General features: G+C 71.2%; 50 protein-coding genes (2 of these 50 running past the window's edge). 29 read left to right on the top strand and 21 right to left on the bottom strand.

The features are described 5' to 3' along the window. The 7 genes in view from AC3EO4_RS23700 to AC3EO4_RS23670 are tightly spaced (each overlapping or abutting the next) and all read left to right on the top strand, a layout consistent with a single transcriptional unit that may run on beyond the window. Positions 1–581, top strand: partial view of an ABC transporter permease gene (locus tag AC3EO4_RS23700; RefSeq protein ID WP_379582953.1) — the 3' portion only. Its footprint begins 310 nt before the window's first position; the window shows 581 of its 891 coding nt (coding positions 311–891); the start codon falls outside the window, past its left edge; the stop codon is at positions 579–581. Continuing rightward, complete coding sequence (locus AC3EO4_RS23695) at positions 578–1,357, top strand: ABC transporter permease (RefSeq protein WP_379582955.1); 780 nt, start codon at positions 578–580, stop codon at positions 1,355–1,357. Before AC3EO4_RS23700 ends, AC3EO4_RS23695 begins: the two co-directional genes overlap by 4 nt. Next, entirely contained in the window at positions 1,335–2,837 is a 1,503-nt protein-coding gene (locus AC3EO4_RS23690; RefSeq protein ID WP_431897802.1) for a dipeptide ABC transporter ATP-binding protein, read from the top strand. The genes AC3EO4_RS23695 and AC3EO4_RS23690 overlap by 23 nt, the downstream gene beginning before the upstream one ends. Beyond that, the gene (locus AC3EO4_RS23685; RefSeq protein WP_379582959.1) at positions 2,834–3,802 is read left to right on the top strand and encodes a putative FMN-dependent luciferase-like monooxygenase; all 969 of its coding nucleotides are present in this window, start codon (positions 2,834–2,836) and stop codon (positions 3,800–3,802) included. The genes AC3EO4_RS23690 and AC3EO4_RS23685 overlap by 4 nt, the downstream gene beginning before the upstream one ends. Then, the gene (locus tag AC3EO4_RS23680) at positions 3,799–4,407 is read left to right on the top strand and encodes a CMD domain protein (RefSeq protein ID WP_431897800.1); all 609 of its coding nucleotides are present in this window, start codon (positions 3,799–3,801) and stop codon (positions 4,405–4,407) included. Before AC3EO4_RS23685 ends, AC3EO4_RS23680 begins: the two co-directional genes overlap by 4 nt. Further along, the gene (locus AC3EO4_RS23675; protein WP_379582963.1) at positions 4,404–4,952 is read left to right on the top strand and encodes an alkylhydroperoxidase domain protein; all 549 of its coding nucleotides are present in this window, start codon (positions 4,404–4,406) and stop codon (positions 4,950–4,952) included. The genes AC3EO4_RS23680 and AC3EO4_RS23675 overlap by 4 nt, the downstream gene beginning before the upstream one ends. Next, positions 4,942–5,556, top strand: a complete 615-nt coding sequence (locus AC3EO4_RS23670; RefSeq protein ID WP_431897798.1) for a VOC family protein — start codon at positions 4,942–4,944, stop codon at positions 5,554–5,556. Before AC3EO4_RS23675 ends, AC3EO4_RS23670 begins: the two co-directional genes overlap by 11 nt. A gap of 194 nt (positions 5,557–5,750) precedes the next feature. On the opposite strand, the gene AC3EO4_RS23665 is transcribed toward AC3EO4_RS23670, so the two are convergent. After that, the gene (locus tag AC3EO4_RS23665; protein ID WP_431897796.1) at positions 5,751–6,785 is read right to left on the bottom strand and encodes a 1-acyl-sn-glycerol-3-phosphate acyltransferase; all 1,035 of its coding nucleotides are present in this window, start codon (positions 6,783–6,785) and stop codon (positions 5,751–5,753) included. Positions 6,786–6,788: 3 nt separating this feature from the next. Further along, on the bottom strand, positions 6,789–7,601 hold the full coding sequence (locus AC3EO4_RS23660; protein WP_379582969.1) for a patatin-like phospholipase family protein: 813 nt from the start codon (positions 7,599–7,601) through the stop codon (positions 6,789–6,791). A gap of 87 nt (positions 7,602–7,688) precedes the next feature. Here AC3EO4_RS23660 and AC3EO4_RS23655 point away from each other — a divergent pair, with 87 nt between their 5' ends. Further along, entirely contained in the window at positions 7,689–7,886 is a 198-nt protein-coding gene (locus AC3EO4_RS23655; protein ID WP_379582971.1) for an SHOCT domain-containing protein, read from the top strand. A 43-nt stretch (positions 7,887–7,929) separates the two neighbouring features. Here the strand turns inward: AC3EO4_RS23655 and AC3EO4_RS23650 are convergent, their stop codons facing one another. From AC3EO4_RS23650 to abc-f, 3 genes are all read right to left on the bottom strand, one after another. After that, complete coding sequence (locus tag AC3EO4_RS23650) at positions 7,930–8,574, bottom strand: hypothetical protein (RefSeq protein ID WP_379582973.1); 645 nt, start codon at positions 8,572–8,574, stop codon at positions 7,930–7,932. Between the two features lie 117 nt (positions 8,575–8,691). Then, positions 8,692–9,651, bottom strand: a complete 960-nt coding sequence (locus AC3EO4_RS23645; RefSeq protein WP_431897794.1) for a quinone oxidoreductase family protein — start codon at positions 9,649–9,651, stop codon at positions 8,692–8,694. Next, positions 9,636–11,150 carry a ribosomal protection-like ABC-F family protein gene (gene abc-f, locus AC3EO4_RS23640; protein WP_431897792.1) on the bottom strand — a complete coding sequence of 505 codons (1,515 nt, stop codon included), beginning with the start codon at positions 11,148–11,150 and terminating at the stop codon, positions 9,636–9,638. The genes AC3EO4_RS23645 and abc-f overlap by 16 nt, the downstream gene beginning before the upstream one ends. Before the next feature lie 49 nt (positions 11,151–11,199). Between abc-f and AC3EO4_RS23635 the strand changes: the two genes are divergently transcribed. Then, complete coding sequence (locus tag AC3EO4_RS23635; RefSeq protein WP_379582979.1) at positions 11,200–11,763, top strand: TetR/AcrR family transcriptional regulator; 564 nt, start codon at positions 11,200–11,202, stop codon at positions 11,761–11,763. Here the strand turns inward: AC3EO4_RS23635 and AC3EO4_RS23630 are convergent. Genes AC3EO4_RS23630 through AC3EO4_RS23605 form a run of 6 tightly spaced genes read right to left on the bottom strand, consistent with a single transcriptional unit; the run spans position 11,760 to position 17,945 of the window. Continuing rightward, positions 11,760–13,361, bottom strand: a complete 1,602-nt coding sequence (locus AC3EO4_RS23630) for a serine/threonine-protein kinase (RefSeq protein WP_431897790.1) — start codon at positions 13,359–13,361, stop codon at positions 11,760–11,762. The genes AC3EO4_RS23635 and AC3EO4_RS23630 overlap by 4 nt on opposite strands. 6 nt (positions 13,362–13,367) lie before the next feature. After that, positions 13,368–14,078 carry an HAD family hydrolase gene (locus AC3EO4_RS23625; RefSeq protein WP_379582983.1) on the bottom strand — a complete coding sequence of 237 codons (711 nt, stop codon included), beginning with the start codon at positions 14,076–14,078 and terminating at the stop codon, positions 13,368–13,370. Further along, the gene (locus tag AC3EO4_RS23620; protein ID WP_431897788.1) at positions 14,068–15,147 is read right to left on the bottom strand and encodes an ABC transporter ATP-binding protein; all 1,080 of its coding nucleotides are present in this window, start codon (positions 15,145–15,147) and stop codon (positions 14,068–14,070) included. Before AC3EO4_RS23620 ends, AC3EO4_RS23625 begins: the two co-directional genes overlap by 11 nt. Next, entirely contained in the window at positions 15,144–16,004 is an 861-nt protein-coding gene (locus tag AC3EO4_RS23615) for an ABC transporter permease (RefSeq protein ID WP_379582987.1), read from the bottom strand. The genes AC3EO4_RS23620 and AC3EO4_RS23615 overlap by 4 nt, the downstream gene beginning before the upstream one ends. Positions 16,005–16,014: 10 nt before the next feature. After that, complete coding sequence (locus AC3EO4_RS23610; protein WP_379582989.1) at positions 16,015–16,827, bottom strand: ABC transporter permease; 813 nt, start codon at positions 16,825–16,827, stop codon at positions 16,015–16,017. Further along, on the bottom strand, positions 16,827–17,945 hold the full coding sequence (locus AC3EO4_RS23605) for an ABC transporter substrate-binding protein (protein WP_431897786.1): 1,119 nt from the start codon (positions 17,943–17,945) through the stop codon (positions 16,827–16,829). The genes AC3EO4_RS23610 and AC3EO4_RS23605 overlap by 1 nt, the downstream gene beginning before the upstream one ends. 135 nt (positions 17,946–18,080) lie before the next feature. Between AC3EO4_RS23605 and AC3EO4_RS23600 the strand changes: the two genes are divergently transcribed. The 3 genes from AC3EO4_RS23600 to AC3EO4_RS23590 all read left to right on the top strand — a co-directional run bounded on the left by AC3EO4_RS23600 (position 18,081) and on the right by AC3EO4_RS23590 (position 23,181). Next, entirely contained in the window at positions 18,081–18,812 is a 732-nt protein-coding gene (locus AC3EO4_RS23600; RefSeq protein WP_379582993.1) for a GntR family transcriptional regulator, read from the top strand. 83 nt (positions 18,813–18,895) lie between these two features. Then, entirely contained in the window at positions 18,896–19,162 is a 267-nt protein-coding gene (locus AC3EO4_RS23595; RefSeq protein ID WP_379582995.1) for a DUF6504 family protein, read from the top strand. After that, the gene (locus tag AC3EO4_RS23590; RefSeq protein WP_431898011.1) at positions 19,162–23,181 is read left to right on the top strand and encodes a DNA polymerase III subunit alpha; all 4,020 of its coding nucleotides are present in this window, start codon (positions 19,162–19,164) and stop codon (positions 23,179–23,181) included. Before AC3EO4_RS23595 ends, AC3EO4_RS23590 begins: the two co-directional genes overlap by 1 nt. A gap of 16 nt (positions 23,182–23,197) precedes the next feature. Here AC3EO4_RS23590 and AC3EO4_RS23585 read toward each other — a convergent pair whose 3' ends face one another. The 3 genes from AC3EO4_RS23585 to AC3EO4_RS23575 all read right to left on the bottom strand — a co-directional run bounded on the left by AC3EO4_RS23585 (position 23,198) and on the right by AC3EO4_RS23575 (position 25,521). Next, the gene (locus AC3EO4_RS23585) at positions 23,198–24,085 is read right to left on the bottom strand and encodes a hypothetical protein (RefSeq protein ID WP_379582997.1); all 888 of its coding nucleotides are present in this window, start codon (positions 24,083–24,085) and stop codon (positions 23,198–23,200) included. A gap of 70 nt (positions 24,086–24,155) precedes the next feature. Next, the gene (locus AC3EO4_RS23580) at positions 24,156–24,803 is read right to left on the bottom strand and encodes a DUF4328 domain-containing protein (RefSeq protein WP_488186351.1); all 648 of its coding nucleotides are present in this window, start codon (positions 24,801–24,803) and stop codon (positions 24,156–24,158) included. A 67-nt stretch (positions 24,804–24,870) separates the two neighbouring features. Further along, positions 24,871–25,521, bottom strand: coding sequence for a response regulator (locus AC3EO4_RS23575; RefSeq protein ID WP_379583001.1), 651 nt, complete (start codon positions 25,519–25,521; stop codon positions 24,871–24,873). Positions 25,522–25,670: 149 nt separating this feature from the next. Between AC3EO4_RS23575 and AC3EO4_RS23570 the strand changes: the two genes are divergently transcribed. Next, positions 25,671–26,348: an ABC transporter ATP-binding protein gene (locus AC3EO4_RS23570; RefSeq protein ID WP_379583003.1), complete on the top strand. Its 678-nt coding sequence runs from the start codon at positions 25,671–25,673 to the stop codon at positions 26,346–26,348. Next, positions 26,345–28,276, top strand: a complete 1,932-nt coding sequence (locus AC3EO4_RS23565; RefSeq protein ID WP_431897782.1) for an FtsX-like permease family protein — start codon at positions 26,345–26,347, stop codon at positions 28,274–28,276. The genes AC3EO4_RS23570 and AC3EO4_RS23565 overlap by 4 nt, the downstream gene beginning before the upstream one ends. Here AC3EO4_RS23565 and AC3EO4_RS23560 read toward each other — a convergent pair. Continuing rightward, positions 28,273–29,262, bottom strand: a complete 990-nt coding sequence (locus tag AC3EO4_RS23560) for an LLM class F420-dependent oxidoreductase (protein ID WP_379572562.1) — start codon at positions 29,260–29,262, stop codon at positions 28,273–28,275. The genes AC3EO4_RS23565 and AC3EO4_RS23560 overlap by 4 nt on opposite strands. A 15-nt stretch (positions 29,263–29,277) precedes the next feature. Between AC3EO4_RS23560 and AC3EO4_RS23555 the strand changes: the two genes are divergently transcribed. Beyond that, a complete protein-coding gene (locus tag AC3EO4_RS23555; RefSeq protein ID WP_431897780.1) occupies positions 29,278–30,783 on the top strand; it encodes a sulfatase family protein in 1,506 nt (501 codons plus the stop codon). On the opposite strand, the gene AC3EO4_RS23550 is transcribed toward AC3EO4_RS23555, so the two are convergent. Next, positions 30,780–31,502 (bottom strand): helix-turn-helix domain-containing protein, encoded by a 723-nt coding sequence (locus tag AC3EO4_RS23550; protein WP_379572563.1) that lies wholly within the window; start codon positions 31,500–31,502, stop codon positions 30,780–30,782. The genes AC3EO4_RS23555 and AC3EO4_RS23550 overlap by 4 nt on opposite strands. A 65-nt stretch (positions 31,503–31,567) precedes the next feature. Here AC3EO4_RS23550 and AC3EO4_RS23545 point away from each other — a divergent pair, with 65 nt between their 5' ends. Next, complete coding sequence (locus tag AC3EO4_RS23545; protein WP_431897778.1) at positions 31,568–32,407, top strand: NAD(P)H-binding protein; 840 nt, start codon at positions 31,568–31,570, stop codon at positions 32,405–32,407. A gap of 55 nt (positions 32,408–32,462) precedes the next feature. Here the strand turns inward: AC3EO4_RS23545 and AC3EO4_RS23540 are convergent, their stop codons facing one another. After that, positions 32,463–33,161, bottom strand: a complete 699-nt coding sequence (locus tag AC3EO4_RS23540) for a FadR/GntR family transcriptional regulator (protein ID WP_379572565.1) — start codon at positions 33,159–33,161, stop codon at positions 32,463–32,465. A 46-nt stretch (positions 33,162–33,207) separates the two neighbouring features. Here AC3EO4_RS23540 and AC3EO4_RS23535 point away from each other — a divergent pair, with 46 nt between their 5' ends. The 3 genes from AC3EO4_RS23535 to AC3EO4_RS23525 are packed head-to-tail and all read left to right on the top strand — an operon-like array spanning position 33,208 to position 35,878. Then, positions 33,208–33,894: a (Fe-S)-binding protein gene (locus tag AC3EO4_RS23535; RefSeq protein WP_379572566.1), complete on the top strand. Its 687-nt coding sequence runs from the start codon at positions 33,208–33,210 to the stop codon at positions 33,892–33,894. Then, complete coding sequence (locus tag AC3EO4_RS23530; protein ID WP_379572567.1) at positions 33,891–35,300, top strand: lactate utilization protein B; 1,410 nt, start codon at positions 33,891–33,893, stop codon at positions 35,298–35,300. Before AC3EO4_RS23535 ends, AC3EO4_RS23530 begins: the two co-directional genes overlap by 4 nt. Then, complete coding sequence (locus AC3EO4_RS23525) at positions 35,297–35,878, top strand: LutC/YkgG family protein (RefSeq protein WP_379572568.1); 582 nt, start codon at positions 35,297–35,299, stop codon at positions 35,876–35,878. The genes AC3EO4_RS23530 and AC3EO4_RS23525 overlap by 4 nt, the downstream gene beginning before the upstream one ends. Here AC3EO4_RS23525 and AC3EO4_RS23520 read toward each other — a convergent pair. Next, the gene (locus tag AC3EO4_RS23520; RefSeq protein ID WP_379572569.1) at positions 35,868–36,881 is read right to left on the bottom strand and encodes a baeRF2 domain-containing protein; all 1,014 of its coding nucleotides are present in this window, start codon (positions 36,879–36,881) and stop codon (positions 35,868–35,870) included. The two genes, AC3EO4_RS23525 and AC3EO4_RS23520, sit on opposite strands and share 11 nt — an antisense overlap. 1 nt (position 36,882) lies before the next feature. Then, positions 36,883–37,263 (bottom strand): DUF2795 domain-containing protein, encoded by a 381-nt coding sequence (locus AC3EO4_RS23515; protein WP_379572570.1) that lies wholly within the window; start codon positions 37,261–37,263, stop codon positions 36,883–36,885. 201 nt (positions 37,264–37,464) lie between these two features. On the opposite strand from AC3EO4_RS23515, the gene AC3EO4_RS23510 reads away from it, so the two are divergent. The 10 genes from AC3EO4_RS23510 (at position 37,465) to ettA (ending at position 54,589) form a co-directional block, all read left to right on the top strand. Continuing rightward, a complete protein-coding gene (locus tag AC3EO4_RS23510) occupies positions 37,465–38,550 on the top strand; it encodes a GNAT family N-acetyltransferase (RefSeq protein WP_379572571.1) in 1,086 nt (361 codons plus the stop codon). A gap of 117 nt (positions 38,551–38,667) precedes the next feature. Further along, the gene (gene cbiE, locus AC3EO4_RS23505; RefSeq protein WP_379572572.1) at positions 38,668–39,828 is read left to right on the top strand and encodes a precorrin-6y C5,15-methyltransferase (decarboxylating) subunit CbiE; all 1,161 of its coding nucleotides are present in this window, start codon (positions 38,668–38,670) and stop codon (positions 39,826–39,828) included. Between the two features lie 29 nt (positions 39,829–39,857). Continuing rightward, positions 39,858–40,748 carry a sirohydrochlorin chelatase gene (locus tag AC3EO4_RS23500; protein ID WP_379572573.1) on the top strand — a complete coding sequence of 297 codons (891 nt, stop codon included), beginning with the start codon at positions 39,858–39,860 and terminating at the stop codon, positions 40,746–40,748. Then, complete coding sequence (cobT, locus tag AC3EO4_RS23495; RefSeq protein ID WP_431897773.1) at positions 40,745–41,863, top strand: nicotinate-nucleotide--dimethylbenzimidazole phosphoribosyltransferase; 1,119 nt, start codon at positions 40,745–40,747, stop codon at positions 41,861–41,863. Before AC3EO4_RS23500 ends, cobT begins: the two co-directional genes overlap by 4 nt. A gap of 64 nt (positions 41,864–41,927) precedes the next feature. Next, positions 41,928–43,160: a uroporphyrinogen-III C-methyltransferase gene (cobA, locus tag AC3EO4_RS23490; RefSeq protein WP_379572575.1), complete on the top strand. Its 1,233-nt coding sequence runs from the start codon at positions 41,928–41,930 to the stop codon at positions 43,158–43,160. Then, the gene (locus AC3EO4_RS23485; protein ID WP_431897771.1) at positions 43,157–46,546 is read left to right on the top strand and encodes a dynamin family protein; all 3,390 of its coding nucleotides are present in this window, start codon (positions 43,157–43,159) and stop codon (positions 46,544–46,546) included. Before cobA ends, AC3EO4_RS23485 begins: the two co-directional genes overlap by 4 nt. Beyond that, complete coding sequence (locus AC3EO4_RS23480) at positions 46,543–48,180, top strand: YfjP family GTPase (protein ID WP_431897769.1); 1,638 nt, start codon at positions 46,543–46,545, stop codon at positions 48,178–48,180. Before AC3EO4_RS23485 ends, AC3EO4_RS23480 begins: the two co-directional genes overlap by 4 nt. 374 nt (positions 48,181–48,554) lie before the next feature. After that, entirely contained in the window at positions 48,555–49,733 is a 1,179-nt protein-coding gene (locus tag AC3EO4_RS23475; protein ID WP_431897767.1) for a single-stranded DNA-binding protein, read from the top strand. Between the two features lie 1,364 nt (positions 49,734–51,097). Further along, the gene (locus tag AC3EO4_RS23470; protein ID WP_379572579.1) at positions 51,098–52,267 is read left to right on the top strand and encodes a GGDEF domain-containing protein; all 1,170 of its coding nucleotides are present in this window, start codon (positions 51,098–51,100) and stop codon (positions 52,265–52,267) included. Positions 52,268–52,924: 657 nt separating this feature from the next. Continuing rightward, complete coding sequence (ettA, locus tag AC3EO4_RS23465; RefSeq protein ID WP_379572580.1) at positions 52,925–54,589, top strand: energy-dependent translational throttle protein EttA; 1,665 nt, start codon at positions 52,925–52,927, stop codon at positions 54,587–54,589. Between the two features lie 188 nt (positions 54,590–54,777). On the opposite strand, the gene AC3EO4_RS23460 is transcribed toward ettA, so the two are convergent. Both AC3EO4_RS23460 and AC3EO4_RS23455 read right to left on the bottom strand, forming a co-directional pair. Beyond that, a complete protein-coding gene (locus AC3EO4_RS23460) occupies positions 54,778–56,052 on the bottom strand; it encodes an MFS transporter (protein WP_379572581.1) in 1,275 nt (424 codons plus the stop codon). A gap of 867 nt (positions 56,053–56,919) precedes the next feature. Continuing rightward, positions 56,920–57,383, bottom strand: partial view of a TetR/AcrR family transcriptional regulator gene (locus AC3EO4_RS23455; RefSeq protein WP_431897764.1) — the 3' portion only. The gene runs 139 nt beyond the window's last position; 464 of the gene's 603 nt are visible here — the last part of the coding sequence; the start codon falls outside the window, past its right edge; its stop codon occupies positions 56,920–56,922.

Genomic DNA, 57,383 nt, shown 5'->3' with positions numbered 1-57,383 from the left:
TCGCGATCGTGCTGGCCGTGCTGATCGCGTTCGCCTCCGGCAACCGCCTGCTGGCCTGGCTCAGGGAGGTGCCCTCCCTGTTCGTCGCGGTCCCGGTGTTCTGGGTGGGCATCCTGCTGATCCAGCTGTTCTCCTTCAGGCTGAAGCTGGTGCCGGTCATCGGCGGCACCGAGGCGCAGCAGCTCATCCTTCCCGTGCTCACGCTGGCCGTCCCGATCTCCGCGCCGATCGCCCAGGTGCTCGCGCGCGGCATCGACCACGTGTCCACGCAGCCGTTCGTGCAGGTGGTGGCCGCCAAGGGCGCCTCCCGCCGGTGGATCCTCTGGCGGCACGTGGCCCGCAACGCGATGCTGCCCACGCTGACGATGGCGGGGCTGACGTTCGGCGAGCTGATCGCGGGCTCGGTCATCACCGAGACCGTGTTCGGCAGGAACGGCGTCGGCAGGCTCACCGAGCAGGCCGTCAGCGCCCAGGACACGCCCGTCCTGCTCGCCGTCGTGGTGCTGGCCGCGACCGTGTTCGTGCTGGTCAACCTGATCGTCGACCTGCTCTTCCCGATCCTTGATCCGAGGCTCAGATGATCAAATGGCTGATTGTCGCCCTCGTCCTGCTCTGGGCGGCGGTGCCGGGACTGTTCACCGGCTACGACCCGATCGCGGGCGTGCCCGCCGAGAAGCTCCTGGCGCCGAGCGCGGAGCACTGGTTCGGCACGGACGCCGTCGGGCGCGACCTGTTCGCCCGCGTCGTCCACGGGGCGGTGCACTCGCTGTCGGGCGCGTTCGTCGCCGTCGCGGTCGGGCTCGTGCTCGGCACGCTGCTCGGCCTGCTCGCCGGCTCGCTCGGCGGCCTGGCGGACACGCTCGTCATGCGCGTCGTCGACGTGCTGCTGTCGGTGCCCGGCCTGCTGCTCGCGCTGACCGTCATCATCCTGCTGGGCCCCGGCACGGTGAACGTCGCCCTCGCCGTCGGCATCGGCTCCGTCGCGACCTTCGCCCGCCTGGCCCGCTCCGAGGTCGTCAAGACCAGGAGAACCGACTACGTGGAGGCCGCCTTCGGCAGCGGAGGGCGCTTCCTTCCCGTCCTGTGGCGGCACGTGCTGCCCAACTCGCTCGGCCCCGTCATCGCGCTGGCGGCCCTGCAGTTCGGCGTGGCCATCCTGGCCATCTCCACGCTCGGCTTCCTCGGGTACGGCGCCGCGCCGCCCACCCCCGAGTGGGGCCTGCTCATCTCGGAGGGCCGCAACTACCTGGCGACCGCCTGGTGGCTGACCACGCTGCCCGGAGCGGTCGTCGTGGCCGTGGTGCTCGCCGCCGGCCGTATCAGCAGGAGGATCGATGAGCTTGCTCGACGTGCGTGACCTGGTGGTCTCCTACGCGGAGCCGGGCAGCCGGCGGCGACAGGGCAGGCGCCGTACGGTCCACGGCGTCTCCTTCACCGTCGAGCCGGGCGAGGTCGTCGCGGTGGTCGGCGACTCAGGCTCGGGCAAGACGACCACCGCGCACGCCATCCTCGGCCTGCACCCCGCCGACAGCGGGCAGATCCTGCTGAACGGCACCGACATCGCCGGCTGGTCGCCCAGGCGCATGGAATCGGTGCGCGGCGCGCAGATCGGCCTGGTGCCACAGGATCCCGGCAACTCGCTCAACCCCGTCAAGACCGTCGGCGCGCAGATCGGCGAGACGCTCCGCATCCACCGGCGCGGCGACCGCGGGATGATCAGGAGCCGCGTCGCCGAGCTCCTGGTCAGAGTCGGCCTCACCGAGGCGCACGCCGCGCGCTACCCGCACGAGCTGTCCGGCGGCATGCGCCAGCGCGTCCTCATCGCCGCGGCGATCGCGCTGCGCCCGCAGCTCGTCATCGCCGACGAGCCGACCAGCGCCCTCGACGCCACCGTGCAGCGGCGCATCCTCGACCTCATCGACGACCTGCGGGCGGAGTTCGGCACGGCCGTGCTGCTCGTCACCCACGACCTCGCCGTGGCCGCCGGCCGTTCCGACAAGGTCGTGGTGATGCGGGAAGGCCGCGTCGAGGAGCAGGGGCCCGCCTCGACGCTCGCCTACACCCGGCGCGTGCTCACGAAGGAGGAGCGGCCGTTCAGGGCGGCCGACCCGACGGCGCCCGTGGCCGTCGAGGCCAGGGACCTGGTGAAGGAGTACGGCGGCTTCCGCGCGGTCGACGGCGTCTCCTTCGAGGTACGGCAGGGCACCACCCACGCGCTGGTGGGGGAGTCGGGCTCGGGCAAGACCACCACCGCCCGCATGATCGCCAGGTTCGTCACGCCGAGCTCGGGCGAGGCCACGCTCGCCGGGGCGCCCGCGCACGGCCGCGACTTCCGCAAGCACGTCCAGCTCGTCTACCAGAACCCCTACGCCTCGCTCGACCCCCGCCAGACCGTCCGGCGCATCATCGAGGAGCCGCTGCGCAACTTCGCGATCGACGGCTCGGCCGCCGACCTGCTCGACCGCGTGGGGCTGCCCGCCGACCTGCTCTCCCGCAGGCCGCGCGAGCTGTCGGGCGGCCAGCGGCAGAGGGTGGCGATCGCCAGGGCGCTGGCCGTCTCGCCCCGGCTGCTCGTCCTCGACGAGGCCGTCTCCGCGCTGGATGTCAGCGCGCAGGGACAGATCCTCGACCTGCTGGAGAGCCTGCAGCGCGACCTGGGCATCACCTACCTGTTCATCTCCCACGACCTGAAGGTCGTGCGGCAGATCTCGCACACCGTTTCCGTCATGAACAAGGGAAAGATCGTGGAAACCGGAACGACAGAGGAGGTCTTCACCAGACCTCTGCACGACTACACCCGCGAGCTGCTCGCGGCGATCCCGGAGCCGGTCCGATGAGCCGGAAGAGGCTGGGTTTCTTCACCCGCCTGCTCGACCAGGCCACCGCCGCCGAGAGGTACGAGCTGGCCGCCGAGCAGATCGCGCACGCCGAGGCGCACGGGTTCGACTCGGCATGGGTGGCCCAGCACCACTTCAGCGAGAGCGAGGGCGGGCTGCCCGCGCCCCTGGTCTTCCTGGCCGGCGTCGCCGCCAGGACCAGCCGCATCAGGCTCGGCACCGGCATCATCACGCTGCCGCTCGAACACCCCGTGCGGGTCGCCGAGGACACCGCCGTCCTCGACCTGCTGTCCGGCGGCCGCCTCGAAGTCGGCGTCGGCAGCGGAGGGACCGCCTCGTCCTTCGCCGCCTTCGGCCACGACAGCGCCGCCCGCTCCGCCATCTACGCCGAGCACCTCGCGGTCCTGGTCAACGCCTGGTCGGGCGGCGACCTGGGCGGCGGCAACCACCTCTACCCCGCCGCGCCCCGGCTGCTCGGCGCGATCTGGGAGGCGACGTTCTCCGTCGGCGGCGGCGAGCGGGCGGGGCGCGCGGGCAACGGCCTGATGCTGTCGCGGACGCAGCCGCGCGCCGAGGGCGTCACGCTGGCCGAGGTGCAGAAGCCGATCGTGGACGCCTACTACGAGAACCTCCCCTCCGGTACGGCGCCGCGCATCGTCGCCTCCCGCACCGCGTTCGTCGCCGACTCCAGGCAGGAGGCGCTGCGCCACGCCGAGGAGGGGATCGCGCGCGCCTCCCGCCAGTCGCCCGAACTGGCGGCGTTCCTGCGGGCCGACACGCACGTGGGCACGCCGGACGAGGTGATCGCGAGCCTGCGGGCCGACCGGACCCTCGACAGGGTGACCGACCTGGTCTTCCAGGTGCACTCGGCGGACCCGCCGCACCCGCTCATCCTCCGCTCGATCGAGCTGCTGGCCACCAAGGTCGCGCCCGCGCTCGGCTGGACCCCTTCGGAGAAGGCATGACCGACATCATCGACCAGCTGGCGGGCATCGCCCCAGGCTCGCGGCTCGACGTGCTGCGCAGGCGGCGGCCGGACGCCCGCGAGCACGCGCAGCGCACCTACGAGGCGCTGTTCGTGCCGTCCTTCGAGCTGCCAGGACAGGCGGGCGGGACATCGCTCGGGCGAGGGGTGAGCGACGTCGGGCTGGAGGAGGTGACGCAGGCCGAACGGCACGCGGTCGCCGCCTTCGTCGCGGGCCTGCACCGCCAGGAGGCCGCTGCCGCGCTCTACGCCGCTCCGCTCGACCCCGACCTGGCCAAGCGGATCCACGTCCAGGCCGAGGCGGCGCGGACGGCGGGTCCCTACGGCCGCTACCGGGAGGCCGAACTGGCCCACGAGAGCGTCGAAGGCCCCCGCTACAGGGCCGAGGGGATCGACGGCAGGCTGGCCGCCGCGCTGGAGCACGCCCACCTGCTGGTGTTCCGTCCGCGGGAGGCGAGCCCCGAGGCGCTGGCCGAGCTGCGCGACGCGGGCTGGTCCATCACGGGGATCGTCACGCTCTCGCAACTGGTCGCCTTCCTCACCTATCAGATCCGTGTCGTCACCGCGTTGGGAGCGCTCGCGTGAAGTTCACCCAGGACCAGCTCGGCTGGAAGCCGTGGATCGAGCCGCTGGCCGAGGACGAGTTGTCGGAGGAGCACGAGGAGGCGCTGGTCGACAGGGCGCGGGCCGCCTCGCCGTACTTCAGGCTGCTCGCCCGCGACCCGCGCGTCCTGCACTCGCGCACCAGGACCGACAACGACATCTTCTACAACGCCGACGGCGGCCTGCCCCGCGCCGAGCGGGAGCTGGCGGCCACGGCGACCTCCCGCGCCAACGGGTGCGTCTTCTGCGCCTCCGTCCACGCCCGCTTCGCCTCCCACTACTCCAAGCGCGAGCAGGACGTCCAGCGGCTGCTGGACGAGGGCGTGCGGGCCGAGCAGGATGATCGCTGGCGGGCGATCGTCGACGCCTCCGCAGCGCTCACCGAAACCCCTCCTCGGGCCGACGTCGCGGCCCTGCGCGAGCAGGGGCTCGACGACCTGGCCATCAGCGACGCGCTACACGCGGCCGCCTTCTTCAACTGGGCCAACCGGCTCATGCTTTCCCTGGGAGAACCCGATGAGTCTTGATCACCTGGTGTACGCCGTTCCCGATCTGCTGAAGGGGGTGGCCGACTTCGCCGAGCGGACGGGGGTCGCCCCCGTGAAGGGCGGCTCGCATCCCGGCGGCACCGCCAACTACCTGGTCGGCCTGGGCCCGACGGCCTATCTGGAGATCATCGGCCCTGACCCGGACGTCGAGGACGCCAGGCCGAGGGCGTTCGGGCTGGAGTCGCTGACCGAGGCGCGGCTCGCCGGTTGGGCGATCCACCCTGACGACATCGACAGGACGGTCGAGCTGGCGCGAGAGCGGGGTTACGACCCCGGCGAGGTGCAGCCGCTGTCGCGGCGCAAGCCCGACGGGACGTTGCTGGAGTGGCGCCTGACCCGGTTCGACAACCCGGCGGCCGTCAGGCCGGTGCCGTTCCTCATCGACTGGGGGAGCACGCAGCATCCCGCCGCCTCGGGGTTGCCGCAGCTGACGCTGGCGTCGTTCGCGGCCGTCACACCTGACGTCGCGAGCCTGCGGGCCGAGCTCGACGCGGTCGGCGCCACCATCGACGTGGAGGAGGGCCGACAGGTGGGGCTGCGGGCCGTCCTGGACACGCCGAAGGGGAAGGTGACGCTGGCTTGACATCCTCCCCCTGCGATGCGGATCAGGAAAGGTCACTGCACCGCTCGGGCCTTGACGGCCCTCCCGAGCTCCCGATTCCTCCCCAAGGCTGAAGCCCGCGGTCTCCTCGGGTGATGAGCGGCCCATATCGCCGGAGCTGCAGGCGGGCGTGCTCGGCAGCTGTGTCACCCACGTCCTCCTGATCATGCAGGACATCAAGGGCCAGGTGGTGCGGGCGAGCCTGCCCCCTCGGGTGGACGGTTCTCGGTGATCCAGTCGTCGATGGCCTCCCACTGGTCGTAGAGCCACCTGATGCGGTCCTGACGTGAGGCGGGGATCTCGGCGGCGGGCACCCGCCACCAGTGCGCCCTGATGCGGGCGCTCACCGGCAGCCTTCGCCACACGTCGCCGATCGTGACGAGGTCGTCCAGCCCGGTGTGCGCGACGAACACCACGTCGGCCTCCGGGCACGCCTCGATCGCGGCGATCGCTCCGCCCGGCCGGGGCGGCAGCAGGTGGTCCAGGGCGCTGGCCCGCTTGGCCTCCTCCTGCAGCCCCTTCTCCTCCAGCCGCCTGATCGCCGTCCTGCGGCGGCGCGGGGTGAAGTTGCCGCCCTCGGGGAAGATCACCAGGGCGTCGTCGGCGTCCATCGTGGCCGACAGGCGCCGGATCTCCTCGATGATCCCGCTCTCGGCGGTTCTGCGGGGCACGAAGGCGTTGGGCAGGCGGTTGATGACCACGTCGAGCGACGGGTCCAGCTGTAGGGCCGCCTTCATGACGATCCTGGGCCGCCGGCCGTAGAGGTGGAGCAGGTGGTGGACCAGCAGGAAGGAGTCGCCTGGGCCGGCGTGCCGCGACAGCACGATCACGGGGCGGGCCCGCCGTACGTCGCCGGGCGGTTCGTCGATCTCCACGCTGAGCCGGAAGACGCGCACCGCCACGCCGTACATATGGGAGAGGAACCAGCGGATCAGCTGGTAGTGGCGCTCCTGGTGCCGGTCACGGTGCAGGCGCCCGCCGAAGCCGCTGGCCACCCACAGCCCCAGGCACGCCACCAGCACCCCGCACTCCAGCACCAGCCACGTCACCCCGAACCACAGGAAGCGGACCCCGCGCCGCTGCGGCGGCGGCAGCCGCATCGAGGCGGCGGTGACGACGACCAGCCACAGCGGCAGGGTGACGACGGCCGCCACGGCCAGCACGATCACCAGCGGGACGAGCACGAGCCTGCGGACGATGCGAGGAGGCACACCTCATCGGATCACGCCCGCGAGGTAGCGGGAAGAGGCCGCGTAGGCCCGGTCGATGGAACCGGAGATCTGCGACAGATCCCGGTAGCGCAGCGGGGAGATGGGCGTGTCGAGTCCCGTGGGCAGCACGTGCACCTCCACCGAGCCGGGCAGCGAGGCCATCTCCTCGGCGAAACGGTGCCTGCGCGCGATCTCGAAGGCCACCATCCCCACCTCCCACGGCCGCCTGGGCGCCGACAGCGGCTGTTCGATCCTGCCCACCTGCAGCACGAACACCCTGCGCGCCCCCAGCTGCACGGCCCTGCCGACGGGGATGCTGTGCACGAGACCGCCGTCGAAGAAGTGCTCGTCGCCGATCCGCACCGGCGGCAGCAACCCCGGTACGGCACAGCTGGCCAGCACCGCGTCGACCAGCGGCCCCTCGGCGAACCAGCGGGCGCTGGCCTGCTCGATCGAGGCCGCCACGCACTGGAAGCGGACCGGCAGCTCCTCGATGAGCTCCACACCGACCAGCTCGGTCAGCAACCGCCTGAGCGGCCCGATCGGGTGCAGGTGCGTGCCGGTCCTGGCCAGCGTGGACAGCCGCTGCACCCACGAGCCCGCGAACGCGGTGCGCGCCACGTCCGAGCGCCACAGGGTCGTCAACCGCTTCACGGCGTCGGAGGGCGAGGCGGACATGAGCACCCCGTTGAGCGCGCCCACGGACGTGCCGACGATCAGGTCGGGTCTGATCCCCGCCTCGTCGAGGGCTCGCAACATGCCGACCTCATGCGCGCCGAGCACGCCTCCGCCACCGAGCACGAACGCTGTCTCCACAACCTCGTATCATCGCCTAGCTCGGTACCGTCTGGCTCCAGGCGGGCTGTTGTCCGTAGAGTTCTCGGAAGGAGGGTGGCGTCCGCGATGATAAAGCTGCTTGTCGTACTGCTGGTGATCATCATGGTGGTGCTCGTGCTCATGATGATCAGAAGGCGCCCCTCGCCGCCCGCGCGGCCGCAGCGGGAGAGCCCGCGCGAGATCCTCCAACGCCGCTACGCGGCGGGCGAGATCGACGAGGACGAGTACCTGCGCCGCATGTCAGGCCTCAACCAGGACTGGTGAGCGCGCCTGCCGGCCGGTCGGCGGCCGTCTCGGGACGACGAGGTCAGCGATACCTGATGACGCTGAAGACGCGCAGCCCGATGCCCACAGCGGCCCCGAGGCAGCAGGTCCACAGCGGGCCCGCGTAGTCGAACGCGCCCTCGGCGGGGCGGACGCGGATCCGGTCGTCGGGGTCGTAGGCCACCACGATCCGCTCGCCGACCTTGCCCGCGGCCCCGCCGGTGGTCATCGTCCCGATCCCAGGCGCGACGCAGTCGAGCCGGTGGTCGTAGACGGTGCGGGTGTGCCAGGTGGTGTGGCCGTCGCCGTCCGTGGTGGTGTACTGCTCCACGCGCGAGTCGATGGCGACGATCGCGCACGACGTCGTCTGGCCGCGCTGGGCGAGCACCAGGGCGTCCGCCACCCTGCCCGCCGCGAACAGGGCGATGCCGAGCGCGATGAACGATCCGAAGAACACGACGACCTGCGAGAAGTACAGGCTGGTGAAGACGATGAGCGCCATGGCGGCGAGGGTCATGGCCAGCCGCAGGAGCACGCCCACCCAATTGTCGAGCCACGAAGGGCCGTAGGCGTTCAGCATGCTCGCCCCGAAGTACAGCCCGATGCCCGCGAGGGGGGCGGCCACCGCCATCAGCATCCCCCGCGCCGGCGAGTCGAGCCGTCGTCTCGCCCACGGTCGCGGCCGCACGAAGCCTCCTCCCGCCGTGTTCGGTCCCCACCATGATTGCCGAACCGGGCGTGCGGGACCACCCGATCGGGAAGACGGCGACGGGCCCTGCCCCGAGGCGCGGGCCCGTACGCGCGGTCAGGGGATCAGCAGCAGCTTGCCCGTCGTACGGCGGGCCTGCAGGTCCTCGTGCGCTCGCGCCGCCTCGGCCAGCGGGTAGCGCTCGGAGATGTTGATCGTCAGCTCGCCCGCCGCGAGCCAGCCGAACATGTCGGCCGCCCGCCACAGCAGCTCGTCGCGCTCGGCGATGAAGTGGACGAGCGACGGCCTGGTCAGGTAGAGCGAGCCGCTCCTGTTCAGCACCTGCGGGTCCATCGGCGGCACCGGGCCGCTCGCGGCGCCGTACAGGACCATGAGGCCGCGCCTGCGCAGCGAGGCCAGGCTGCCGTCGAAGGTGGTGGCGCCCACCCCGTCGTAGACGACGTCCACGCCCGCAGGGACGGCCTCGCGGACCGCGTCGGCGAAGCCGTCGTAGCGGAACACCTGGTCCGCCCCCGCCTCGCGGGCCAGCTTCTCCTTGGCGTCGGAGGAGACGGTGGCCAGCACCGTGGCGCCCTTCAGCTTGCCGATCTGGGTGAGCAGCTGGCCCATGCCGCCGGCAGCGGCGTGCACGAGCATGACGTCGCCGGCCTTCAGCTCGTACACCGAATGCGTGAGGAAGTGCGCGGTCATCCCCTGCAGCATCGCGGCGGCGGCCAGCTCGGCCGGCACGCCCGAGGGGACGGGCACCACCTTGGAGGCGGGCACCACGGCCTTCTCGGCGTAACTTCCGAGCACGTTCACCCACGCGACGGTGTCGCCGACCGCCACGTCCTCCACTCCCTCTCCCACGGCGGCGACGGTGCCCGCGCCCTCGGAGCCGATCGGGGACGGCAGGTCGAGGGGGTAGGTGCCGGCGCGGTGGTAGACGTCGATGAAGTTGACGCCGCTCGCGGCGACGTCGATCAGCACCTCGCCGGGGCCGGGCACCGGGTCGGGGTGCTCGGCGTACTCGAGCACCTCGGGACCGCCCTGAGCGTTGATCACAATGGCATGCATGGCTCCAGTCTCCACCGGGCGCCTCTGAAGCGTTCGCGCAGGGTCCTGTCGTGCGAGACCACCACCAGGGCGCCCCGGTAGGCGTCCATGGCGCGCTCCAGTTCCTCCACCAGCGTCAGCGACAGGTGGTTGGTCGGCTCGTCGAGCAGCAGCAGGTCGTGCTCGTCGGCCAGCAGCCTGGCCAGCGCGAGCCGCCGCTGCTGCCCGACCGACAGCTCGCCGACCTTCACGCCGAGCGTGTCGGGCCTGAACAACCCGGTCGCCAGCAGGCTCGCACGGTGCTCGTCGGGGTAGCCGGGCCTGCCCTCGGCGTACCGGGCGAGGACCGTGCGGTCCTGTCCCGTGAGGTCGACCTCCTGCGGCAGGTGCCCCACCCTGCCCAGGGCGTGCGCGGCCAGCTTCCTGAGGAGCGTGGACTTGCCCGCGCCGTTGGGGCCGTGGACCAGCAGCCTGTCGCCCGACCTGATCGTGAGCTCGGGCAGCTCGACCAGCGTGCGGCCGGACGCCTCGCCGGTGAAGGCGCCGGCGAACCGCAGCGGCTCCGGTGGCCGGGGCACGGGATCCTCCTCCAGACGGCGCAGCCGTTCCTGCGCGTTGCGCACCCGGCTCGCCACCGAGCTCTGCACCCTGCCCGCGTTGCGGTCGTAGGCCATCTTGTTGTTGTCCTTCATGGCCCTGCCCGCCGCCACCCTGTGCGCGGTCGTCGCGGCGAACTCCCTGACCTGGCCGACCTCCTCCAGCCACGCGGCGTAGGACTGCTCCCAGCGTTGCCTGGCCGCGGCCTTGTCGGCGAGGAAGCCGCTGTAGCCGCCGCCGAAGCGGGTCACCCCGCCCGCGTCCACCTCGATGATCGCGCTCGCCACCCTGTCGAGGAACGCGCGGTCGTGGGAGACGGCGACGACCGTGCCCCTGTGCTCGCGCAGCCGTTCCTCCAGCCACGCGGTCGAGGCCGCATCCAGGTGGTTGGTCGGCTCGTCGAGCAACATCACCTCGGGTGCCGCGGCGAGCAGGCAGGCCAGGCCGAGCCGCGCCTGCTCGCCGCCGGACAGCGAGTCGAGCCTGCGGTTCTTTCCCAGGTGGCCCAGGCCCAGCCCGTGCAGGGACTTGTCGACGCTGGCGTCGGCCTCGTAGCCGCCGCGCGCCTCGAAGGCGGTCAGCAGCTCGCCGTAGCGGGCCATGTCCCCTGCCTCGGCGGCGGCCTGCATCGCGCGCTCCATCTCCCGCAGGTCCGCGAGCGCGGCGTCGATCGCCTGCTGGACGGAGTGGTCGCCGGGGAGGTCGAGCCGCTGGGCGAGATGCCCCGCGCCGGTGCTGATCACCCTTCCCTCGTCGGGCCTGTCGATTCCCGCCATGATCCGCAGCAGCGTGGACTTGCCCGAGCCGTTCTCTCCGACGACGCCCACGCGCTCTCCGGGCCGTACGGCCAGCGAGACGTGATCGAGGACGAGCCGGTCGCCGTATGACTTGCTGATTCCGTGAAGGCTGAGCTGAGTAGTCATCGCAACTATAGTTGCATTAAAGCCGTCACTAACGCAACTGGAGTAGACTTTGGAGCGACCCGGAGGGCGCAGCGCAAGGGTCCGCGACGCTGTACGGCAGGCGACGCTCGCCGAACTCGCCGAGCACGGCTACCAGGGCCTGACCGTGGAGAACGTCGCCACCAGATCGGGCGTGCACAAGACCACGGTCTACCGCAGGTGGACGAGTGTGGAGGGCCTGATCGCCGACGCGCTGGAGTTGGCGTCGGGGGAGCCGTGGCCGATCCCCGACACCGGCACGGTCGACGGCGACCTGCGGGAGATCACCCGGCTGGTGCGGAACGGGATGGACCCCGTCGCCACGGCGTTCGTCGCGGCCGGCATGCAGAACGAGGCCGCCGCCACGGCACTGACCGGCTTCTACACCGCCCGCCACACCCAGTCGGCCGCCGTCGTGCGAAGGGCGGTCGAGCGCGGCGAACTGCCCGCGGACGTCGACGCCGAAGAGGTGATCAGGGTGGCCGTGGCCCCGCTGTACTACCGGTTGTTCGTCACCCACGAACCCGTCAGCGAGCGCGACGCCGACAGGGCCGCCGACACGGCGCTGGCCGCCGCCCGAGCAGGAGTGCTCTAGGGCTGCGGCCTGACGCCGCGCATCTCGAAGTCGTCGTAGACGACCTTGAGCGGGCTGGCGCTGCCCTTCGGCACCCGGGCGAACAGGCCGATGGTGCCGCTCGGCAGGCCGACGGGGTCGTCCACCTGGTGGACCCGCTTGCCGTTGACCCACATGGACAGCCGCGTGGCGCCGTCATCCTGCTCGCAGGAGACCTGGATGTGGTTGCTCTCCCTGGCGTTGAACCCGTCGAGCTTGACGGGGGCGGCCATGTTGCCGCCCGCCTTGTCGGCGATGCGGCGGACCCTGGTGGTGCCCGAGGTGTCGAGGGTGAACTCGTAGAAGGTGCCGTCGCCGTCGCCCCTGCACCACAGGCCGAACTCGCCGCGGCCCGACTTCACCTTGGCGACGACCCCGACGAGCAGGGACGAGGGCATCAGCGGAGTGGGCGTGGCCGAGGGATCGGGCGTGGCGGGCTTCTCGGTGACGAACGGCACAGGAGCCGTGGCCCATCGCTCCTCGTTGTACTCGCCCGCGTCGAGACCGTAGGTGAAGTCGGAGGTGATGTAGCCGTAGCTGTTGTCGGCCTCCGCGTCGTAGGTGCCGCCCCAGCCGCTCGAGGTCGAGGTGAAGTCGTCGGAGAAGAGCGAGGGCAGCTCGGGAGGCCCGCTCGGCAGCAGCGCCCACACCCCCGCCGCCGCCCCCACCGCCAGCGCCGCCGCCACGGCGATCCCCGCCACCAGCCTGCCCCTCTTCCTCGGCAGAGAAGCGGCGTAGGGGGTCGTGGCGCCCTCCTGCCAGGCCACCTGGACCGTGTGCACGGCCTGCTCGGGCGCGGCCTGGCGACCGATCAGGTGGTCGAGGATCTGCTGCGCCGTCGGGCGCCGCGCCGGATCCTTCGCCAGCGCGGCCGCCACCAGCTCCCGCAGTCCGGGCTCGAGCCCGTCGAGCGAGGGCTCGGTGTTGAGCACCTGGTAGATGATCGCGGGCAGGGTCTCGCCGGGGAAGGGCGCCCGCCCCGACGCCGCGAACGCCATCAGGCAGCCCCACGAGAACACGTCGCACGCCGGAGAGACGGGCTCGCCGCGCAGCACCTCCGGCGCCATGTACCGGGGCGTGCCGATCAGCTCACCGGTGCCGGTCACGCCGCCGATCTCGTCGAGCGCCCTGGCGATGCCGAAGTCGATCACGCGCGGGCCGATGGGGGACAGCAGCACGTTGGACGGCTTGAGATCCCTGTGCACCACACCTGCGGCGTGGATCGCGGTGAGGGCCGTAGCCACGCTCACCGCCAGCGCGTCGAGGCTCGACCCCTTCAGCGGGCCCGACTGCCTGACCGCCTCCTCCAGGTTCGGCCCCGGCACGTACTCGGTCACCACGTAGAGCTGGTCGCCGTCGAGCGCCGCCTCCAGCACCGCGGCCGTGCAGAACCTGCGAACCCTGCGCGCCGCGTCGGCCTCTCTCCTGAAGCGCATCCTGAACTGCTCGTGCTGGCTGAGCTCCGGATTGATCACCTTGATCGCGACGCGCTGGCCCGTGGCGTCCTCGGCCAGATGGACCGTGCCCATGCCGCCCCTGCCGAGCATGTCCAACAGCCTGTAGCGTCCGATCTGGTTCACGACGGGTCAGCTTAGCGACATCGCGTGCAGATCGGGCAGTCCCGCTGAGGGTGAAACGACCAGCACCTTGCAGCCCGCGGCGGTGGCGGCGGCGATCCCCGTGGGGCTGTCCTCGACGGCGACGCAGCGGCGCGGGTCGGCCTCCAGCAGCCTGGCCGCCTCCAGGTACGGGTCGGGGTGCGGCTTGCCGCGCGGAGTGTCCTCGGCGGCGAGGACGACCGCGAAACTGTGGCCGAGCGAGGGCAGCACCAGCTCCACGATCGAGCGGGGGGAGGCGCTGACCAGGGCGGTGGGGATGGCCTGCGTCGTGAGCGCCTGAAGGAGCTCGGCGGCGCCGGGGATGACGCGTACCCCCTGCCTGATGCGGTCGGCGAACGACTCGGTGAGCCGCTCGGCGACCGCCTCCACCGCGTCGGAGGCCGGGGGCGTGAGCAGATGGGCGGCCGTGTCCTCGACCGTGCGGCCGAGGACGTACGGCTCGTCGGCGGGGCCGAGTGTGCGCCCGAGCGAGGCGGCCACGTCGGCCGTGGCCTCCCACCACAGGCCCTCGGTGTCCACGAGCGTGCCGTCCATGTCGAACAGGACGGCGTCGGGAACGGGATCGCCGGGAACGGGGTCGCCGGGAACGGCGGCGAGCGCGATCACGTCAGGCGGGACTGAGCCGGGTGAGGTCGAGCCGGACGGGACGGAGCCGGACGGGAGGGAGTCAGGCGGCACCCGCGGGGTCCTTCGCCGGAGTGGGCACGGGCGTGGCGGTGCTGCGCGGCGCGACCAGGACGGGCCGCTCGACCAGGCGGACGGACACGCGGGTGCCGGGCGCCAGCCGTACCGCCTCGTGCCCTGGCACGTCGGCGAGGACCTCGCCGCCCTCCATGGACAGCCGCAGCCTGACCGAGGCGCCGCGGAAGGAGGCGGCGATCACCTCGGCCCGCCCCTCGTCCGAGGGGGTGACGAGCACGGCCTCCGGCCTGATGAGGACGTCGACGTCCAGGCCCTCCGCGGTCCCGTCGACCGGCAGGAGCTGGCCGAACACCGTCACCTGCTCGCCGGAGACGCGCCCCGGCAGGTGGTTCATGGTGCCGACGAACTCGGCCACGAACGGCGTGGCCGGCCGGTCGTAGACCTCGGCGGGCGTGCCGCACTGCTCGAGACGCCCGTTCCTCAGAACGGCGACGCGGTCGGCGACCGACAGCGCCTCCTCCTGGTCGTGCGTCACGAAGATCGTGGTGATCCCCAGGTCGAGCTGCAGGCGCCGGATCTCCTCCCTGAGGGCCACGCGGACCTTGGCGTCCAGCGCGGACAGCGGCTCGTCGAGCAGCAGCACCCGCGGCGACAGCGCGAGCGCGCGGGCCAGGGCGACGCGCTGCTGCTGGCCGCCCGACAGCTGGTGCGGGTAGCGGTCGGCGTGCGAGGGCAGGCCGACCAGCTCCAGCAGCTCCAGCGCCCGCGCCCGGCGGGCGGCCTGCGGGGTCTTGCGGACCCGCAGGCCGAAAGCGACGTTCTCGGCCGCGTTGAGGTTGGGGAACAGCGAGTAGGACTGGAACACCATGCCCGCGTCACGCTTGTTGGCGGGCACGCCCGTGATGTCCTTGCCGTCCACCAGCACCGCGCCCTCGTCGGGACGCTCGAACCCCGCCACGCAGCGCAGCGCGGTCGTCTTGCCGCAGCCCGACGGGCCGAGCAGGGCGACCAGCTCGCCGGGCTCGATCGTGAGGTCGAATCCGTCGAGCGCGACCGTCTTGCCGAACACGCGGCGCAGGCCCTTGAACTCCAACCGGGCGGTCATTGGCCCTTCTTTCGTGAAACACCGGACACGGTGAGCAGCAGCAGCCAGGTCAGCAGGAGGCTGAGCACGGAGACGGCGACCGACAACTGCCCCTTGGACCCCGAGATCGTGACGATCCAGACGGCGAACGGCTGGTAGCCGAGGATGCTGGCCACCGTGTACTCGCCCAGCACCAGGGCCAGGGTCAGGAAGGCGGCGCTGGCCAGCGCCGAACGCAGGTTGGGGACGATCACCCTGAACATCACGTGCGGCCATGACGCGCCCAGGTTGCGGGCCGCCTCGACCAGCGTCCGCACGTCCATCGTGCGCAACCCGGCGTCCAGCGAACGGTAGACGAAGGGCAGCACGAGCATGACGTAGACGAACACGAGCACGAGCGGGAAATCCTGGTTCTGGACCGCGTTGAGCGTGGCCCAGAACGGCGTCGGCGCGAGCACCTCGCCGCCGACCTGGAGCGACCTGCTCACTCCCGCGACGAACGTGATCGGCGGCACCACCAGCGGCAGCGTGCAGATCACCTCCATGACGGGCCGCAGCCCCGGTACGGCCAGCCGTACCGCGATCATCGCGGGCAGCGTGAGCAGCAGCACGAGCACGATCGTGGCCGCGGCCAGCCCGAGGGAGAGCAGCAGGCTGGGCAGGAAGCCCTCGGCCGTCCACAGCTCCACGTAGGGGGCGAACGACACGCCTGTGGTCTCGTTGTAGATCGTGAACCAGAAGGACGCGGCGAGCGGGACGAGGAAGTACAGGGCCGCCAGCGCGAAGACGAACCCTCGCCAGAGACGGGGCCTGCCCTGGCGGGCCGGCGCGGCAGGGGCGGCCTCGGGGACCGGCGCGACGGGCGCGAGCGTGGTCATGCCGTCGACCTCACTGGAGCCATCGGGTGCTCCTCCTCTGCAGTGGCAGGTAGATCGCCATGACCAGCGCGGCGACCAGGACCATGTCCAGGCTGAGCGCGAGGCCGATGTTCTCGAAGCCGGTCTGCACGTCGCCGGAGAGGGCGGCGGCGATCTTCAGGGTGACCAGCGGCAGCACGGTGCCCGCGCCCATCGCCGACGCGGTGGCGTACGCGGCGAACGCCGAGCCGAACAGCAGCACCACGCCGCCGAGCAGCCCAGGGGTCAGCACCGGCAGGGCCACGTATCGCCAGTACTGCCAGGTCGTGGCGCCGTTGTTGGCGGCCGCCTCGCGCCACTGCGGGCGCAGGCCGTCCAGGGCCGGCGCGATGACCAGCACCATGAGCGGCACCGAGAAGTACAGGTAGACCAGCGCCAGGCCCCAGAAGGTGAACAGCGTGCCCGAGGGCAGGCCCAGCAGCCCGCTGATCACGCCCGAGTTGCCGAGTGTGGCCACCCAGAAGAAGGCCAGCGGAACGCCGCCGAAGTTGGCCAGCACGCCCGAAGCGGTCAGCACGGACTCCCGCAGCGCGGTGGAGCGCGAGGTGACCACGGCCTGGGCGAGGAACGTGCCCAGCACCGCGCCCAGCACCGCCACCACGGCCGACAGCTTCACGCTGTTGGCGAGCGCGAGCAGGTAGCCGCCCTGCAGGGTGAGCGCCAGGTTGCCGAACCCCGGCGAGCCCTCCACGGTGAAGGCCCCCGCCACCATGGCGATGGCGGGGATCCCGAAGGCCAGCGCGACGAAGGCGAGCAGCGGCAGCGCGCCGAGAGTGCGCCTCATCAGCCCGCGACAGCCGCGTCCCAGGTCTTGGCCAGGTCGTCCTTGGCCTTGGTGACCTGGTCCTCGGTCGGGAACTTGGCCTCACCCTCGACCGGCGGCAGCTTGTCGGCCAGCGCCTTGTCGATGGTGCCGTCGGCGGTCATCGAGGGCATCAGCACCGGGCGGGCGCCGCCCTTGAGCCACAGGTTCTGGCCCTCGGCGCTGTAGAGGAACTCCATCCACAGCCGCGCGGCGGCGGGGTGCGGAGCGTCCTTGTTGATCGCCTGCACGTAGTACTGGGCGTAGACGCCGTCGGACGGCACAGCCACCTGGAAGTCGAGGCCCTTGGGCAGGAACTGCTCGCGGTACCCGGCGTTGAGGTAGTCCCAGTCGATGCTGATGGGCGTCTCGCCCTTCTCGACCGTGGCGGGCGTGGACTCGACAGGGTTGTAGTTGCCGACGTCCTTCAGCTTCTTGAAGAACTGCACGCCAGGGGCGATGTCGTCGAGCGAGCCGCCCTGGGACAGCGAGGCCGCCCACACGCCGGCGAAGGCCGAGCCCGACTTGTTCGGGTTGCCGTTCAGCGCGACCTTGCCCTTGTACTCGGGCTTGAGCAGGTCGGCGAAGGTCTTGGGGCAGGTGCCGATCTTCTTGGCGTCGCAGCCGATGGAGACGTAGCCGCCGTAGTCGTTGACCCACAGGCCGCTCGGCTCCTTCTGTCCGTCGGGGATCTTGTCCCAGCTCTGCACCTTGTAGGCCGCGTACAGGCCCTCCTTGGCGCCGCTGAAGCCGAAGGCCTGGCCGACGTCCAGCACGTCCGGCGCGCGGTCCTGGCCCTTGCGGGTCTTCACCGCGTTGATCTCGTCGGCGCTGGAGGCGTCCGGATTCTCACTCTCGATCTTGATGCCGTACTTCTCTTCGAACTTCTTGATGATCTCGCCGTAGTTCGCCCAGTCGGGCGGAAGGGCGATGACGTGCAGGTTGCCCTCCTTCTTGGCCGCCTCGACAAGTTTGTCGAGACCGCCGAAGTCGGCGGCAGAGGTCGCCGTCGCGGCGTTCACCCCACCTGTCGTCGTCTGCGTCTGGGTGGTCGGAGCGGCGCCGCACGCCGCGGTCACTACCGTTAGAGCTGCGATCAAGCCTGCGATGCGAGGTGTGGACACGTCGCCTCCACTCTCTGGGGTGTGGCTAAAACCTAGGGGAACTTGTACAAACAAGGCCAGACCCAGTTAGTCGCATAAACGTTGCTTTTTCATGAACAGGAGGGGTCGTGAATGGCCGCGCGCTATGAACACATCGCCGCTGAGCTGCGTGACGAGATTCTCACGGGTGTTCACCCTGTAGGGTCGCAGCTGCCGTCGGAGGCGGAGCTCGCTGCGCGCTATTCGGCGGCCAGAGGGACCGTGCGGCAGGCCGTCGCCGTACTGGCCGCGGAGGGTCTGGTCGGCTCGCGCCAGGGCGCGCGGCGCATCGTGCTGGGCGGGGAGCGCAGCCAGAGCTTCGCCGAGCTGCACAGCTTCGCCCAGTGGGCCAGGTCCAAGGGGCACACGGTGGGCGGCGAGGTGCTCGGCCAGCGCCGCCGCAGGGCGGGCCCCGCCGAGTCGGTCAGGCTCAGCACCGCCGAGGTGCTCGAGGTGCTCAGGCTGCGCACGCTGGAGGGCGAGCCCGTGCTGCTGGAGCGGACCGTCTACGCCTCGTGGATCGCCTCCGCCGTCGAGGCGCTGCCGCCCGACTGCGAGTCGGTCACCCAGGCGCTCTACGACAGGGTCGGCCTGGTCTTCGCCTACGGCGAGCACCTCATCGACGCGGTGGCGGCCGGCACCGAGGATGCCCGCCTGCTCGGGGTCAGGCGCGGCAGCCCGCTCCTGCGCCAGCGCAGGATCACCACCACGCAGGAGGGCCGCCCCGTCGAGTGGTCCGACGACCGCTACAGGGCGGGCAGCGTGGCCTTCAGCATCCGCAACTCGATCGGCGCGAACCCGCTCACGCGGCTTGCACTCCCATGACTTCGAACATATGCTCGAAGTAGCGCCCGACTTCCCCCGGGTGGCTCAGCAACAGACCCAGAGCCACGGGGAGAAGAAGCGTCTTGAGCAGACTCTACGGCGATCCGATAGAGGTGTGGACCCGAGAGGGCCAGCCGACCCAGTTCGTCTGGCGCGATCGGCTCTACCTCGTTCGTCGCGTCCTCGACCAGTGGGTGGTGTCCCGCGAATGGTGGAAGACCACCGAAGGCGACCCGGGCGAGCGCCAGTTCTGGCGCGTCGAGGCCAGTCCCGGCCGTGAGCTCGGCTCCTACGAGCTGCGCTTCGACACCGCCAGCGGGGGCTGGCTGCTGCTGAGGGCGTGGGACTGATGCTCTCCTTCCCGCACCTGCACGTGAGCTCCGCCTACTCGATGCGGTACGGCACCGCCTTCCCCCAGGCCCTGGTACGGCGGGCGGCCGAGCACGGGATGGACATCCTCGCGCTGACCGACCGCGACGGTCTCTACGGGGCGCTCAAGCACGCCCAGGCCTGCATGGACGCGAGGATCTCGCCGGTGTTCGGCGTCGACTTCGCGCTCGACGCGTCCGCCGCGTCCGACCTCGTTCCACCGCGCGACCCGGCCGCCTACGGGCCGCTGTCCGGCTCGCACCGCCCCGCCACGCCCGGCGGGTCCGGCGGTCGCGGGTCCGGCGGTCGCGGGTTCGGCTCCGGTCCGCGGGAGGCGCGCCCGCGGACCGGAGCCGACGCCGAGGACAGGGTCACCGTGCTGGCCCGCTCCGGCGGGTGGTCCCGGCTGTGCCGCCTGGTCACCGCCGCCCACTACGCAGGCGCCCGCGGCGAGCCGAAGGTGACCCGCGACCTGGTCGGCGAATGGGCCGCCGGCGCCGGCACCCCCGCTCCGGGCCCCGCGGGACGTCCGGGCGGAAGGGAGAGGGGCGGGGCGTTCGGCCCGGACGACGGGCTGGTCGTGCTGCTCGGGCCGAGATCCGACGTGGGCCGCGCGGTGGCCGCCAGGCGCGACGAGCAGGCAAGGGCGCTGCTGGACCTCTGGCGTTCCCGGGTGCGCGGCGTGGTGATCGAGCTGGTCGACCAGTACGGCTACCGCGACGCCACCACCGCCGTCCGCATGCTCTCCCTCGCCGAGGAGTTCGGCGTGCCCGCCGTGCTCACGAACGCGGCCAGGTACCTCGACCCCGCCGACCACCAGGTGGGCGACGTGCTCGACGCGGCCCGCCAGCTCGTCCCCCTGCATCCCCGGCACCTGGACAGGAGCACCTCCCACGCCTACCTCAAGAGCGGCGACGAGATGCGCAGGGTCGCCCACAAGATCTGCGGCGGCGACCAGGGGCGCGCCAACCGGCTCCTGTACACCACGCGTGCCCTGGCCGAGGCGTGCGTGATCGACCCGAGGCGGCTGCTCGCCCTGAGCAGCGACCCTCCCGACCTGCACCTGCCCGAGATCGGCAGGGACCCGGTCCCGCTGCTGCGCCACCGCTGCGAGAACGGGCTCGACGACCGGGGGCTGCGCGGATCGGCGGACGCCCGCGACCGCCTCGAGGCCGAGCTGGCCATCATCGAGAAGAAGCGGCTGTCCGGATACTTCATGGCCGTCGTCGGCATCACCGACCGGATCCGGCAGATGGGCATCCGCTGCGCCATCCGTGGCTCGGGGGCGGGCAGCCTGGTCAACTACCTCATCGGCATCGGCGAGGTGAATCCGCTCCACCACGGCCTGCTCATGGAACGCTTCCTGTCCGAGGGCCGCATCGGCCTGCCCGACATCGACATCGACGTGGAGTCCGCCCGCCGCCTCGACTGCTACAAGGCGATCTACGACATGTACGGCGAGTCGCGCGTGGCCTGCGTGTCCATGATGGAGACCTACCGGGCCCGCAGCGCCCTGCGGGACGTGGGCGGTGCGATGGGCCTGCCGCCGCACGAGATCGACGCCATCGCCAAGGCGTTCCCGCACATCCGCGCCCGCCAGATCACCGCCTCGCTGAAGGACCTGCCCGAGCTGCGTGAGAGCAGGCTCGACGAGGCGGGGCTCGGCAGGGTGTTCCAGCTCGCGGAGAAGCTCGACGGGCTGCCCAGGCACATCGCGCTGCACCCGTGCGGGGTGCTGGTCGGCAACTCGGGTCTGCGCGACCGCACCCCCGTGGAGCGCAGCGCCCTCGACTTCCCCATGTCGCAGTTCGACAAGGACGACGTGGAGGAGGCGGGGCTGCTCAAGCTCGACGTGCTCGGCGTGCGGATGCAGTCGGCGATGGCCTACACGCTGACCGAGATCAAGCGGGTCGACGACGTCGACGTCGAACTCGACGCCGTCCCGCAGGACGACGAGCGGACCTACGACATGATCTGCGCCAGCCGTACGCTCGGCTGCTTCCAGATCGAGTCGCCAGGCCAGCGCGAGCTGGTCGCCAAACTCGAACCCCGCACGATGGACGACCTGATCGTCGACATCTCGCTGTTCAGGCCTGGCCCCGTCAACTCCGACATGGTCACCCCCTACCTGGAGTCGCGGCACGGCTGGCGGGCCGCCTCCTACCCGCACCCCCGCCTGCGCGCGGCCCTCGCCGAGACCAACGGGGTCGTCGTCTTCCACGAACAGGTCCTGAAGATCATCGACGCCATGACCGGCGCCGGGCTGTCCGAGGCGGAGAAGATACGGCGCAGCCTCGGCGACCCCGTCCGCCGCGAGGCCTCGCGGCGGTGGTTCCTCGCGAACGTGCTGCCCGACTACGACCAGGCGACGGTCGAGCGGGCCTGGCAGGTGCTCGACGCCTTCGGCGCCTTCGGGTTCTGCAAGGCGCACGCGGCGGCGTTCGCGCTGCCCACCTACCAGTCGGCCTGGCTCAAGCGGCACCACGCCGCCGCCTTCTTCGCGGGTGTGCTCACCCACGAGCCCGGCATGTACCCGCAGCGGGTGATCATCGACGAGGCCCGGCAGTGCGGGGTGACGATCCTTCCCCTGGACGTCAACAAGTCGGCCAAGCACTGGACCGTCGAACGCGTCGGCCCGCCGCCGCTGCGCGTCAGCGTCCAGCCCTCCTCCCTGGAAGGGGTCGACTACCGGCGGCGGGTGCGCGACTTCAAGGCCGAGGAGCTCGGCCGGGGATACGGCCTGCGTGTGCCGTTCTCCGCGGTCAAGGGAGTGAGCGAGGCGGAGGTCGACAGGATGGTGGCGGGCCGGCCCTACACCTCGCTCGCCGACTTCTGGGACAGGGCCAGGCCCTCGCGTCCGGTCATCGAACGGCTGGTCCAGGTGGGCGGCTTCGACGCGCTCCACTCGCTGCGGCCCGGCGGTCCGCGCTGGCGGCCAGGGGAGCTGACAAGGCGCGACCTGATCGCCCAGGTGGGGGTGCTGGAGCGGGCCTCGGTCTCGGGCGTCAAGGCGAGCCCCCCTGCTCGCAAGGGCTACAGCCCGTCACCGCCTCCCGGGCAGGCGCGCTCCAGGGACGACTCCACCGGGTCCCCCGGCCGGACGGGTTCCGACTTCCCCGGCCGCTCGGGATCCGGTTTCTCGGGCGGGTCGGAGTCCGGTTTCTCGGGCGGGTCGGGATCCGGTTTCTCGGGCAGGGCTGGGTCCGACGGGAGCCGCGCGTCCTCGCCGCCACGTCAGGGGAGGTCGTCGCGCCACCAGGGGAAGGCGCCGGCGAGAGGCGGAACGGCCACGACCGCCGCGGCCGAGGAGCCGCGGATGGACGAGCCGCTTGCCGTACAGCTGCCCCTGGGGTTCGCCGAACGCATCGAGCCAGGCGAGTTGCCGGAGATGACGGAGACCGAGATGGTCGAGGCCGAGCTGGAGATCCTCGGCATCGACGTCAGCCGACACGTGATGAGCTTCCACGACACGCTGCTCGACGCCATCGGGGTGGTGCGTTCCAAGGACCTGCTCGCCCAGCGCAACGGCGCGGAGGTCCTGGTGGCGGGCGTCAAGGTCGCCACCCAGACACCTGCGGTGCGGTCGGGTCAGCGGGTCATCTTCACCACCCTCGACGACTCCACGGGACCTGTCGACCTGACCTTCTTCGAGTCGGTGCAGGGCAGGTGCGCCTCGACGGTGTTCGGGTCGTGGCTGATGGTCGCCAGGGGAGTGATCCGCCGCACGGGCACCAGGGCGATCTCCATGCGGGCCGTCGACTGCTGGAACCTCGTCGACCTCGACGCCGCGTGGCGTGCGAACGGCCTGGAGGCGGTCCTCGCGCTGCTCGACAGGCGGCGGACCCCCGCGGAGGGCGTCGGCGGGCGCACCATCGAGTACGCCAACGGCTACCGCATCTCGCCGTACTCCGACATCGGCCCCACCCCCGGCGTCGTCACCCCGCCCCGCCGGCTCTGGCACGCCAGCCAGGGCAGCTCCGGCCCCACCCAGGCCGCCTGACCCCCGGCCGACCGGTCTACTCGAAGACCTCGCCGGCCGAGGTGGCCACGGCGGCGCGCCGCGTCCACGCCTCGAACTGCCCAGGATCGGCGCAGGAGGTGATCCTGGCACGGATCTCGTCGGAAACGGCGATGCCGCGCGCCTCGAGCAACGTCAGCAGCAACGTGACCTCGCCCTCGGTCTTGCCCTTCGCGAGCCCTTCCGCGAGGCCCTCCGCCTTGCCCTCGCCGAAGTGCTTACGAGCGAAAGGACTGGAAACCAGCCAGGTCGAGCTGGACATCAACGCCTCCATCACACGCCGTGCCGGGGCCGAAGCCATGTTGTGTGCGTATTCATAGTATCGCGGAGCGTCATCGTCATCGAGATCGTTGAGCCCCTTCAAGAAGGTCTCACTGACCTCCTGCCGCTCGCCATGAGCCATGACGGACAGCGCCGCGAGTGCGGGATCGCTGACCACCTGACCGGGATCGGTGAGCACCGGGATGTTGTCCGGGCCGTACACGCACGGGTCCAGGGTGATTTCCAGCTTTCCCGCACTCACCGTCACCGATCGCCTGAACGTGGCGGCTCTGCGGTCGGGCGAGATGACGATCACGTAAACCGGTTTGTTCAACTGCAGCCACAAGGTGACGGCATAACGCAGGGTCTGGTCGAGCTTGTCGTCCGACAGCCTCGTCTCGATCTCACTGATCACCGCATACCAGGGGTCTTGCGGTGGACCGCCGACGAGCACGGTATCGGCCTGACGGACTTTCGACACACGGTCGCTGAGCTCCCCTCCGGCGACGCGGATCTGGGAGCCGTCCGCCAGTCGAATGCCGCTGATCATGCTCATGAGCCGGATGGCGAGGTCTGGATGGTCGCGAACCAGGTTGTTGGTCGCATCATGCTGGGGGCCGGGCATGACACGTTAAGTTAGTGAAGGTTGCGCTACGTGTCAGCCGGACGCGGATTTTGACGCTCCATCCCGGAGATCAGGAGATCGCAGGTGAGGTGGCCAGGTGGCGCAGGCGGGACGGGGCGGTCTGGATGCGGGTGATCTCACGGACCGTGCACGCGCACAGCAGCGCCGCCACCGCCGTCACGCCGAGTTCGAGCCCGCTCAGCCCGGTCAGCTCGCCCGACGAGCCGCGCAGCGGCAGTCGCACCATGACCAGCGCCAGCGCCGCCAGCCAGCTCGCCCACCAGGAGCCCGCCAGCGCGAGCCAGCGCACTCGCCGGTCGAGCGGTGGGCGGGAGCCTTTCCATACCTGGTCGACCAGCATGACGGGCGCGATCAGGTTGACGCCCGGCAGCAGCCACGCCGCCATCACCGGCCCCGACGGATTGGCGACCCTGGTGGCGCGGCGCGCCCTGACCAGCCAGGTCAGGTAGGCGGACGCAGACGCGACCAGCGTGCCGACCGCCAGCAACATCAGCACCGCGAACAGCGTGACGGCCCCGACCACGACCTCGGCTCCCGGGGCGCGCGCGTCACCACCGAGCGTGACGATCTCGGCGGCGAGCCGCCTGCCGCGCACCTGATCGAAGATCACTAGAGCGGTCATGGCGGCGAGCTGGGCGGCAAGGGTCACATAGACCGCCGAAGCCGATCGCTTCGCCGCGGAAGGAGCCTGGCGCACGAATCTCTCCCCCCGTGGCACACATTGAGGTTCTGATTCACATGTATCCCGCCAGGCCCTCCGTTAATCAGCTGACCACGCCTGACTCCCATGCCCACGCGGCGATCTCCACCCGGTTCCTTGCCCCGAGTTTGGACTGGATGCTGCCGAGATGGGTTTTGACCGTGGACAGCGACACGAACAGCTCTCCGGCCACCTCCTGGTTGGTCCTGCCTCTGGCGACCAGCCGTACGACATCGAGTTCACGCTCGGTCAGCGGATCGTTGAGCGGCCGGACCGCGCCCGCCGCCGGCTGGGCGAGGTGCTGGAGCAGCCGTACGGTCACCGACGGTGACACCAGCGCGTCGCCGGCGGCCGCGGCCCTGACGGCCTCGATGAGCAGGGTGGGGCCGCTGTCCTTGAGCAGGAAGCCGGTCGCGCCCGAGCGGAGCGCGCCGTAGACGTACTCGTCGAGGTCGAAGGTGGTGACGATGACCACCCGCATGGGGTTCTCGACGCCTGGGCCCGCCAGGATCCTCGTCACCTCGATGCCGTCGAGCTTGGGCATCCTGATGTCGAGCAGGCACACGTCGGGGCGCAGCCGCCTGGCCGCCTCGACCGCGTCGGCCCCGTCGGCCACCGTGCCGACGACGTCGATGTCCTGCTGGGCGTCGAGGATCATCTGGAAGCCGGTGCGGACAAGTTCCTGGTCGTCGGCGATGAGCACGCGAATCGTCACACGGGCAAGCCTAACTTTCCGATCATCGTGGGATGGGCCGCACTCCGATCTCCCGGGGGCGGGGCCGAGCCTAGATCGGCCGATCGGCTGATGGCGATCGGACGCACGGCCGATCCGCGGCCCCGGCCTCGCACGACAAGGTCGTCTCCATGAACGACGTACTTGCAGGCCGCGCGCTCGCCAAGCGCTTCGGCCAGACGGTGGCGCTGAACGGCGTGGACATCACCATCCAGGCGGGCGAAGCCGTGGCGATCATGGGTCCGAGCGGTTCGGGCAAGTCCACCCTGCTCCACTGCCTGGCCGGGATCATGAAGCCGGACACGGGCGAGGTGCACCTGCTCGGCCAGCGCATCGACAGCATGAAGGAGCGCGACCGCAGCGCCCTGCGCAGGACCAGGTTCGGGTTCGTGTTCCAGTTCGGCCAGCTCCTGCCCGAACTGCCCGCCGAGGAGAACGTGGCGCTCCCGCTCATGCTCGGCAACGTGTCGAGGTCCGACGCGGTACGGCAGGCGAGGCAGTGGTTCGCCCCGCTCGGGCTCGGCGGCATGGAGGGGCGCAGGCCGGGCGAGCTGTCCGGTGGTCAGGCCCAGCGGGTGGCGATCGCCAGGGCGCTGGTGACCAAGCCCGCCGTGGTGTTCGCCGACGAGCCGACGGGCGCGCTCGACCAGAACACGGGCCACGACACGATGCGGCTGCTGGTGGAGGCCACCAAGCACAACGGCGCCTCGCTCATCGTGGTCACCCATGACCCGGGCGTGGCCGGCTGGTGCGACCGTACGGTCGAGGTCCGCGACGGCAACCTGCTGCACGGCGCGGTGAGCCGGTGAGCAACCTCATGAGCCTCACCTGGCGCCTGCTCAGGGGCGGCGGGCGCAGGGGCATGCTGGGCACCTGGCTGACGCTGGGCGCGGTCGTCATCTCCACGGGGCTGCTGCTGTTCGCCGTCTCGGCCAACTTCGCCTTCCAGGGACGCGCGGAACGGAGCGCGTGGCGCAACCCGGTCCAGGCGGCGGGCAAGGCGACGGCCGTCGAGGCGACCAGGGGCGACTACGTCCAGGACAGGAAGATCACCGTCGTCGACCTGGCGGCGCTGGACCCGAAGGCCGACGCGCCGCCTGGGCTGCCGCGCTTCCCCGCCCCCGGCGAGGTGTGGCTGTCGCCGGCGCTCGCGGAGCTGGCCAGGCAGTTGCCCGCCGACCGGCTCGCCGACCGCTACGACAACGTCAAGGGCGTGCTGGGCGACTCCGCCCTCGTCCATCCGGGCGAACTGGTCGCGGTGGTCGGCCACCGGGCCGACGACCCCGCCATGACCGGCACGCGCGGCGACACGTGGCGGGGCGGGGTACCGCCGACCAAGGTCGAGACGCTCGCCGGAACTCCGACGGAGGACGCGCAGGCCTACCGGATTCTCGCGCTCATCGCCAGCGTGCTCATGGTGGTGCCGCTGCTGGTGTTCGGCGGCGCCGCGGCGCGGCTGACCGTGGCCCGCCGCGACCAGCGCCTCGCCGCGCTCAGGCTGGTGGGCGCAACCCCTGGACAGGTGGTCGCGATGACCGTGGCCGAGGCCGTGATCGTCGCGTTCGCGGGAGCCGTGCTCGGCACCGTCCTGTACGGCGTGGCGGTCCCGCTGCTCAAGGCGATCAGGATCGGCGGAGGGCCGTGGTTCGCGGGCGATCTGCTGCCGAACCCGCTTCTGGCGGCCGGCGTGCTGCTGGCCGTACCGCTGCTGGTGGGGGTGTCGGCGATCGTCGGCCTGCGCAGGGTCGTGGTCAGCCCGCTCGGCGTGGCCAAGAGGGAGACCCCGCCCGCGATGCGGTTCGTGAGGGTGGTCGCCCTGCTCGCGGTGCTGGCCGTCGTGCCCATGCTCGGCACGAGCGCAAGCGTGGGCGTGGTCTCGGTGGTGCTGGGCCTGGCGTTCCTGTGCGTCAACCTGGTCGGCCCGTGGGTCGTCGGCCTCATCGGCAGGATCACCGCGAAGCGCGCAAGGCGGCCCGCGAAGCTGCTGGCGGGCCGCAGGCTCGTGGACGATCCGCGCTCGGCGTGGCGGACGGTCAGCGGGGTGGCGCTGACGGGTTTCGTGGCGGGCTTCCTCGGGCTGCTCAGCCCTGGGGACGCGCTGGCGGGACACGCCGCCGACGGCCGGCTCATGCTCGCCGTGCCCGAGGCCAAGGTGGCCGTGGTCGCGGGCCAGGCGCGCGAGCGGCTCGCGAAGGCGGGGGTGAAGGCCACGGTGAAGCAGGAGAAGGGGCTCGTCGCCGCCGCCGTCGGCACAGCCGACGTGGACAGGGCGCGCACGGCGCTGGACGGGCTCGTTCCCGGGCATTCGGCCACCAGCGAGGCGGACGAGCAGCGTTTCACCGGCCAGCTTCTCGACGACATCGCCACGGGGACCGTGGTCGTGCTGTCGGTGTCGTTCCTCGTCGCGATCGCCAGCTCGGGCATCACCTCCGCCTCCTCGGTCCTGGACCGCCGCCAGACCTACGCCCTGCTGCGGCTGGCGGGCACCCCGCTGGAGGTGCTGGACAGGGCGCGCAGGTCGGAGACGCTGATCCCGCTCGTGGTGATGGGCGGCGGCGCGATCGCGGTCGGCGTGTTCTGCGCCTCGCCGTTCATGCTGGTGTCGCCGAACATCTCGGGCGCGATCACGCTGGCGGTGTGCGTCACGGTCGGGTTCGCGGGCGTGATCGGCGCGGGCGCGCTGAGCAGGCCGCTGCTGCGCGCGGTGACCGACGATCCCGCCCCGCGTCCCGACTAGCCGAGGACCAGGTCGCGGATGATCGTCAGGGATCGTTCGTCGCGCGGGCCCATCACCAGCAGGTTGGTCACCGGCGAGGCCCGCCAGAGCTCCAGCCGTTCCCTGATCCTGGCGGGCGGGCCGACGAGCGAGATGCCGTCGGCCAGCTCGTCGGGAATGGCGTCGAAGGCCTCCTGCCTGCGTCCTTCCAGGTAGAGGGCCTGGATGCGCTCGGCGGCGGCCGCGTAGCCCATCCTGCCGATGATGTCGGCGTGGAAGTTGCGGGTCTTCGCGCCCATGCCGCCGATGTAGAGGGTGAGCATCATCTTCACCCCGTCGAGCGCGGTCCTGACATCGTCGGTGATCACGACCATGACCATCGCCGCGACCTCGAAGCCCGTGGGGAACGTCCCGTACAGCTCGGAGATCTTCGAGGGGAAGGTGAACAGCGGCAGCCAGCCGTCGGCGATCTCGGTGGCCAGCGCGACGTTCTTGGGCCCCTCCGCGCCGATGTAGACGGGGATGTCCTGGCGCAGCGGGTGCGTGATGAGCTTCAGCGGCTTGCCCAGGCCGCCGGGCAGCGGCAGCGGGTAGTGCGGGCCCTCGTTGGTGACCGGCTCCTCGCGCCGCCAGACCTTGCGCATGATCTCGACGTACTCGCGGGTCCTGGCCAGGGGGCGGGGGAACGGCTGGCCGTACCAGCCCTCCACCACCTGGGGCCCCGAGGCGCCGACGCCGAGCAGCAGCCGGCCGCCGGTGAGGTGGTCGAGCGTCATCGCGGTCATCGCGGTGGCCACGGGGGTGCGGGCCGACAGCTGCGCGACCGAGGTGCCGAGCTTGATCCTTCTGGTGCGCGCGCCGTACCAGGCGAGCGGGGTGAAGGCGTCGCTGCCGTAGGCCTCGGCGGTCCATACCGAGTCGTACCCGAGCCGCTCGGCCGCCTGCACGAGCTCGGTCGCGTCGTCCGCGTGACGCTGCCAGTAGCCCAGGTTCAGGCCTAACTTCATGCGATACCTCCCTAAATGAGAACAGGTTCTAATATTGTCCAGAGGGGTGTCAATGAGGTGCGTTCGGGGAAGTTGAGCCCTGTGCTGATGAAGCGGCTGCGTCGTCTGGCAGTGGTCCTGTTCTTGCTCCCGCTCGTGGCGGTTCCGGCGAGCGCGGGAAGTCAGACACGTCCGAACATCGTGCTGATCTTGGCCGACGACCTCGAGTACGGCGTGCTGGAGCACTTCCCTGCCATCACCAGCCAGCTGGTACGGCAGGGCGCCTCCTTCGACCACGTCTTCGTCACCAACTCGTGGTGCTGTCCTTCGAGGGCGTCGATCCTGCGCTCGCAGTACGTGCACAGCCATACCGTGTGGACCAACACCGCGCCAGAAGGCGGTTTCAGCCGCTTCTACACCGCCGGTCTGGATCGTTCCACGATCGGCAGCTGGATGCGCGGCGCCGGTTACCGGACCGCCCTGATGGGCAAGTACCTCAACCACTATCCGGGCGGCGTCGCCCCGGCGACGTACGTCCCACCGGGCTGGGACCAGTGGGCCGTGCCGGTCAAACGGCTCTACGAGGAGTACGACTACACCCTCAACGAGAACGGCAGGCTCGTCGAGTACGGCTGGGGCGAGGACGACTACCTCGAGGACGTGCTCGCCGAGAAGGCGAAGGACTTCGTCAGCGCTCCGGGCACCCAGCCGTTCTTCCTGTATCTGGCCCCCGTGGCCCCGCACAGCCCCGCCAACCCCGCTCGCCGCCACGCGGACGCCTTCCCCAACGCGAAGGCGCCCCGGCCTCCGTCCTTCGACCAGCCCGACCTCACGAAGGAGCCACTCTGGCTGCGGGATCTGCCCAGGGTCGGCACGACCGGTGAGGAACGCATCGACGAGCGCTACAGGGCGAGGCTGCGGGCCATGCTCGGCGTCGACGACATGGTCGACACCCTCGTCAGCGCCCTCCAGCAGGCGGGCAAGCTTGACAACACCTACATCTTCTTCGGCTCCGACAACGGCTTCCACCTCGGCACGCACCGCCTGCGCCAGGGCAAGACCACGCCGTTCGAGGAGGCGATCAGGGTGCCTCTGGTCGTGCGCGGCCCCGGCGTCGCGCCCGGGTCCACCATCAGCGCCATGGCCCAGACCGTCGACTACGCCCCCACCTTCGCCGAGCTCGCCGGCGTGGTGCCGCCGAGCTTCGCCGAGGGACGCTCGCTCGCGCCTCTGCTGCGCGGCATCACGCCGCCGAACTGGCGGCGCAACGCGCTGATCGAGTTCTCCAGGCCGACCAACCCCGACCTGGAGAGCCAGACGCTCGTGCCCGCCTACTCGGCGCTGCGCACCGCCACGCACACCTATGTGAAGTATGTGACGGGGGAGACGCAGCTCTACGACCTGACCACCGACCCCTACGAGCTGAACAACCTGGCCGCCACCGCCGACCCCGGGCTGGTGCGCGACCTGCAGGCGCGGCTGGACCTGATGCGGACCTGCTCGGGCGCGACCTGCCGTACGGCCGACGCCTGGGGAGGTTAGGCGGAGCAGGTGACGGCGGCGGGCAGGTCGCCCGCGACGAAGGCGGCGGGGGAGACACCCATCACCGAGCGGAACTCGGCCGTCAGGTGGGACTGGTCGTAGTAGCCCGCGTCGGCGGCGAGCGCGGCCCAGCCGCCCGTCGTGGCGCGGGCCAGCACGCCGCGCACCCTGTCGAGACGGGCGAACCGCTTGGGCGGCATGCCGACCCCGCTCGTGAACAGCGTTCGCAGATGGCGTTCGCTGATGCCGAGGCCCCTGGCGACCTCGCGGACCCTGGCGTACGGCAGGCGGTCGGCGGCCGCGTGCAGGAGCGCGGCCTGCGAGAGGTCGGCGGGCGAGACGGCGGAGAGCCGCTCGAGCACGGCCGCCTCGATCATGGCCGCCTCGCCGCCGGGAGCGGCCGCCAGCCGCACGGCCAGCCGATCGGCCGAAACCCCCCACAGCTCGCGCAGCGGCACGATCCTGTCCACCAGCTCGCTGACCGGCAGCCCGAGCGCCGCCCGCGCCCTGCCGGGGCGCAGCCGCACGGTGACACAGCGGGACAGCTCCTTCGGAGCCAGGTAGGAGGCACGGGTGCGCGGGCCGAGCACCATGAGGTCGCTGCGGCCTTCGAGGGTGGTGCGGAAGGCCAGCGTGGTCGCGGGGTCGGGCTCGCGCACGTGCACCTCGCCCCCGCCGTCGGCCGCCGCCTCGCTGCTCTCCTCGACCCAGACGCTCATGGCCTCCACCCTAGGTGCCGATTTCTCCTATAGACGGCCGGCCTCGGGACGGCAGCGTGGGACGCATGATCCTGGTCACCGGTGCCACGGGCACCATCGGAAGTGAAGTCCTCAGGCTGCTGACCGCGAAGGGCGAGCCGGTCCGCGCGATGACCCGCGACCCCTCGAAGCTGAGCGCGTACGGCGTGGCGGGCGACTTCGCCGACCCCGCGTCGCTGGACAGGGCGCTGGACGGCGCCGACACCGTGCTGGCGCTGACGGCGTTCGGGCGGGCGCTCGCCGACCACGACCTCGCCCTGGTCGAGGCGGCCGGACGGGCGGGCACGAAGAAGATCGTGAAGATCTCGGCGTTCGGCACGGGGGAGACGGCGGACGAGAAGGACGTGCGCTCCTGGCATCACCACGGCGAGCAGGCCGTCAGGGAGAGCGGGATGGCGTGGACGATCCTGCGCCCTGCAGGGTTCGCCTCCAACGCGCTGATGTGGGCGCACGCGGTCAGGGCGGGGGAGCCGATCCCCAACATGACGGGCCGGGGCGGTCAGGGCGTCGTCGACCCGCGCGACGTGGCGCGGGTGGCGGTCGAGGCGCTGACGGCAAGCGCGCACGAGGGAAGGACCTACGAGCTCACGGGGCCCGAGGTGATCAGCGTGCCGGAGCAGGCCGAGCAGCTCGGGCGGGTGCTCGGCAGGAGGGCGGAGACGGTGGAGGTGCCGCTGGAGGCGGCGAAGGACGGGATGCTCGCCTCCGGGGCGGATCCGTTCTTCGTGGAGGTCGCCATGACGGGGTTCGCGTTCGTCGCGGCGGGCGGGGCGAGCCGGCTCAGCGGGGACGTGGCGGCCGTGCTCGGGCGGCCTCCGCTGAGCTTCGCCGACTGGGTGCGCGACCACCGCGCCGCCTTCGAGTGACCTCCCGCCCGCGGGGACCGGGCCGCCCGCGGGGACCGGCCCGTGGGCCGGCATGTCAGGGGGCGGGCGTGTCGGAGGACGGGGGAACGGCGAGCGACGGGTAGGCGTGGCCCAGGTGGTCGGCGACCGCCTGGGCGGCGCCGTGCCCGTCGCGGGCCGTGACCAGCTCGTAGATGCGCCAGTGGTCGGCCATGAGCACGTCGGTGCGCCCCGCCGCCTCCACCGCCGCCACCGAGTAGGCGTGGATCGTCTGCCGCAGCGCCCGCATGGTCGCGGCCAGCAGCCTGTTGCCCGACAGCAGCGCCACCCCCAGGTGGAAGGTCACGTCGTGGTCGACGAAGGAGCGGGCGTCGCTCGCCCGCTCCATCTCCTCCAGCGCGGCCCGCATGATCTCCAGACCCTCGGGCGCGTCGACGTGCTGGACCGCCCACTGCTCGATCATCAACCGGGTGGAGATCACCTCGCCGAGCGACAGCGAAGCCGTGCCGAGGTGAAGCCGCAGCAGGTCGGCCAGCGCGCTCTCCGGCCTGGAGGTGAGCACCGCGCCCGCGTCAGGGCCCCTGCCCGCCTGCGAGGAGACCACCCCGAGCGTCTCCAGCACGCGCAGCGCCTCGCGCACCGACGAGCGGCCGACCTGGAGCTCCTCCGCCAGCTGCCGCTCGCCGGGCAGGCGGTCGCCCACGGTGAGCCCGTCGTCGGCGATGCGCCGCTCGATCTTGGCGATGACGTCCTCGAAGGTCCGGGGCTTCCTCATATGGTCAGACCATACTATGGTCAGACCATACTTTGAAGGGAGTGCCGTGCGAGTCGCCCTGTTCATCACGTGTGTCAACGACACGCTCTTTCCCGGCACGGGCAAGGCGGTGGTGTCACTGCTGCGCCGCCTCGGGTGCGAGGTCGACTTCCCGCGGGCCCAGACCTGCTGCGGTCAGATGCACGTCAACACCGGCTACCGGGCCGAGGGGGTACGGCTGGCCCGGCACTTCGCCGAGGTGTTCGACGGCTACGACGCGGTGGTGGCGCCCTCGGGATCGTGCGCGGCGATGGTGCGCGAGCAGTACCCGCGCCTCGGCGTCGAGCCGCCGCCCGTCCACGACCTGTCGGAGTTCCTCATCGACGTGCTGGAGGTGGAGGACGTCGGCGCCGCCTTCCCGCACCGGGTGACCTACCACCCCACCTGCCACTCGCTCAGGGGGCTGCACCTCGGAGACAAGCCGACGCGGCTGCTCCGGCAGGTCAGGGGGCTCGAACTGGTGCCGCTCGAGGGCGCGGAGGAATGCTGCGGGTTCGGCGGCACGTTCGCGGTGAAGAACCCGGCGATCTCCGCCGCGATGTGCGCCGACAAGGTGCGCAACGTGATGGACACCGGCGCCGAGGTGCTCTGCGCGGCCGACAACTCCTGCCTCATGCACATCGGCGGCACCATGCGCCGCCAGAACAACGGCGTGCGCATCATGCACCTGGCCGAGATCCTGGACGCGAGATGAGCGTATTCATCGGCATGCCGGGAGACTTCCCGACGAACGCCGCGCAGGCCGTACAGAACTCCCAGCTGCGCTACAACCTCCGCAAGGCCACCCACACGATCCGCGGCAAGCGGGCCAACGTCGTCGGCGAGCTGCCCGACTGGCTCGAGCTGCGCGCGGCGGGCAAGGCGATCAAGGACCACACGCTGCGCAACCTCGACCGCTACCTCGTCCAGCTGGAGGAGGCGGTCGAGAAGGCCGGAGGGCACGTTCACTGGGCACGCGACGCGGCCGAGGCCAACCGGATCGTCACCGACCTGGTCAAGCGGACGGGCGAGACCGAGGTCGTCAAGGTCAAGTCGATGGCCACCCAGGAGATCGGACTCAACGAGCACCTGGCGGGCGAGGGCATCAGCGCGTTCGAGACCGACCTTGCCGAGCTGATCGTCCAGCTCGGCGACGACTTCCCCAGCCACATCCTGGTGCCCGCCATCCACCGCAACCGCGCGGAGATCCGTGAGATCTTCCTGCGCAGGATGGGCGACGCGCCGGAGGATCTCACCGACGAGCCCGCCGCGCTGGCCGAGGCCGCCCGGCTCCACCTGCGCGAACGCTTCCTGCGCAGCAAGGTCGCCATTTCCGGCGCCAACTTCATGATCGCCGAGACCGGCACCTGCGTGGTCCTGGAGTCCGAGGGCAACGGCAGGATGTGCCTGACCCTGCCGGAGACGCTGATCAGCGTGGTCGGCATCGAGAAGGTGCTGCCCACCTGGCGGGATCTCGAGGTCTTCCTCCAGTTGCTGCCGCGCAGCTCCACCGGCGAGCGCATGAACCCCTACACCTCCACGTGGACAGGCTCGGCCGAAGGCCAGACCTTCCACCTGGTGCTGCTCGACAACGGCCGCACCACCGTCCTGGCCGACGAGGTCGGCCGCCAGGCGCTGCGCTGCATCCGCTGCTCGGCCTGCCTCAACGTCTGCCCCGTCTACGAGCGCGCGGGCGGCCACGCCTACGGCTCGGTCTATCCGGGCCCGATCGGCGCGATCCTCACGCCGCAGCTGCGCGGCCTCGACTCCGACCTCGACGCGTCCCTGCCCTACGCCTCGTCGCTGTGCGGGGCGTGCCTGGACGTCTGCCCGGTGGCGATCGACATCCCCGAGGTGCTGGTCGACCTGCGGGCCAAGGTGGCCCACCCCCGAGCCGAGCGCCTGGGCATGCGGGCCGCGGGATGGGTCCTCGCCAAGGAGGTACGGCTGGCCAAGGCGCAGCGCCTGGCCACGCGCTTCCGCAAGCTGGCCCCCAGACGCCTGCCGGGGCCGCTGTCGGCGTGGACCGACACCAGGGACCTGCCGGAGATCCCCGAGGAGTCCTTCAGAGACTGGTGGGCGCGCACCGGGCAGGGCGACGAAGGAAAGGCGACCTCATGAGCGCTCGCAAGGAGATCCTCGACAGGGTACGGCGAGCCGTCGAAGGCGCCCCCGAGGTGGAGATCCGCCGCGACTACCGCACCTCGATCCCGGTCGACGACCTGGTGGCCCACTTCGCCGAGCGCGTCGACGACTACCGGGCGATCGTGCACGTCGTCCCCTCGGCGGAGGTGCCCGCACTGGTCGCCACGCTGACGGAGGGCAAACGCATGATCGTCCCGCGGGCCGTACGAGGGGAGGGGCCCCTGACCGTCGCGCAGGCGGTGGAGGAGGACGAGCTGCTGACCGCCGACGGCGTCGCCACGGGGTGCGCGGTCGCCATCGCGGAGACCGGCACCATCGTGCTGGACGCGGGGCCCGACCAGGGTCGCAGGGCGCTGACGCTGGTGCCGGACTACCACCTGTGCGTCGTCAGGGCCGACCAGATCGTCTCCAGCGTCCCCGAGGCGGTCGCCAGGCTCGACCCGGCGAGGCCGCTGACCTGGATCAGCGGGCCGTCCGCCACCAGTGACATCGAGCTCAACAGGGTGGAGGGCGTCCACGGCCCCCGCACGCTCGAGGTGATCATCAGTACCTGATCACGGCCGAGACCTGCTTCACCTCCGGAGAGAACCACAGTTCGGCGTCGGTCATCGCGGCCGCCCTGGCGATCGCCGAGTCCGCACGCTCGCGGACCGGCGACTCCACGCCCCACCGGCGCAGCTCGTCGGCGTCGGCCGACAACTGGGTGCCGCCTGCCCCGATCCACACCAGGTCGGGCAGCTCGCCGGGGGAGAGCACGGCGTGCACCCTGCCCTCGCGCAGCAGCCGCGCCACCCGCTCGAAGCCCACCGCCTCCTCGTGCTCGCGGCGCCGGTCCAGCAACTCGGACCTGCGCTGCTCGAGCCAGGCGTCCAGCGTGCACTCGACGTCATGCTCGTACTCGTCGTGGTCGGCACGGCTGCCCTGCTCGGCCATCATGACCCGGTCGGCCGCCTTCGTGCCCAGATGGTCGCACAGCAGCGAGCGCGACCTCGGCTCGCCCGCCACCACGACCAGCTCGGCGCTGATCCTGCGCACCTGCTCGTCCACCTCGTGCGCCACCGTCTCGGCGTCGTGCTCCGACGACTCGTCCACCGCCCCCTTGTAGCTCTTGCGCGACCAGCCGCCCTGCGCGGTCCGCTGCAACGGCCACTTCTGGGCCGCCTCGGTCGCCACGCGCGGGGAACCGCCGCCGAACGCCATCAGCTCGACCCCGTCCCGGTCGAGCACCACCCGCAGATGCGGCACGTTCTCGCCCCGCGCCATCAGCAACGGCGTCACGTGCGGCAGGGGAGACCAGCGCGCCTGCTCGAGCCGCGGCGGGTCGGCCAGCGTCTCGGCGAGCACGACCTCGCCGCCCGTGGCGAACAGCGCCCTTCCGGGGGCCGGCACCGCCACCGCCGCCTCCAGCGCGTCGAGAGAGTCCTGATCGGCCTCCTCCATGCTCTCCCTGAACGAACGCCACCGCCGCCGCTCGGCCTCTGCGCTCAGCCCCGCGAGGTAGAGCGAGGCGTAGGGGCTGTGCCGCTCGTACAGCGGACGAATGAAGTCCAGCCTCACCTCACCACCTCTTTCGCTCGATGCCGAGTCCGAGAGCCTCGGCCACCTCCGCGACGTTGGCGAACCTGGTGCCGCGCGGCAGCCTGCCCACGGCCTCCAGCACGAAGTCCGGCGCGGACATCCGCCGCGCGTGAGCCATCAGCCTGTCCCGATCGGCGGCATAGTCCACGCCGCTCAACCACCTGGCCAGCTCGCTGCGCTGACCCACGCCCTCCGCGGTGATGCCCTCCGGCGTGCCGGGCGCGTGGCCCGGCGGGTAGCCGCCCATCGTGGGGACGTCCTCCTCCTGCCGCCGCCGCTCCTCCACGTGGCTCGATCCCAGCTCCCCGTCCGTCCGTCGCTCGTCCAGCCTTGGCCCGTGCTTGTCGCTCGCACGCCCCATGATCTTCCCCACCCCTTTCCAGCTGCCCAAATATCCGACCTACCCGCGCGAACCTCACCAAACATCCCCGTGGATCGCCTTGCCGGCATTGGCCGGTAGATCTTCCGGGTCGGGATTCTCCGCGGCCCTGAGCCGCCCGCTGACGGACGGCGAACGGAGGCTTGTAGGGTTTCGGCACAGCTTTGAGCTCTTAGGGGAACAGTGAGCGTTTTCGACCCTCGTCTCAACATCACGACAGACCGCCTGACCCTCCGCCCGTTCCAGCCCGACGACGCCGACAGGATCAGGGCCGTCGTCGAGGCCGGACACCAGTTCCTCCCGCCGGGCGCCCCCGATCACGTCGCCGCCATCGCGCACTGGCTCTCCACGGGCGTCCACGAGCTCCAGCGGTCGGGCCAGGGCGTCCACCTCGCCATGATCGACGGCGAAGGCCGCGTCGTCGGCGCCATCAGCCTGTTCAAGACTCAGTGGGGCGCGGGCATCACCGAGGTCGGCTACGGCGTGCACCCCCTCTACAGGGGCAGGGGCTTCGCCCCCGAGGCGGTGCGCGGCCTGTCCGCGTGGGTGTTCGGGACCACCGAGCTGCGCAGGATCGAACTGCGCGCCAACCTCGACAACACGGCCTCCCTCCGCGTCGCCGAGAAGGCCGGCTACACCTACGAGGGCGTGCTGCGCGCCGCCGAACTGGAGGACGACGGCGCCCACGACCTGGTGGTGTTCGGGCTGCTGCGCGGCTCCACCGGCGCACCCAACGTCTTCCCCCAGGAGGACCTGGTCACCCCACGCCTGCTGCTGCGCAGGTTCACCCTCGCCGACGTGCCCGACCTGACCGCCACCGCCGCCGACGAGCTCACCCAGAGCCGCACCAGCGTCCCCCGTGGTTACACCGAGGAGCACGGCAGGCTCTACGCGCTCATGATCACCGAACAGCACCGCATCAGCGGCGGCGGGATCGCGTGGGCGGCGGTCGAGAGGGACGGCGGCAGGTTCGTGGCGGGCCTCGACCTCAAGGGCACCGAGTGGGGCAACCGCTCGACCGAGGTCGGGTACATGACCGCCCCCTGGGCCAGAGGGAAGGGTTACGCGGGCGAGGCGGTGCTGGCGATCGCCGGATGGCTGTTCGACAAGCAGGGATTCCAGCGGCTCCAGCTGCGGGCCGCCGTCTCCAACCTCGCCTCCCAGCGGGTGGCGGAGAAGGCGGGGTTCACGCGGGAGGGCGTGGCGCGCAACGGGGGAGGAGACGAGGACCTCGTCGTGTTCGGGCTGATCCCCGGGGACCTTTCGTGACCAACCCCGGCCACGCGCGCCCGGTGAGCGTATCCCTGGACTGACGCCCGCCCCTCGCGGAGGATGGCGCGCGACCCGGCTTGCCGTACACACTGGGTCCAGAGGACGGTGAGTCGGATGATCACAGTTATCGGCTGGGACGGATCGCCGCTGTCGGCCAGGGCGACCGACTGTCTCCAACAGGCCACGCTGGTCACCGGCCCCGAGCGGATCCTCAGACGCTTCAAGCTCCCCGTCCCCGCAGGCGAGCTGCTGGACACCCTCGACGAGCACCTCGAACAGGGCGAGGGGCCCGCGGTCGTCCTCGCCGAGGGCGACCCCGGCTTCTTCGGCGTCGTCCGCGCGCTGCGCGGGCACGGGCTGAAGCCGGCCGTGATCCCCGCCAGCTCGCTCATCACCCGCGCCTTCGCCCGGGCCGGTCTGAGCTGGGAGGACGCGCTGGTCGTCGCCCCCCAAGGCCCCGAGCAGCTCAACCGGGTCGTCAACGCCTGCCGCGCCCACCACAAGGTCGGCCTCATCGTCACCCCCGGCGTCGGCCCTGCCGAGGTCGCCAGGGAGCTCGCCCCTACCACCCCGCGCGCGCTCATCGTCTGTGAGGACCTCGGCGGGCCCGACGAGCGCGTCACCCACAGCCGCATGGGCGAGGCCACGACCAGGCCGTGGAAGGACCCCGACGTCGTCCTGGTCGTCGACCCGCTCTACCGCGCCGAGCACCGCTCGTGGGTGGCAGGAGCCAGGCCGGGCCCCGACGAGTGGGCCGTCGGAGGCGACCTGACGCCCGAGGTCAGCGCCTACGTGCTGGCCAAGCTCGGCCCCCGCCTCGGCGACCTCGTCTGGGACGTCGGCGCGGGCTCGGGCGGCATCGCCGTCGAGTGCGCCAGGCTCGGCGCCGCCGTCATGGCCGTCGAGCGCGACGACGAGGCCTGCGCCAGGCTGCGCGCCAACGTCATCGGCCACGGCGTCAAGGTCGCGCTGACCCGCGGACAGGCGCCTCCCGCGCTCGAACCCCTTCCCGACCCCGACGCGGTCTTCGTCGGCGGCGGCGGCCCCGACGTGATCGTCGCCTGCGCCGCACGCACCCCCTCGAGGCTCGTCTGCGCACTCAAGACGGTCGAACAGGTGCCGGCCGTATTGCAAAGGCTCAAGGAACACGGATACCGTGCCGAAGGCACTCAAATCCAGGCATCACGGCTGGTCATCCAGCCTGACGGCTCCCACTCACTCACCGCGGAGGACCCCGTATTCGTCGTGCATGCACGTAGAGTGATCTGTGCATGACCTGCGTGCATCGGATATCCTCGCGTGTCTTGTCTCAATACCCCCAGGTCACAGGCGTGGAGATCCCCTTCATGAAGCCGCCGCTGCTGCTCATCGGGCAGGGCTCGCACGACGACACAGGCGCCGCCGAGTTCGGAAGGTTCGTCCACAGGCTGCGCTGCCGACTCGAGGAGAGCTCCGCCGAAGTCTCGGGTGGCTACCTCGCCAAGGCCAAACCCAGGCTCAGCGAATCCGTCGCATCCCTCGTGGCCAGAGGCCACCACCGGCTGGTGGCGCTGCCGCTCAGTCTCAGCCGCATGGAGGAGTTCCCCGCCGCCATGGCGCTGGAGCAGGAGCGGCATCCCACACTGATGTACGACTACGGGCGCCCGCTCGGGCCCGACCCCCGCGTGCTGTCGCTGCTGGCCGAACGGCTCGCCGAGGCCGCCGCCGAGATGCCCAGGCTGCGTTCGCTCGACGACGTCAAGCCGCGCCTGCGCGTGGTGCCCTCGATCCCCGTCGAGGAGCCGAGTGAGCACATCGAGCCGGCCGAGACCGCCGTCGTGCTCGTCGGCGAGGGCTCGACCGACCCCGCGGCCAACGCCGAGGTGCACCGGGTGTCACGGCTGTTCTGGGAGACCCACGCCTACGACTTCATGACCGTGGAGACCGCCTTCGTCTCGGTCACGCCGCCCGGCGTGCCCGGCGGCCTCGAACGCTGCCGACGCCTGGGCGCCCGCCGCGTCATCGTCGTGCCGTACCTGCTGTTCGCCGGCGGCCTGCTGGAGCGCGTCTGGGCGCAGGCCCTCGCCTACGGGGCCGGGCACCCCGACCTCGACATCCGCTGCGCCGAGGTGATCGGCGACTGCGAGGTGCTGGCCGACGTGGTCATCGACCGCTACGAGGAAGCGCTCCAACTGGCCGAAGGGGTCTCCGCATGACCTTGCAGGACGTGCTCGCCCGGATCGCGCCCGCCTCCGCCGCCGCGATGGCGGAAGCCCGCGACCACCAGAGCCGCCTCACCAAGCCGCCGGGCTCGCTCGGCGTCCTCGAGGAGGTGGCGGTACGGCTGGCCGGCGCGGCCTCCGCCTGCCCGCCGCCCATGCCGGAACCCGCCGCTCTGGCCATCTTCGCCGCCGACCACGGCGTCCACGCCCAGGGCGTCTCCCCGTGGCCGCAGGAGGTGACGCTCCAGATGGTCGCCAACTTCCTGGCGGGCGGCGCGGTCGCCAACGCCTTCGCCGCCCAGGTAGGCGCCTCGGTCACCGTCGTCGACGTGGGCGTCGCCGCGGACCTGCCCGCCGCCGACGGGCTGATCTCCCGCAAGGTGGCCTACGGCACCGCCGACCTGTCGGCCGGCCCCGCGATGACCGTGGCCCAGGCCGTCGAAGCCGTCGAGACCGGGATCTCGGTGGCCGAGTCGCTGGTGGCCGGCGGCGCCCGCTGCCTGATCACCGGGGACATGGGCATCGCGAACACCACCGCCTCGGCCGCGCTGATCTGCGCGTTCACCGGTAGGGACGCGGCCGAGGTCACGGGCCGCGGCACCGGTATCGACGACGCCACCCACGCCCGCAAGATAGCCGTCGTCCGCCGGGCCCTCCACGCCAACGGCATTCACCCCGGCGAGCCCCGGCCGGAGGACGCCGAAGGCGGTGCGGCGAGCTCCGGCGCCGTCCACTCCGGAAGTGCCCTCGAGGTCCTCGCGGCCCTGGGCGGCTTCGAGCACGCCGCCATCGCGGGCTTCATCCTCGGCGGCGCCGCCGCGAAGGTCCCCGTCATCCTCGACGGCGTCATCGCCGGGTCCGCCGCCCTGGCCGCCGCCGCCCTGGCTCCCGCCGCCGTCGACCACTGCGTCGCGGGCCACCGCTCCGCCGAGCCGGGTCACACCGCCGCCCTCGACCACCTCGGCCTGCGTCCCCTCGTCGACCTCGAACTGCGGCTCGGCGAAGGCACCGGAGGCCTGCTCGCCCACCCCATCGTCTGCGCCGCCGTGCGGGTGATGCACGAGGTGGCGACCTTCGACTCCGCAGGTGTCACGGAGAAGCAGCCCTAGTAACCCGGACCCGGTAGGTTTGCCTCCTGACATACCAATCCTCGCGAACGGGAGATCCGCCGACATGAGCCCCTACCTTCTCGGCCTGCGCCTCTCGGGTCGCCGGGTGCTCGTCGTGGGCGGCGGACGGGTCGCTCAGCGACGCGTTCCGGCCCTGCTCGAAGCCGGTGCCGAGATCACCATCGTTTCGACGAGCGTCACCCCCGCCCTCGACGACCTCATCGCCGCCGGACGTGTCACCTGGGAGGCCAGGCCGTACCAGGTGGGCGACTGCGACGGCGCCTGGCTCGTGCAGGCCTGCACCAGCGACAAGTCGGTCAACACGGCCATCGCCGCCGAAGCCGAGGCCAAGCGCATCTGGTGCGTGCGCGCCGACGACAAGGACGCCTCGGCCGCCTGGACGCCAGCCAGCGGCAAGGTCGACGAGATCGGCATCGCGGTCACGGCGGGTGGCGACCCGAGAAGGGCGGCGGGCATCAGGGACGCCGTGGTCAGCGCCCTGCGCGACGGCACCGTCGACGCGCGCCGCAGCCGTACCAAACCGGTCGGCGTTGCCCTGGTCGGCGGTGGCCCCGGCGATCCCGGGCTGATCACCGTGCGCGGACGTCAGCTGCTCGCCCAGGCCGACGTGGTGGTGGCCGACCGGCTCGCGCCACGCGCCCTGCTGGACGAGCTCGCCCCCGACGTTGAGCTGGTCGACGCGGCCAAGGTGCCGTACGGCAGGTCGCTGTCCCAGGAGAAGATCAACGAGCTGCTGATCTCGCACGCCCGCGAGGGGAAGTTCGTCGTCAGGCTGAAGGGCGGCGACCCCTACGTCTTCGGCAGGGGCGGCGAGGAGATGCTCGCCTGCGCCCGCGCGGGCATCCCCGTGATCGTGGTCCCCGGCATCACCAGCGCCGTCGCGGTGCCTGCCTCCGCCGGAGTGCCCGTCACCCATCGGGGGGTGAGCCAGGAGTTCCACGTAATCTCCGTGCACGTCGCGCCCGACAACCCTCAGTCCACCGTCGACTGGCCAGGATTGGCCCGGTCAAAGGGGACATTGGTGCTCATGATGGCCGTCGAACGTATCGCTTCGATTGCGGAAACACTCATCCGCGACGGACGTTCGCCGGAAACTCCCGTAATGGTGGTACAGGACGGTACTCTTCCGACCCAGCGGGCCGTCTCGGCCACGCTTTCCACCGTGGCCGACCGGGTGGCAGCGGCCGGAATCAGGCCACCGGCGATCGTCATCGTGGGCGACGTCGTGCGGGTCGGCCAGGAGGTCGAGATGGTTCGAGCGGAGCGCGTGCCGTGAGATCGGCTGGTGACGCCCCCGAGTCGCTGGGGGAACAGACTCTCAACTTCCGCGCGATCAGGGACGACGACGGTCCCGAACGCGCGGCCGAGGACGAGGAGCGGGTACGGCAGGCCAACGGCGCCTCGCCGCCTCCCCACGCCTCCCCTCCGGACGCCCACACGGCCTCCATGGCCGATGACCACGAGAGCGGCGCGGAGGACACCTTCTTCGCCTTCGCCCGTCCCGCAGCGCACGACCTGCCCCGGCCGGACGACCACTCCACCCTGGACCCCGAGCCGGCCTTCGACCACGTCATGCCCGCTTCCGACGCCCTCGTCGGGCCCGCCTCCGGGGCCTTCGACGCGTTCACTCCCGCGACACCCGCGACGTTCGACGCCTTCCGCGCCGTCACACCCGCACGGGAGACGCCTCCGACCGTCCAGGCCCCTGCCCCGAAAGCGGATCGCGCCGCGCCGCCCGCGAGCTCGGATCTCGCCGCGTCCGCGCGTCCGGACTCTGCCGCGCCGTCCGAGAACTCCGACGTCGCCGCGTCTGCGAGTCCCGACTTTGCCGCGCCGTCCGCGAACCTCGACGTCGCCGCGTCCGCGCATCCGGACCCCGGTGCGCTGCCCGTGAACCTCGACGTCGGCGCGTCGGCGAGTCTGGATTCCGGTGCGCTGCCTGCGAACCCCGAGGTCGCCGTTTCGCCCGAGCGGGCCGGTATCTCGCCCGAGCGCACCGGCACCGTGTCCGACGAGCACGAGGGTGCTTCGCCCGAGGAGCTAGAGCCCAGCGTGGCGGAGGGCCTCGCGGAGGACCCCCAGACGGACGACCTGCCCGACGCCCAGGATTCCGGGGGCGCCGCGTCCGAGGGCGAGCCCGCCGTCGCGTCCGACGAGCTTTCCGAGGGTCGTCAGGCCGGCGTCGCCGAGGACGACGTGTCGGCGACCGGCGACGCTGAGATCGCCGAAGACCTGTCCGTCGGTCACCCAGGCGAAGACCTGTCCGTCGGTCACCCAGCCGACGGCCGCTTCGACGACGTCCAGCACAGCGGCGCCGAGCTCGAGCCCGTCGAGAACGAGGACACGGCCGCTGCTTCGGAATCCGACGAGGACACTGCCGCCGGCTCAGAGACCGGCGAGGCTGCCGAGGGCGTCGGCGAGGCTACCGAAGGCGAGTCCCAGGAGCCGCAGGACGAGGCCGGTTCCGCTGACGACACAGCCGAGCCGCAGATCGGCGCCAAGGCCGCGGCCGTCCACACCGGTGACATCGAGACTGACGACGAGGCAGCTTCCGCCGACGTCGCCAAGCCTGGCGACATCGCGTCCGACGTCCCCATCTCCGACGTCCCCATCTCCGACGTCGCCGTCTCCGACGTCCCGGTGTTCGACGTCCCGGTGTCCGATGGTCCGGTCTCCGACGTCCCGGTGTCCGATGGTCCGGTCTCCGATGGTTCGGTCTCCGACGTCGCCGTGTCCGGGGTTTCCGAGCGCGATGCCGACGAGGCCGACGACGCCGACGCCCTCAAGGCCGACGATGCGGACGTCCTCGAGGCCGGAGACGTCGAGTCCGACGCGTCCGAATCCGAGCACATCGACTGGGGCGAGATCGAGTGGGGTGTCGAAGCCGTCTTCGACGCCGACGCCGATGCCGACGCCGACGCCGATACCGATGCTGACGCCGACGCCGGTGCCGACGACGGTCACGTCGACGACGACGACCGCGCCGGTTCCGGCGGCGAAGTGGCCGGTGCGCGCTCCGCCGTACCGAACCGGGCAGAGAGGGTCCTCGAAGAGGACCTGCCGGACGCCGCGGCGCAGGCGCTCGCCGCCGCCCTGGACGCGCTGAAGGAGGCCGTCGCCGACCTGCGGTTCGGGCTCGAGCTGCCCGGCGCGGAGGAGGCCCGCAAGGCGCAGGCCGAGATCCTCACGCAGCTGCAGGACTACGTGCTGCCGAGGGTGCGGATGAGCGCCGCCCCCGCCCTCATCGTCGTCGCCGGCTCCACCGGCGCGGGCAAGTCCACGCTGGTCAACACGCTCGCCGAGAAGAACGTCAGCCGCACGGGCGTCCGCCGTCCCACCACGGGCACCCCGGTGCTCGCCTGCCACCCCGACGACGAGGCGTGGTTCGCCGACGGCGAGCTGCTCGCCGGCCTGGAGCGGATCGACAGGCAGAGCAGGGAGGCCGCCCCTGACAGCCTCGTGCTCGTCACCACCGAACGCCTTCCGCAGGGCGTCGCGCTGCTCGACACCCCTGACATCGACAGTGTCGTCGAGGAGCACCACGAGATCGCGCGCCGCATGCTCGACGCCGCGGATCTGTGGGTGTTCGTCACCACCGCCGCCCGCTACGCCGACGCCCCCGCGTGGAACCTGCTCCGCCTGGCCAAGGAGCGCGCGGCCAGGATCGCGATCGTGCTGTCCCGCGTGCAGCCCAAGGCCAAGGACGTGGTGCTCAAGCACTTCGTGCGCATGCTCACCGAGTACGGCCTGGGCGAGGTCGAGCGGTTCGTCATCGAGGAGTCGGCCGTCGCCGACGGCAAGCTGCCCCACGGTGACATGACCGAGCTGCGGATGTGGCTGGCCGAGCTGTCGGTGGACGAGGAACGGCGGGCGCAGGCCGTACAGGACACCCTCGACGGCGTCCTCAACAGCTTCCGCACCCGCGTGCCCGCGCTCGCCAGGCACCTGGAAGGGCAGGTGGCCTTCCGCGCGGAGCTGCGCACCGACGTCGACGTGGCCTACTCGGGCGCGCTCACGAACATCGAGACCGCCATCCGCGAGGGAAACCTGCTGCACGGCGAGGTCCGCGCCAGGTGGCAGGACTTCGCCGGCTCCGGCGACCTGACCCGCAGCTTCCGCAGGAAGGGCAAGCCGGTGCCGCCCGAGCGGATCACCGCCTTCCGGGCCTCGCTCCGCACCGCGATCGAGTCGCTGATCACCTCCGCCGCGCACCACGCCTCCGACGAGGTGGGCGCGCGGTGGCGGCGGCGTTCGGAGCTGGGCGCGGGGCTCGACCGGCCCTCCGACGAGCTGGTCCGCCGCACCGGCAGGGCGGTGGCCGCCTGGCAGGAGCACGTCACCGAGCTCCTGCGCACCGACGGCGTGACCAAGCGGTCGGCCAAGGTCGTCGCGCTCGACGCCGAATCGCTCTCCCTGATCTTCATGGTGGGGCTGTTCAGCGCCGACGAGCTGCCGCAGAAGCTGCTCAAGGGGCTGCTGGGCGCCGAGGCGCTGCGCAGCATCAGCGCGAAGGCGCTCAGCGACCTCCGCGCCAGGATCGTCATCCTGTTCGACGAGGAGGCCATGCGGTACGTGCGGGCGCTCGACGCCGCCGGGATCCCGGACGAGGCCGCCGCGACCCGCCTCTACCAGGCCACGTACAACCTCGAGGTCGCACGATGAGCATCCACTCCGTCACCAAGCCCGGACTCGGCGCCAGGCTCGCCGCGCTGTCCAAGGTCGCGGAGCTCGGCCAGGCACGGCTGGACGCCAAGCTGCTGGCCGACGCCACCAACCTGCTGACCAGGGCGGGCGAACGGCTGAAGCTGTCGTCGGAGCACACCGTCGTCGCGCTGGCCGGAGGAACGGGCAGCGGCAAGTCCTCGCTGTTCAACGCCATCTCGGGGCTCGAACTGTCGCCCACGGGCGTGCGCCGTCCCACCACCGCGCGCACCCACGCCTGCGTCTGGGGCATCGAAGGCGCCGCGCCGCTGCTCGACTGGCTGCAGATCCAGTGGAGGCACCGCTTCGCCAGGGCGAGCGCGCTGGACAAGGGCGAGAGCCAGCTCCACGGCCTGGTCCTTCTCGACCTGCCCGACCACGACTCCATCAGGGCGCTCACCGACCCCGAAGCCGACCGGCTCATCGGCCTGGCCGACATGGTGGTGTGGGTGCTCGACCCGCAGAAGTACGCCGACGCCTCCACGCACCGCCGCTACGTCACCGAACTGGCCGGGCACGACGCGGTCACCGTGTTCGCGCTCAACCAGTCGGACAGGCTCTCGACCGAGGAGGTCGCCGAGCTCGTCATCGACCTCAACGACCTGCTGCGCCGCGAAGACGTCACCCAGCCGTCCGTGGTCCCGACCTCGGCCGTCACAGGGCGCGGCATCGACAGCCTCAAGGGCGTCATCGCCGACGCCGTCTCCAAGCGCAGGGCCGCGGTCCAGCGCATCGACGCGGACATCGACCGCATCGAACGCCGCCTCGTCCAGGCCATGCCCGTCGGCGCCGCCCTGTCGGCCCCCTCCTCTGTGGACGCCGCCCGCAGGGTCGGGCTGACCGACGCGCTGTGCGACGCGGTCGGCGTTCCCGCGGTCGGCGAGGCCATGGAGAGCACCTACGCCACCCGCTCGGCCACCTGGATCTCGTGGCCGTTCGCCAGGATCGGCTCGGTGTTCGGCGGCGATCCGCTCAAGAGCCTCAAGCTCGGTGACCTGCGCGAGGAGATCCGCTCGCTGGCCGGAGGGTCGGTCACTGCGCAGTCCGCCGAGGTCGACAACGCCATCCAGGCGCTCAGCGACGGCATCACGGTCGGGATGAACGAGGTGTGGCGCTCGGCCGTCCACCACGCGGCCGGATCACGGGCGGCGCAACTGCCCGAGGCGCTGTCGGACGAGCTGACCGAGGTCGCGCCCCAGCTCGACCGGGTGCCGGTGTGGTGGCGGCTGCTGAAGTTCTGGCAGTACCTGCTGGTGCTCGCCTTCGTCGCGGGCCTCGCCTGGATCGGGGTGGCGCTGGCGTTCGGCGTGTTCGCCGCCGGACGGTTGCCCGAGTCGCTCGCCGTGTTCGGTGACGCGGCGACCCTGCCATGGGTGGGGCTGATGACTGCCTCGGTGCTGGGGCTGGGGGCGCTGTCGGCCATGGCGTCCAAGAACTTCGTGGCGCTCGGCGCGGCGAAGGAGCGAGACCGGCTCGAGCGGGAGATGCGCAAGCGGGTGGGCGCCATCGCGGAGTCCATGGTGGTGGAACCTGTGGAGCGGGAACTGACCCGTCACCACGAGTTCTACACGGCCATGAAGGCCCTGTCGGGCTGACGTTCGCCTGCCTTCTGCCGGCTTCCGTGCGGCGGGTGCCTGCCTCGGCCTGTGTACAGCGGCGCCGCCTTGTCCTTGGGCAAGCGTGTCGTCCCTTGAGCAAGCGTGTCGTCCTTGGGCACGGCCTCCGCTGGCCTAGGTCTTGAGTACGGCGTTCGCCGGCCTAGGTCTTGAGCAGGCGTTCGCCGGCCTCGGTCTTGAGGACGGCGCGTGTACCCCTCGGTCTGGGGGCGTCCACCTCGTCACCCTGTCCACAGCACCGAGCCACGCCGAGCCCTCATCCACAGAACCACGCTCGGTCCGTCCCCCACCCACCCCCACACGACACCGTTTCCTCATGCAGCGGGCACCCGGCCCGCCACATGGGAGGCACGATGAACGACATCTACATCACGCTCACCGGCAACGTCGCAGCCCCACCCCGCCAGCACGCCTTCGCCGACGGGTCACGGGTGACCTCGCTCAGGGTGGCGACCAGGCACCGCTTCTTCGACAGGAAGACCCAGGAGTGGTCCGACGGCGACACCGTGTTCTTCGCGGTCCGCTGCTGGCGCACCCTCGGCGACAATGTGGCCCAGTCCTTCCAGGTCGGGCACCCGGTGGTCGTGTGCGGCAAGCTGCGGATCAGGGAGTTCGGGCCCGACGGCGACCGCCGGTTCATGCCCGAGATCGAGGCCAGCTCGATCGGCCACGACCTACGCTGGGGGGTCGGCGCCTTCTCCAAGCCCGAACGCTCGGGCGGCATCGGCACGCTGAGCAGGGAGACCAGGGAGAGCCTCGACGAGTCCACGCAGGACTGGGCCATGTCGGGCTCGGCGAACGTCCACCCTCTCCACGGACGCCCTTCACCCGCCTCGCCCCCCTCGGCGTCCTCGCTGTCTTCGCCGTTCTCGGCCTCGACGGCCTCGTCGGCTTCGTCGGCCTTGTCAGCGGAGGAGGCGGCACAGGAGACGACCGGCTGGCCCTTCCCCGTCTCCTCTGCCGACCTCCCAGCCGTACCCGCATCGGAGGCAGGAAGAGAGGCCGCATCCGTGTCCGCGGTCCCGGCTGCTTCTGCGACGACCTCGAACAGCGGAGACACGATCATCCTCGTGCCGCCCGGCTCCTCGGAGGACGAATACCGCACCCGCTCCGAGGAACTCCCACAAGAACTGTCTGAGAAGCAAGGGCGGGAAGCGGACCGCAGCGCACCTTCCAAGGGAAAGAACACAGACCAGGACGTACCTTCCGAAGGCAGGGACGCGGGCCCCGACGCACCTGCCGAAGGTGGGGACGCGGGCTCCGGGGCACCTTCCGGGGGAGGGGACACGGGCTCCGGCACACCCTCCGAGGGAGAGGACGCGGGCTCCGGCACACCCTCCGAGGGAGAGGACGCGGGCTCCGGCACACCCTCCGAGGGAGGGGACGCGGATGCTGGTGGAGCCTTCAGAGGCCGGGACGAGGACCGCGGCGCAGGACATCCGGGCGGTGGCGCAGGAAAGGTCCGCATCCTGAACACCGAAGACGCGGCCCGCGTCACCACACCCCGCTCCCGGCGCGCCAAGGCCGCCTAACCGGCACCCTCCCGCATCACCCTCGCGCCCTCCAGGCGTGGGCTGATGCGGGCTTCCAGACGCGGCACCAAACGTCAGACCGCGCTTTCCAGGCGCGGTCGCTGACCTTCTCACGAGGGGCCTCTGGTTACCCTGCGTGCGGAGTGGCCGCTGCGCGAGGGTCAGCACTGTGTAAACCAGCGTGGTGACTGACCGCATTCGTGCAGGAGCATGCCACATGTCACATGGTCATGGCGCCGACCGCCCGTTCGTCGAGACCGCGCCACCCAGGCGCGGTCGTCGACCTCCGTCTGGGGGCCGACCACCATCTAAGGGCGGACCACCATCTGGGGGTCGGCCGCCACGTGAGTCCGCCACGTGGGAGCCGACCACCACCTGGGGGCCGATCACCATCTAAGGGCGGACCACGATCTGAGGGTCGACCACCTCGTGAGTCCGCCACGTGGGAGCCGACCACCACCTGGGGGCCGATCACCATCTAAGGGCGACCGCCACGTGAGTCCTCCGTGAGGGCCGACCACCACGTCTGGACTGTGTATTCCGGCGGGATGGCTACCGGCCACGTGTGGACCGTGTGGCCCAGCTTTGGTGGCTGACCTCCTGGCACGTAGGGGGCGGGTCATCCCGGTGTGCTCTCGGTGGCGCGACTTGTGCTGACACCCGCGTGGCCGGGGCCTGCATGTCAGCTGTGCTGCCCACGTGCGGTTGTTGGCGGCCTACCGGGTCAGTTCGTGCGTGCGGCGGCTGACGACCTGCAGGTCAGCGATGCGTGCGGTGGCTGACGACTCTGCGTCGGGCCGGTGCCGTGCCGCGTGATGCCGGTCACCACGGAAGGTCAAGGCCCCCGGCGGTTCTCGTTGGTCGGGCGTATCAGGGCGTTCTGGATTGTTCGATTCAAAACGAGGATGACCGGATGACGATGCTGTGCGCAGGGAGGAAATGGGGAGGCGGAGGGGGCACCGGCCGCGTAGTTGGCGTCACGAGTCTTCGCTCGAGCTTGCCGGGAGGGGTCGGCCGATGGCGTTCCGTGTCAGATGGCTAGAGCATCTGTCAGGTCCAGGTGACGCCCCGCACCATGGCTGCTCCTTTCCAGCACGGCCCGCTCGCGGAGTGAGCGGTTCCATTCTCGGACCATCAAGCGCAGATGGCCACGGTGCCCAAGGTAGCGGTTCCCGTCGCGCGACGCACACTCCGCAACTATTGTGTTACACATCGTTAGTCAGGGAGGAGGCGAGATGGCAGCGACCAGTCATACCTCGATCAAGCCTCGTAACAGTGTGTCCACACTCGCGGGCCGGTGGCCGTTGCTGGCGCAACGTGGGCCGCTCGTTGCCTACCTCTGCGGGATCGTAACGCTGGATCTCGTGGCGATCGCGTTCTTCGCGGCATCCGGCCCCTATCGATGGCCGGACGTCCTGATGTTCGCCGCGCTTATGGGTTGCGGCGCGGTGTGCATCGAGGCGACGCGTCGCCTCGGCATGCCCGCGGGCGTCTCCCGCGACCTGCTGTCAGCGTGGTGGCTGCCCGTCGCGCTGCTGCTTCCCCCGATCTACGCGCTGCTCGCGCCGATCCTGCTGCAGATGCTGATGCAGGTACGGGTCAGGGCGACGGTGCTCTACCGGCGCGTGTTCAGCTCCGCGGCCATCGGTCTCGCCGGTTGTGTGGCTTCGGTGGTGTTCCATGCCGTCGTGCCGGACATTTCGGCGCTGTCCAAGGGGGCGGGAGTCCCGATCATGCTGGCGGTGGGGTGCGCGGCGCTGTTCGCCCTGCTCAACACCGCACTGATCGTGATCGCCGCACACACCGCCGACCCCGACACCCGCTGGCGCGACGTGCTGTGGGACAGGGAGAGCGCGATCCTCGACGTCGTCGAGCTGTGCCTCGGCGTGATCGTGGCGATCGCGTGCGGTCTCAACCTGGCGCTGCTGGCGCTCGCGCTCCCGCCGGTGGTGCTGCTGCAACGCAGCCTCCTCCACGCCCAGCTCCAGGCCGCGGCGCGCACCGACGCCAAAACGGGCCTGCTCAACGCCGCCGCATGGCAGCGCGAGGCCGACACCGAGATCGTCAGGGCCCGCCGTACGGGAGAGACTCTGGCCCTTCTCATCATCGACATCGATCACTTCAAACGCGTCAACGACAAGCACGGCCACCTGGTCGGCGACCAGGTTCTGGTCGGGGTGGCGGCGACGCTCCGCAGCCAGTTGCGTGATTACGACGTGGTGGGCAGGTTCGGCGGCGAGGAGTTCGTGGTCCTGCTGCCGCGCGCCGACATCACCGAGGCCCGCAGGGTGGCCGAACGTCTGCGCAACAGGATCGGCCGCATGGCCGTTCCCGCCGACGACGCCTTGATCACGGTGACGATCTCGGCTGGTGTGGCCATCATGAGCATCCACGGCGACGACCTGATAGAACTGCTCGCCGCGGCTGACCTGGCGCTCTACCGGGCGAAGGAGCTGGGACGCGACCGCATCTGCATCCCCGCCGTGCAGCCCGCGCCCCCTCCGGCGCCGATGGACCCGCCACCCGCGGCCTGACCCCCACCAGCGCGCCGCGGCTTGACCCCACCTGGGCTCGCGGCCCGACCCCTCCATCAGGGTGCCGCGGCTTGACCCCCACCAGCGTGCCGCGGCTTGACCCCACCTGGGCTCCACGGTCTGACGCCACCTGGGCGCGTGGCCCGACCCCTCCACCAGGGTGCCGTGGCCTGACCCTCATCTGGGTGCCGCGGGCTTGACCCTCGCCAGGGCGCCGCGGGGTGTGGCCCATCGCACATGTCCGAGCCCGCTCCTCCTCGAGGGGCGGCTGTCACGCATGTCTCGGCGCTGTTGCGCTCGTATATGCGCTCGGCTTCCGTCGTCGCGGGTGCTCGGGGCCGTCCTGTCGTCGTGTGCCGCTGCGGTGCCGGGGCCGCCGTCCGCGCGGACCCCACGCGGCCTGAAGCCATTGCCTGGTCGTGGCATCGAGCGGATCCGTCCCTGCGGTCCGGCCCCGGACCGTCAACCGCCAGGTGTCGTCCGGCGGATGTGCCCCATCGCCGCCGTCGAAGGGGTTACCGCGTGCCGTACCGCGGCACCCTCTTGGCCGACGTCTGCCCGCCGTACGCGGAAAGGGGCGGGGTGCGGAGGTGAAAGGGAAGATCACCCCATCCGGTACGGCGGAAGCCGGTTCGCGCACGCCCTAAGCTAGAGGGCATGCCGGAGTACATCTACACGATGCAGCGCGTGCGCAAGGCGCACGGCGACAAGGTTGTCCTCGACGACGTCACCCTGTCGTTCCTGCCCGGAGTCAAGATCGGCGTGCTGGGCCCGAACGGCACCGGTAAGTCGACGCTGCTCCGGATGATGGCCGGCCTGGAGCAGCCTTCCAACGGCGACGCCAAGCTCATGCCGGGGTTCACCGTCGGCATGCTTCAGCAGGAGCCGCCGCTCAACGAGTCCAAGACCGTCCTCGGCAACGTGCAGGAGGGCGTCGCCGAGACGATGGCGATGCTCCACCGCTACAACGAGATCGCCGAGCAGATGGCCACCGACTACAGCGACGAGCTGCTGGAGGAGATGGGCAAGCTCCAGGACCAGCTCGAGCACCGCAACGCGTGGGACCTCGACTCCCAGCTCGAGCAGGCCATGGACGCCCTGCGCTGCCCGCCGCCCGACGCCGACGTGACCAAGCTGTCCGGTGGTGAGCGTCGCCGCGTCGCGCTGTGCAAGCTGCTGCTCGAAGCCCCCGACCTGCTGCTGCTCGACGAGCCCACCAACCACCTCGACGCCGAGAGCGTGCAGTGGCTGGAGCAGCACCTGGAGAAGTACGCGGGCACCGTGCTCGCCGTCACCCACGACCGCTACTTCCTCGACAACGTCGCCACCTGGATCCTCGAGCTCGACCGCGGCCGCACCTACCCCTACGAGGGCAACTACTCGACCTACCTCGAGGCCAAGGCCCAGCGGTTGAAGGTCGAAGGTCAGAAGGACGCCAAGCGCAAGAAGCGCCTGGAGGACGAACTGGAGTGGGTCAGGTCCAACCCCAAGGCCCGCCAGACCAAGAGCAAGGCCCGTCTCCAGCGCTACGAGGAGATGGCCGCCGAGGCGGACAAGTACCGCAAGCTCGACTTCGAGGAGATCCAGATCCCGCCGGGCCCGCGCCTGGGCACCACGGTGATCAAGGCGGACGACCTCACGAAGGGCTTCGGCGACCGTCTGCTGATGGAGGACCTGACCTTCGACCTGCCGCGTAACGGCATCGTCGGCGTCATCGGCCCCAACGGCGTCGGCAAGACCACGCTGTTCCGCATGATCACCAGCAGCGAGACGCCCGACACCGGCGCGATCGTCATCGGCGACACGGTCAAGATCTCCTATGCGGACCAGAGCCGTGGCGGCATCGACCCGAACAAGAACGTCTGGGAAGTGGTCTCCGACGGGCTCGACCACATCAAGGTCGGCAACGTCGAGATGCCGTCGCGCGCCTACATCGCGGCGTTCGGCTTCAAGGGCCCCGACCAGCAGAAGAAGGCCGGTGTCCTGTCGGGCGGCGAGCGCAACAGGCTCAACCTCGCGCTCACCCTCAAGCAGGGCGGCAACGTCCTCCTGCTCGACGAGCCCACCAACGACCTCGACACCGAGACCCTGTCCAGCCTGGAGAACGCGCTGCTCGACTTCCCGGGCTGCGCGGTGATCACCTCGCACGACCGGTGGTTCCTCGACCGCATCGCCACGCACATCCTGGCGTGGGAAGAGGGCTCGAGCTGGTTCTGGTTCGAGGGCAACTTCGCCGACTACGAGAAGAACAAGGTGGAGCGCCTGGGCGCCGACGCGGCCCGCCCGCACCGCGTCACCTACCGCCAGCTCCGCCGCGACTAACCCCGCAGCAAGACCTCCGCCCCCTCCCGGACACTTCTTCGTCCCGGAGGGGGCTTAGTTCTGCCCACCTTCTGTACGGCGAGCCGCCCCAAGCCCACCCGCCGCCGCCGGCCGGCGTCTGTCCAGGGAGACGTTCATCGAGCGCGCGGCCGGCCCGCCGTTACGCGGCAGGCGACGCCAGCGGGCCCCTACGACCGCCGGTCGGCCAGGAGCAGCACGGCGGGAAGCGCGGCGATGAGCGCCATCGCGATCGCCGCCGTGCCGAGCCGCCCCGAACCCAGGAGCGGCGTCACCAACGCGGCACCGATGGGTGGGGTGGCCTGCATGAGCGTTCGCAGGATGGAGAACCCTCTGCCACGGAGTGGGGCGGGGATCCGCGCCATCCGCAGGGACTGCGCCCAGACGGTCATGGGTGCGCTGAACAGGCCGATCACCAGGAATCCCGCGGCCACGCCGATCGTGTGCGGCGAGGTGAACACCAAGAGGAACCCCGTGGCGGCGACGAGCTGGACCAGGGCGATGGTCCTGACCGGGCGGGATCTCGGCGTCCACGCTCCCGCGGCAGCGGCGCCTGCCAGCTCACCCGCCGACAGGGCGGCCAGCAGGACGCCCAGGGTCTGCGCGCCGCCGGCGAGCTGGGTCTTGGCCAGCCAGGGGCCGACGACGAGCAGCATCCCGGCGGCGACGTTGAAGGCCATGAACGCCAGCGTGGTCCCGACCAGCACCCGATCTCGCAGCAACGTCCCGATCCGGAGCCGCACGCCGGGGCCGTGCGCGTCACCTCCGGTTCGGCGTTCGTCAGCGGGAGGCGGGCCTGCCGTATTCGCCGGCACGGAGGGGGAGTCGGGGGCGAGGGGGCGGCGGACCGCCAGGGCCGTAAGGGCGAACACCGCATAGGACAGCGCGTCGAAGGCGAGCACCGCCTCGCTGCCCAGGCCTGCGATCAGCAGGCCGCCCAGTGCGGGCCCGACCATTCCGGCCAGGCTGAACGCCAGCGACTCCAGGGCGTTGGCGGCGTCCAGGTCCTCGGGCTCGACGAGGTCGGGAATCGCGGAGGGGAAGCCGGCAAGCGGGACCATCTTGAACAACCCGTAGACGCCCGCCACGACGAAGGGCAGCACGGCGGGAACCTCTCCGACAGCCGCAGCGATCGGGATGGACGCCATGGCGGCGCCGCGCACCACGCTGTCGACCGCGAGGACATGTCGCTTGTCGAACCTGTCGAGGACAGGGCCGGCGATCAGGCCGCCGACGAAGACGGGCAGCGTGTAGCAGACGGTCAGCAGGCCGAGCCGCCCGGTGCCGCCTGGCTGGGAGAGCACCAGCCAGGTGAGGGCGACGAAGGTCATCCCGTCGCCGACCAGGGAGAGCGACGAGCCCAGCCACAGGAGGCGGAAGTCGCGGCCGGACAGGGCGCGGCGGTAGGCGCCCAGCCGGCTCTGGACGGAGTGGTTGGCAGGCATGCGGACCAGCGTGGCCTGACGAGGTTCTCGAACGCTGGCGGCCATCGGTCGCCGTCTTCAGCGGGAGATCTGCTCGGGGCTTCACGTGGACGGATTCAACGTGAGCGGGACTGATCGGCATCGCGAGGTTCATGAACGCCGGCCCGGCGAAGCGGCAACACCTGGCGCTGTCGACCAGGAGCAGGGCCGCCTGAGCGGGGTGAGGGTTCCGTGGGGGGCGAGGTGATGAGAGGTCGGAGGGGCGTTTGCTGGGGATGGGGCGAGGGGTGTGGGTCGGTGTGGGGGCGAGGTGATGAGAGGTCGGAGGGGCGTTTGCTGGGGATGGGGCGAGGGTGCGGGGACGAGGTGGTGAGGGGGCGTGGGGGTTTGCTGGGGATGGGGCGAGGGTGTGTGGGCCGGTGGGGGGGCGAGGTGGTGAGAGGGTCCTGGGGGCCTGCCGGGGATGGGCTGAGCGAGTGGTGGGCCGGGGTGTGTGGGGGGCGAGGTTGTGAGAGTTCGGCGCGGGCGCTTGCTGGGACAGGGCGAGGTTGTGGATCTGCGTGGAGACCGGCTGCGGTGGAGGAGGTGGGGCGTGAAGCAGTGGGGTGGCGGAGGTGTGGAGAAGCTTGCCGGGGCGGGCGGGATCATGACGGTGCGGCGGTCGAGGAGCCGGAGGTGGAGATGACGGCTCCCTTGGCGGCGCGGGCGAGACCGCCGGGGGATCTCGCCGACAGTGTGGAGGGACGTCTGCGGTGGCTGGTGGGGTCTCAGCGGTGCGGCGTCGGGGTCTCAGCGGTGGGGCGCCGAGATGTTAGCGGTGGCTGGTGGGGGTGCGGCGTCGGGAGTCAGGGGTGGTTGGTGGGGTCTCAGTGGTGGGGTGTTGGGATGTCAGGGGTGGGTGGTGGAGAGGGTGTGGCGGGTGTAGTCAAGGGCGTGCGTCGCGAAGGCCGCGCGGGACGCGCCCGGTACTCCGATGACGATCTGGGTGCTGAACCCGTCGAGCATCGCGCGTAGCCGTACCGAGAAGGCCTCCGCGTCGATCGGGGCGAACTCGCCGGACCGCATGCCGTCGTCGAGCAACCGGATCAGGTCTTCGTGCCAGCGCCGGTCCAGCTCGGCCTGTGTGTTCCGTAGTTCGGGCACGGCGAGGGTGCGGCTCCACACGTCGACCCACAGCAACCAGCGCGGGTCGGCGGTGCCGGTGGGCAGGTAGAGGTCGATGTACTCGGCGATCCGGTCGCCCGCGGGTGTGCTCCGCCCCATGAGCTCGGCTCGCCTGGGCGCGAGGCGTTCCTCGCTCCAGCGCAGCGTTTCCAGGAGTACCTGGTCCTTGCTGCCGAAGTAGTACAGGA

It is taken from the genome of Nonomuraea sp. bgisy101 (assembly GCF_057708945.1).
This window is presented reverse-complemented; position numbering and strand designations above follow the sequence as displayed.

Coding starts and splice junctions, on each gene's coding strand:
- AC3EO4_RS23695 (WP_379582955.1), top strand. CDS start 578: ATGATCAAATGGCTGATTGTCGCCCTCGTCCTGCTCTGGGCGGCGGTG.
- AC3EO4_RS23525 (WP_379572568.1), top strand. CDS start 35,297: ATGAGCGCTCGCAAGGAGATCCTCGACAGGGTACGGCGAGCCGTCGAA.
- AC3EO4_RS23475 (WP_431897767.1), top strand. CDS start 48,555: ATGAACGACATCTACATCACGCTCACCGGCAACGTCGCAGCCCCACCC.
- cbiE (WP_379572572.1), top strand. CDS start 38,668: ATGATCACAGTTATCGGCTGGGACGGATCGCCGCTGTCGGCCAGGGCG.
- AC3EO4_RS23615 (WP_379582987.1), bottom strand. CDS start 16,004: ATGACCACGCTCGCGCCCGTCGCGCCGGTCCCCGAGGCCGCCCCTGCC.
- AC3EO4_RS23645 (WP_431897794.1), bottom strand. CDS start 9,651: ATGCATGCCATTGTGATCAACGCTCAGGGCGGTCCCGAGGTGCTCGAG.
- ettA (WP_379572580.1), top strand. CDS start 52,925: ATGCCGGAGTACATCTACACGATGCAGCGCGTGCGCAAGGCGCACGGC.
- AC3EO4_RS23515 (WP_379572570.1), bottom strand. CDS start 37,263: ATGGGGCGTGCGAGCGACAAGCACGGGCCAAGGCTGGACGAGCGACGG.
- AC3EO4_RS23555 (WP_431897780.1), top strand. CDS start 29,278: ATGAGAACAGGTTCTAATATTGTCCAGAGGGGTGTCAATGAGGTGCGT.
- AC3EO4_RS23655 (WP_379582971.1), top strand. CDS start 7,689: ATGATAAAGCTGCTTGTCGTACTGCTGGTGATCATCATGGTGGTGCTC.
- abc-f (WP_431897792.1), bottom strand. CDS start 11,150: ATGACTACTCAGCTCAGCCTTCACGGAATCAGCAAGTCATACGGCGAC.
- cobA (WP_379572575.1), top strand. CDS start 41,928: ATGAGCCCCTACCTTCTCGGCCTGCGCCTCTCGGGTCGCCGGGTGCTC.
- AC3EO4_RS23690 (WP_431897802.1), top strand. CDS start 1,335: ATGAGCTTGCTCGACGTGCGTGACCTGGTGGTCTCCTACGCGGAGCCG.
- AC3EO4_RS23480 (WP_431897769.1), top strand. CDS start 46,543: ATGAGCATCCACTCCGTCACCAAGCCCGGACTCGGCGCCAGGCTCGCC.
- AC3EO4_RS23560 (WP_379572562.1), bottom strand. CDS start 29,262: ATGAAGTTAGGCCTGAACCTGGGCTACTGGCAGCGTCACGCGGACGAC.
- AC3EO4_RS23460 (WP_379572581.1), bottom strand. CDS start 56,052: ATGCCTGCCAACCACTCCGTCCAGAGCCGGCTGGGCGCCTACCGCCGC.
- AC3EO4_RS23585 (WP_379582997.1), bottom strand. CDS start 24,085: ATGCCCGGCCCCCAGCATGATGCGACCAACAACCTGGTTCGCGACCAT.
- AC3EO4_RS23610 (WP_379582989.1), bottom strand. CDS start 16,827: ATGAGGCGCACTCTCGGCGCGCTGCCGCTGCTCGCCTTCGTCGCGCTG.
- AC3EO4_RS23540 (WP_379572565.1), bottom strand. CDS start 33,161: ATGAGGAAGCCCCGGACCTTCGAGGACGTCATCGCCAAGATCGAGCGG.
- AC3EO4_RS23685 (WP_379582959.1), top strand. CDS start 2,834: ATGAGCCGGAAGAGGCTGGGTTTCTTCACCCGCCTGCTCGACCAGGCC.
- AC3EO4_RS23590 (WP_431898011.1), top strand. CDS start 19,162: ATGCTCTCCTTCCCGCACCTGCACGTGAGCTCCGCCTACTCGATGCGG.
- AC3EO4_RS23530 (WP_379572567.1), top strand. CDS start 33,891: ATGAGCGTATTCATCGGCATGCCGGGAGACTTCCCGACGAACGCCGCG.
- AC3EO4_RS23545 (WP_431897778.1), top strand. CDS start 31,568: ATGATCCTGGTCACCGGTGCCACGGGCACCATCGGAAGTGAAGTCCTC.
- AC3EO4_RS23600 (WP_379582993.1), top strand. CDS start 18,081: ATGGCCGCGCGCTATGAACACATCGCCGCTGAGCTGCGTGACGAGATT.
- AC3EO4_RS23680 (WP_431897800.1), top strand. CDS start 3,799: ATGACCGACATCATCGACCAGCTGGCGGGCATCGCCCCAGGCTCGCGG.
- cobT (WP_431897773.1), top strand. CDS start 40,745: ATGACCTTGCAGGACGTGCTCGCCCGGATCGCGCCCGCCTCCGCCGCC.
- AC3EO4_RS23550 (WP_379572563.1), bottom strand. CDS start 31,502: ATGAGCGTCTGGGTCGAGGAGAGCAGCGAGGCGGCGGCCGACGGCGGG.
- AC3EO4_RS23620 (WP_431897788.1), bottom strand. CDS start 15,147: ATGACCGCCCGGTTGGAGTTCAAGGGCCTGCGCCGCGTGTTCGGCAAG.
- AC3EO4_RS23570 (WP_379583003.1), top strand. CDS start 25,671: ATGAACGACGTACTTGCAGGCCGCGCGCTCGCCAAGCGCTTCGGCCAG.
- AC3EO4_RS23670 (WP_431897798.1), top strand. CDS start 4,942: ATGAGTCTTGATCACCTGGTGTACGCCGTTCCCGATCTGCTGAAGGGG.